The following is a 56,110-nucleotide window of genomic DNA, read 5'->3' as shown; positions in this document are numbered from 1 at the left end:
CGCCCAGATAGCGCAGCGCGGCGTCGGTGGAAGCCAACGGATCCAGGCGGCCGTCGAACGCCGGGCTGAGTGGCAGGTCGAAATGCTCCGCAGTGGAGCGGCCGAACTGCCACAGGCCCAGGTGATCGCCGGCACCGCGCGCATCCGGGCGGTAGCCGCTTTCCACGATCGGCAGCAAGGCGTATTCGCCGGGCAGGCGGTAGCGGTCCAGTTCGTCCAGCGCCAGGCCGATCAGAGGCAGGGCCTGTTCGATTTGCTGAGCGAAACCGCGTGGCGAGCGCGCATAGATGTCCTGCCATCGGTGTACCAGTGGATCGGCCACGCAGGGCGGGTCGACCAGACGCTCGCGCAGACGTTGCAGCACTTCCGCACCGGTGCGTGGCGATGCCGGTTCAGGCAGCAGGAATGTCGGCGGCGGTGGCTCGGCGGCCTTGGCTGTGCTGGCTGAAACCGGGGATTGAACCTCGGGAGCCGCAGGCGCGTCGATGTCCTGTGCCGGGCGCGGTGGTGTCATCTGGCAGGCCGCCAGCGCAAGGCACAGCAGCAGCATCGGCAGCGAACGCAGGCGCATCATGCGGCGCGGAATCCGTCCTTCCAGGCCCGCAATGCGGCGAAGGTGGCCACTTCATCGCCCGGGTCGCTGCCGCAATGACGTGCCACCGCGTGCGCCACGCTGACCTGATCGCAGCGCAGGAAGGGATTGGTCGCCCGTTCACTGGCGATGGAGACAGGCAGCGTTGGTTGGCCTTGTCCGCGTGCTGCACGGGCCTGCGCCAGCCGCTCGACCAGTGCCGGGTTGCCCGGTTCCACCACCTGCGCGAAAGCCGCATTGGCCAGCGTGTATTCGTGCCCGCAACAGACCCGGGTGTCATCCGGCAGTGCCGCCAGACGTTGCAGCGAGACAAGCATTTGCGCAGGCGTGCCTTCGAACAGGCGTCCGCAGCCCAGGCTGAACAGGGTATCGCCGGTGAACGCCACGCCATGCCCGACATAGGCCACATGGCTGAGGGTGTGGCCGGGCAGATGCATCGTGGAAAACGTCAGGCCGGCGTCGGGCAGCTCAATCGCATCACCCTCGGCCACGCGGACATCGGCGCAGCTGATGCGCGCATCGTCCGGGGCGTAGACCGGGATGCCGAAATGTTCGGCCAGCTCGGCTGCACCGCCGATGTGGTCGGGATGGTGGTGGGTCAGCAGGATTGCGCAGGGCGACAGGCCGCTGTCCTGTCGGGCCAGCACCGGCGCGGCTTCGCCCGGATCGACAATCACGCTGCGGCCGCTGCTTCCGGTCATCAGCCAGATGTAGTTGTCGTTCAGCGCCGGCAGGGCAACAAGTTGGAACATGGGGCGGGTAGACTTCGCGATTGTTTCTGGATGTGCGTGCACGATGCCGGCAGCTCCCACATCGCGTCAACCTGAAAGCCCGCCGTCATGGTTCGACAGCGGGCGCGGCAGTGCGATGCTCAACGCCGAACACGCGCTGCTGATGCCGATGATCGTGCGCGCCACCGGCAGCAACAGTTGTCTGGTGCTGCCCAGCGCCGCCGCGGCCGAGTGCGCGCCGGCCACGCTGATGCGCAACGAGGTGCGGATGTGGTGCGATGCGCGTGGCTGGCATCGTGCCGGCCGGGAGGAGGGAGTGGACAGCCCGTTGCCGCTGGCGCGCAGCATTGATCTGTTGCTGGCCAGCCATGTGCTGTCGGCGTCGGAGGATGCGGCGCTGCGGATGAGCGAAATCGCGCGTCTGATGGTGCCGGGCGGGGTCGTGCTGATCGTTGAGTTCAGTCCGTACTCGCCGTATCGCTGGCATTGGCACGGACATGTTCCGGCACCGTTGCCATTGTCGCGCTGTACCGAGCTGGCCGCTGCCGCCGGGCTTGAAGTGACGGCCACTTACGCGCTCAGCCCCGGCATTTCGCAGCAGCGCCCCGGCTTGCTGGCGCGGCGTGGCTGGCGACCAATGTCGTGGTTGCCGCTGCCGGCCTATGTGGTGCGTGCCAGAAAGCATGCAGCGGGTCTTACCCCGGTCGGCCCGATCGTGCCGGTCGGCTTTTCATTGGAGTATCCACAGGCATGAAAAACGAATCGGACCTTTCCACGCAGCAGGCAGCAGCGACGGAGCAGGTTCTGATCCACACCGACGGCGCCTGTCTGGGCAATCCCGGCCCCGGCGGCTGGGGCGCGCTGTTGCAGTTTCGCGGGCGCGAGCGTGAACTGTCCGGCGGCGAGCCGGATACCACCAACAACCGCATGGAGCTGATGGCCGCGATCATGGCGCTGGAGGCGTTGAGCCGTCCCTGCCAGGTGCGCCTGCGCACCGATTCGCAGTATGTGCGCCAGGGCATCACCGAATGGATGCCGCGCTGGATCGCACGTGGCTGGCGCACCGCCGGTGGCGGCCAGGTCAAGAACCAGGATCTGTGGCGGCGCCTGCAGCAGGCCGCCGCCGCACACACGATCCAGTGGGAATGGGTGCGCGGCCATGCCGGTGATCCGGGCAACGAGCATGTGGATGGACTGGCGCGTGCCGCCGCCGAGGCGATGCGTGCACGGCCGCCGCTGGCGGCATCATGAGACAACAGGATTCGGCCGTGTCGGTCGGGTGCGCAGCGACGCAGGTGAAGCAATGAGACAGATAGTTCTGGATACCGAAACCACCGGCCTGGAAGTGAAGGCCGGCAACCGGGTGATCGAAATCGGCTGCGTCGAACTGCTCGAACGCCGCCCCAGCGGGCGTAACTTCCACCGCTATCTGAATCCGGACCGCGACAGCGAGCCTGGCGCGCTGCGGGTGCACGGGCTGACCACCGAATTCCTGTCCGAACAGCCCCGTTTCGATGAGGTTGTGGACGAGTTCCTGGACTTCATTGATGGCGCGGAGCTGGTGATCCACAACGCGCCCTTCGACCTGGCCTTCCTCGATGCCGAACTGGAGCGCTGCACGCCCGGCCGCGGCCGCACTCTGGATCACGCTGCCGGCGTGGTCGATACCCTGGTGATGGCGCGTGAAATGTTCCCGGGCCAGCGTGTGACGCTGGATGCGCTGTGCCGGCGCTTCGACGTGGACGCCAGCCACCGCGAATTGCACGGCGCGCTGCTGGACGCCGGCCTGCTGCTGGATGTCTATCTGGCGCTGACTTCGGGCCAGTACGACCTGGCGCTGGGCAGCAACGAACCCGATCTCTCGCAGCGCGTGGTGCGCAGCCTTGACGTGGCAGCCTTGCAGGTGCGCGTGGTGCAGGCCAGCAGCGCTGAACAGGCCTTGCACGACGCGCGTCTGGCAGCGCTGGAAAAGGCCTCCGGCGTGCGGCTGTGGCCAGGCACGGCGGCCGGTTGAGGCGCAGGCCGGTATGCTCCGCAGCAGCAAAAAACCGACCGAACAGGTCCCCGGCTACCGCATCCTGCGGCTTCTGGGTGAAGGCGCCACCGGCGTGGTCTATCACGCGATCCAGGACGGCACCGATCGCGAAGTGGCGCTGAAGCTGTTCCAGCTGCCCGACAGCCCGGACGATCCGGGTTTCCGCGACGAGGTCGAGCACGAACGCCGTATCGCCGCCATGCTGCGCCACCGCAACCTGGCGCGCCTGCATGCCGCCGGCGAGCACGGTGGACGCCACTGGCTGGCCTGGGAATACCTTTCCGGCGACACGCTGTCAGCCCGCATCGCGCGCGGCATGGCGCCGGCGGCGGTGCTGGATGTGTTGCGCGACGTGATCCGCGGCCTGGCACACGCGCATGAACGCGGCATCGTGCACGGCGATGTGAAGCCGGGAAACATCCTGTTTCGTGCCTCGAATGAAGCCGTACTGGTGGATTTCGGTGTCGCCGGCGTCGGCCGCCCCGGAGATGGCCGGGCGCTGGTCCACGGCGGCACGCCCGATTACATGAGCCCGGAACAGGCCGGCGGCGAAGCGATCGACGCACGTTCGGATTACTACAGCCTGGGCGTGGTGCTGCACGAAATGCTGACCGGGCGGCTGCCGTTCCCGTCCGAACCGCAGGAATCGGTTGCACGGCGTGACCGCCAGCCACCGGCCCTGCCGCCTCAGCGGCAATGGTTGCAGCCGTTGCTGGATGCGCTGCTGGCGCCGGAGCCTCAGGACCGGCCCGGCAGTGCTGCGGAACTGCTGGAACTGCTGGCCTCGCTGTGCGCCGCCGCGCCGGAAGCGGCCGGCATCGGCCAGCGTGCCGGCCGCAGCGAAATCGCCGATGCACCGTTGACCATTCGCGGCCTGCCGCAAACCCGCCGCAGCTGGCGGCGTCCGCTGGTGTTCGCGGCGCTGGCCGCGCTGCTGCTCGTGCTGGTGGTGATGCTGATCCGCTGAGGCGCAAGCCTGACCGGTTTCTTCGCAGTGATATGTGCCGGTTCAGGCACTTGCTGAGTCGGTCGCGCCATCCGGCAGCGGCGCACCCTGTGCATCGAACAGCGCCCGTTGCGCGGTGAACAGGTCGGCCTCGACGAATCCACCCAGGCCCACACCCGCGAGCCGGTAGCGCGTGCTGTCCGGCAACTCGACCCGCTCGTGCAGCGCCCACGCGATCGCGGCCAGATCCTGCGCGCTGGCCGGTGGCAAAGGCAGCGTCTGACTGCGCGTCAGGATGCGGAAGTTCGCGGTCTTGAGCTTCAGCACCACGGTGCGCGCGATGCGGCCCGGCTCGCGTCGGCGTTCGGCCAGATAGCTGGCCCAGGTCTTGTGCGCCAGTTGCCGCACCGCGGGTCCGAGTTCGGCCAGCGGCAGATCCTGCGCGAAGGTGTCTTCCGAGGAAATCTGCAAGGTCGGGCGGCGCGGCTGCACCGGCTGCTCGTCGATGCCGTGCGCCAGCTCGTGCAGGCGCCGTCCCCAGCGCCCGAACAGCTGTTCCAGCCGTGCCGCCTCCAGCTCGCGCAACTGGCCCACGGTTTCCACGCCCAGCGCGGACAGGCGCGAACGCATCACCTTGCCCACGCCCGGGAGCTTTCCTGTCGGCAACGGCGCGAGGAAGACATCGACCATCGAGGGCCGGATCACGAACAGCCCATCGGGCTTGTTCCAGTCCGAGGCGATCTTGGCCAGGAACTTGTTCGGCGCCACGCCGGCCGATGCGGTCAGCCCGGTTTCCTCGCGGATCGCCTGCCGGATCGCCTCGGCCGTGGCGGTGGCCGAGGGCAGGGCGGTGAAGCTGCGGGTCACGTCCAGATAAGCCTCGTCCAGCGACAGCGGCTCGATCAGATCGGTATGCCGCGCGAAGATCGCGCGTACCTGGCGCGAGACCGTCTTGTAGCGCGGGAAATCCGGCGGCACGAACACCGCCTGCGGGCACAGCCGCTCGGCGGTCATCGCCGGCATCGCCGAACGCACCCCGAAACGCCGCGCCTCGTAACTGGCCGCACACACCACCGAACGCGCCCCGCGCCACGCCACCACCACCGGCCGCCCGCGCAATTCCGGCGCATCGCGCTGCTCCACGGAGGCGTAGAACGCATCCATGTCCACATGCAGGATCTTTCGTGGCGCGGCGGGCATTGCTTCGGATCGGAACAGGGCTGCGTCATGGTAGCCGGGCGGCATTGCAAGCGGCATGAAGCCCCTTGCACGAGCCGTGCAGCCTGCACGGATCCCACAGGTGAATGGTTGGCAAAGTGTTGATTTTAAAGGGAGTATGGGGTTGGCACGGAATGTGGAACAACATCCCCGGCTTCAGAGCGAAGCTGATCCATCCATCCCCAAGGAGTAGACCATGAACATCAAGATCACCCGCCCGCTGACTGCCGCCTTTCTCGGTACCGCCCTGGTGTTCTCGGCCGGTGCCTTCGCCAACGACCCGCCGCAGCAGCGTGATTCGCTCGAATCCGAACAGCCCGGCACCGACACCTGGATCACCACCAAGGTGAAGGCCGACCTGCTCGTGACCGACGGCGTGGAAGGCACCAAGATCAACGTCTCCACCACCAATGGCGTGGTGACGCTGGCCGGCGTGCTGGATGACGCCACCCAGGTGAACAAGGCCATCGAAGTGGCACGCGGCATTGAAGGCGTCGTCAGCGTCGACAGCCGCGCCCTGACCAGCCGCTGAGGTGACGACATGAACGAAGACATCTTCCAGGGCAAATGGAAACAGCTCTCCGGCAAGGTCAAGGCCCAATGGGGCCGGCTGACCGACGATGACCTCAGCGTGGCCGAGGGCAACCGCAAATACCTCGTCGGCAAGGTGCAGGAACGCTACGGCATGGCCAAGGACGAAGCCGAAGAGCAGGTCCGCAGCTTCGAACGCAACCTGCACTGACGCCCATCACCCCGCGAAGCGGGAGCATGCACGAACCTCCCGCCTTCGCAGCAACAAAACAACACGATTCAGCCCTGCAACAGGAAAAACGCGGCCTCGGCCGCGTTTTTCTTTGCCCGTTATCGCGGAAGTCGTCTCTGGAGCCGCGTGGTGCGGGCGGCAGGTCGCAAAAGATCACCCAACAACCCCGGTGCTGATGGATTCCAGATAGTCGATGGCGTCCTCGGTGCGGCCTGCCTGCACTACTTGCAGCAAGGTCTTGTGGCGGAACGCAGGGATCGGTCGTTCTTGACCAGGAAAATCGCCCGCTGCGGATCAGGCTGGATCGACGTTGCCGCCGATAGCACCCGCATCAGGTCACGCAACGCGGCCTGCAACCTCGGCGACTCCGGATGTGTGCGCACGGTGTTGCGATGCACGCCTGCGAATTCGGCCAGATCCTGCTGCTGCAAGCCCAGCACCTGCGCCATCGTGGAAGCGGAAAAGCGCGATGTCCCCGGCTCCCTCGTGGCTTCGATTACGTCTGCAAAGACGGTGGACATGGCAGGCTCCAACCGTCAATCTCTCGAACATTTTGTGCACAGTTATTGCCTAGTTTAAGTCAACCTGATTAGCCCTGTGACTCAGCTACAAAAAGCCCCTCTCCCGCCGGGAGAGGGGTTGGGGTGAGGGTTCGGGCCGAGCATATAGGTGAACTCGCAAACCTCTGTTATGGCCGAACCCTCATCCGGCCCTGCGGGCCACCTTCTCCCGGGGGGAGAAGGAAAAGTCAGCTGAGCGATGGGGCTAATCAGGTAAGTCAATGGCAATGCGGGCGTCTTGGGGCGTTGAGAGGGCTATGTGCCTGACAGATCACGAAGAAGCATCCCTTTGCCAACACGTCCACATTGCACCACCCCACCACGCGGCGTAAGCTCGAACCATCGAAACACGCTAGACGAATCAACAACATGAGCATCACTAATCTCGAACGCGAAGTTCTGGAAATGCCCGCCGCCGACCGTGCGCGGCTGGTGCAGAAAGTGCTGATCAGCCTTGAGAACCTGCCGCAGGACGAACTGGATACGCTGTGGCTGGATGAAGCCGAGCGCCGTGCTGCCGACATCGACAGCGGCAAGGTCGTGCTGGTATCGGCTGATGAGGTCGCACACAAGGCGCGGGCGTTGTTGAAGAAGTGACGTACTTCTTCCATCCGGCGGCGGAGGCCGAACACCTCGAGACGCTGGCTTTCTACCTCTCACGCCAGACATCCGGACTGCCCGAGGCGTATCTGGCGGATTTCGAGGCTGCCATGGCGCATGTTGTCAAAACACCTCTGCGCTACCGGATCGAACGCAAACCGGACATCCGCCGGTACGCGCTGGCTCGATTTCCGTATGCCGTCATCTATCGCGTAAAGAATGGAGATGTCCATATTCTGGCGGTGGCGCACAAGCGTCGTCGGCCCGATTACTGGACGGGAAGGCTGTAAGACCGCATTGCCTTGACTGCAGCGTACCCGGAGCGTCTGCTCGCCCAAGGCCGACGATCAGCGCTCCGTAATCATTGCATCACCCCGCCACGCGGCGTAAGCTCGAACCGCCAGCGCGCAAGGCGCTGGCCGGGGGTGAGAGCCCGAATCCGAAGGCGCGCAAGCGCCCATCGTCCGATGCCGGCGCTTTTTTGTGTCCGGCACAGCGGCGATGGCCGCGCGTCCGTCCAGTCAATGGCGGACGGCGCGCGGGAGCCGCAAGGCTCGCCGCCCCTTCGGACGGTCTCTCAACCGCGCGTCGTTCGCCACCCTGGTGGCGAATGTCTGGCGGACACAACGGGAGCACCGTGATGAACCGATCCGAGCAGCACCTGGACCAGCGCGATCAACTGCAAACCGCGCTTTACCAACTACAGGCCGAAGTGGGCCTGATCCTCGACCTGGTCAACGCCTTGCCGCCGCAGCCGGTGCAGATTGGTAGCGCGAATCTGGCTGGGGTGTTGGATGGGTTTGTGGGGCGGTTGGAGAAGGTCAGGGAATTGGCTAGTCATCATGACCTAGGGGCTTAATTGTCCCTGGCACATTTTTCGAGAATCATGATTTTGCTCGATAAGAATCAATAGCCTCACGCATAAGCTCAGAGCAGTCAGGCTTGGAGTCGGAGGACATATCGGGAATGATCATGTCGCTGTTCGCTCTTTTTAAAACAGGAACAACAATGGTAGATCGTGTAGCGTTGAGGTCAAACTCGTCAAGGCGAACCGCATAAGTCGCATTAATCTGTCCGACGTCTACCACTGAAGCCTGAACATCGTAACTGAATTTCCCATAAATTCCATGAGCTTCACGTTTTATAAGTGATGGGACCTGCTTGAAGTTCCAGTGTTTGATTTCACTGGTTTGTGGGAATTTCCCCACATCTGATCCAATAAGCCCATGTGCAACCAGGCAAGAGCTGGAGAGCTTGGTCGTCTGCCAGTCATCTCCGACAAAATCCACTACAAGATTCAGGGATGCCCCATCTGTGCGGCCAATAACGTCCAGCACGCTTTTAGGCAGGGTGTGACACTTTGCGCCATCTTTCTGAACAAAGCAAAAGGGCATTCCCCCGTCTTTCAATGAGTTCCAGAAGCGACTGTCTCTGCATTGCGTTGAGACCAGTTGCATGCTGGGTTGGTTGTTGCCTCTAATAAGATAGCGGCCAGTAAAACACCTGTCGCCTGAAATAAATCTTCCAGCCTCACGCTCGGCCGCATTGGGTTTCAAAGAAATTGAATCATTCGATATAGACTCTATCAGGCCCAGCGCTGAAGATATCCAGGCAGGGTCTGTCTCAATGACCACATCCATCAATAAGTGGTCTGATAAGAATTCCAACTCGCCATCCGGGACACGGACTGATACCACTTTTGCATTCAGTGCGGCATGAGGGTAGCCCTCAAACGCACGGCGCATGATGTCCTCAGCCGACTCTTTCTGTGCCCTTGTCCGCTGTAGCTCTGCAAAAACTGATTGTCCATCGACATCAGCGCCGCTGCCACGAACTTCGGCAATGAAGTTCTCGATTCGACTTTCGGAGATGATGATTCGAGCTTCCAGCCATGTGCCGTTCGCATCGGTGCCCGAATCAAGCGACTCGAACTTCTCCACATAGCCGTTCATGGTGGAAAGAACACGATCCATGACGATGGCATCGTCCTCGATCTTTCGATCAGCAACGATCAACTGCTGTGTCACCTGCTGGGTTGCCTGCCGAATGGCGTCAAGGCGAGCCGCCTCTAATGTTTCTCCACTTCCCCGAACAACAACTTCGGCTGTTTGCTGGGCATGAGCATCAGGCACCAAGGGTGAGCATGCCAGTGCGAGAAAAAGACACAGGATTGATATCCGAGATTTGAACACAGGCTTGGTATTGATATCCATCAGTATGAGTTACCAGTCTTTCTGTTCGGTTTTTCGGACGTGGCTCTTTACCGCACTTCCTGTACCCACTTCACCATCCATGAGTGCAGGGTGAGCCGGTTTCCCGTCATTTGAGATGGCTTCGCGAACAGAACTGGCAGCCCGCATTGTTTTGTTACTGAATCCAACTTTGACCCAGACTTCGCTAGTACTGGCCTCATACCCCTCCTCAAGTCTGATGACCCCGCGCAATGTGCCCTTGGCATAGGAGGACGTGAATTCGCTGAGAGACGAAATCATTTTGCTAGCGGTTTCCGTTGAGTAATTCACTGGGCCGCCATTCTGAGATTGTGCACTGGTGTTTTCAATGTCTGAGGAGACCTCGGAAGTCAAGGTTTCAGTGGCTACAGTCTGCTCCAGGAATTTGATGATGGCAGCCTTCGCCTTTTCTTCAGCAATGACCTTCGCATTCCTGATCCCGCGGGTGTTGGGTACAGAGACAGGCTGTGTGTAACCCGAATAAATGCGGCTGAAGTCTCCATCGTCACTCCATTCAATGACGACACCATCGATTCCTGCGCGCCAGGCTGTGCCGCCGTTATTTTGAGCTTCTATTTCTCCGGCATGAATTGAGAAGGACATGAGCAGCGAGGATGCAGCAACAGAAATTTTAATTGACTTAGTAGCTTTCATGGATACCTCATGGTTGTTTTCAGTAAGCGAATTGACTGGTAATTCAGGAGGCTATTCAGATCATATGTCTTTAGTGATTGATCTCTTGCGCAGAGCGATCCCACGCACTCACAACTAAACTATTGGAATCCATATGAAAGCATTCCGTAATTTGTTGAAATTGACACTTCGGCAGGATCACAGTCCCCTGCTGAGAACTTGATTTGCATGGACTGCCCGAACTTTAGTTTTGTAGGTAGCTTCTCTACCTGCCAGGCTGGTAGTTTGCAATTGCCTCTGTTCACAACCACATCCCTTATCTCTATCTGATCGGCTGCTGACGAAATTTTCAGATAAGTGATGTCAAAGTAATATGGGCGGCCATTGACGTTGCTACCTCCTATTTGCTCGCTCGCGCTCCAGGTGGATAGTTTTAGAAGGTTTTCATTGCCAGGGTATTGTGTTTTATCCTGACCGCTATCTTTTTTGATGATTTGCGGGTGTGCGGCTGCCAGTGATTGACAGAATCTACCATCATCGCGTCCAAGTTCTTTGACGTTTCTGTCGAATTCACTTAAGCCAAATTTAATAATCTCCTTGACCCTTTTTTCAGTGAACTCCTTCATGCACTCTTTGGATATGTTGTTTATTTCTTCATCATAGGGTTTGAACTTACATTCAAGTTGAGCCCTCATAAGAAGGGCATAAGTGGCTAGTATGTTCTCACACCGGGTTGGCACCTCGCCATTTTCTGGCGTCAATGCGTTCCCTTGAGGCATCCAGCTTATTAATAGGATAAGTGCACCTGATTAGCCCCATCCCTCAGCCAGCCGTCTCAGGATCTGAGACGCCGCTGCGAGACGATGCCCCCGCCGAACACGCAGGAGGAGGGACATGGGCATCAATATCATGCAGTTCCAACACGGGTTGTCGATGAACGAGTTCATCCAACGCTATGGCACCGAGGCCAAGTGCTACCGGGCCTTGTATCAGTGGCGTTGGCCGCAGGGGTTTCGTTGCCCGAAGTGCGAGGGCCGAACCCGATCGCGCTTCCGGCGTGGAACGACGGTGTACTACCAATGCCGCGCCTGTCGCCATCAGACCACGCTGACCAGCGGCACTTTGCTCGCCTCCACCCGATTGCCGCTGACCACGTGGTTCCAGGCGATCTACCTGCTCACCACGACCAAGACCAACATGGCAGCGCTGGAGCTCATGCGTCACCTGGGGGTGAACTACAAGGCCGCCTGGCGGCTCAAGCACAAGATCATGCAGGCCATGTTGGAGCGGGAAGAACCCAGGAAACTCAAGGGTTTCGTACAGATCGACGACGCCTACCTGGGCGGTGAGCGCAACGGTGGCAAGCCCGGGCGCGGATCGGAGAACAAGCAGCCCTTCCTCATCGCCGTACAGACGGACGAGAACCTGGAATACCCCGTCTTCGCCGTGATCGAACCTGTGAAGGCGTTCGACAACGCGTCGCTCCGGGACTGGATCGAGCGCCGGCTGGAACCGGAATGCGAGGTCTATACCGATGGCCTGGCCTGTTTCCGGCAACTGGAAGAAGCCGGGCACGCACACACCACATTGGTCACCGGCGGTGGTCGCGCCGCGACGCAGGCCAAAGGCGCGTGTTGGGCGAATGTGGTGCTGGCCAACGCCAAGCGTGCCATCAGCGGCGTGTACCACGCGGTGCGTCAGGCCAAGTACGCGCGTCGCTACCTGGCCGAAGCTGCGTATCGCTTCAACCGCAGATTCCGCCTGCGCGACATGCTGCCACGGCTGGCGACGGCGCTGACGCGCTGCAAGCCTTGTCCGGAGCGGGTTCTGCGCTTGGCGAACAACTTTCATGGCTGAGGGATGGGGCTAATCAGGTAAGTGCAAAAGACAGAGGTGCATGGATTCTCATAATGAAACCGCCTAGTAATTTTGGTTCTATGATACGGGAAGCTCATCGAATTTTATGGGTTGGTATGCTTCCTGTGCAAATTAATTACTCCTGGCATATTTTCACAAACTCAGGCAGAAGTGGGTCTTATCCTCGACTCGATCAATGCCTTGCCACCGCAACCGGTGCAGATTGGCAGTGCGAATCTGGCTGAGGTGTTGGATGGGTTTGTGCGGCGGCTGGAAAAGGTCAGGTAATTGGCTAGTCATCATGGCCGAGACTGGTAATTATCCCTGGTACATTTCCCGTAATTTTTCCGTGTCTCCTTTGGTGTCATTGAATGAATTTAAGTTGCTTAGTTGGGCGGGCGAGGTGTTTCGTCAGAATAAAACCCAAATCCAATTCTCGCTATATCTATGCTTCTTCCGTGGCACATGATTTCCACCCTAAGCGAGGCACCAGGAACAATTGTTACACCCATTGGGAACTCCCCCCGCCCAGCGCCTCTCATTATATTTCCTTGCCCATCAAAGCAGAAATACTTTAGTGATCCTGACGGGATGTTGTGTTGAGTGTCATTGCGAATAGTGCACTCAGGGATGTCGTGCCAACTCCTGCTACAGTCATAAATGGAAATTCCAAGAGTGGTGTATGCTTGAGGAACAATGATCTCAAAGTCATTTCCTGTAATTGAATCCAGGACACTATCGCAAGCGGAAATGGAAATTGAAATGGTGGCGGCCATTATTATGGTGGCTAATTTCCCGGTGATAGAGGTTGAACTCCTTCTTTCAAGTGATACCGAGGGGTTATCTTTAGAATTGCCCATGTTGTTATCCGGCTTTGGTGGTGATGGTGATGGTGATTCAGTGCTTATCGGTGGGGTGAGTGACGGAGTGCAGATGAGTGCTGGGAATGGAGTCTTGAGCTGCTCAGGTATCGGCGCCAATGCCTCCGTACATGCTGGGGTTCCAATAGGTGCTATTGCTGGCCCAAGCGTCTTGACCGGTTCCAACAGTTGAGGCGGCGGCTGGTTATGAACCGCTGCCGGAAACCGAATCCCGAGTTCAGTTGCTGCCGCTGACAGCCTGCGCCACGTTTCCCATCCCGGAATCCACACCAGGTCGCTCGGCAATACCTCTCCGCGCTCCAGTGCTGCCTGCAAGCCGGCCACGTCCCACTCGCCGGTTTTCGCCTTGTCCCGTGCGGTTGCGATCTTCATTTTTTCCCCTGTTCCGCTTTCGATCCTGGCTTGATCGCCTGTAGTTGAGATCCGGTGATCGGTTCTAGATGAATGATAAAGCCGATTTTTGACTATCCCAAGACGGACTCTAGCGTTGCCTGCCTGATCAGGCAAGGCCCATGTCTCCGTCCACTTATCACGACGACTATCAGCGTCTGCTGGCTGTGCTCAAGGCGTTGCGCCGAGAAGCCGGGCTGACGCAGGCCGAGTTGGGTGCGCGGTTGGGGAATACGCAAACTTTTGTGTCGAAGTTCGAGCGTGGTGAACGGCGGTTGGATATCACCGAGTTCGTCGATATCTGCGAGGCGTTGGGGGTGGAATCGCTGGTGGCGTTTGCGCGGTATCTGGAGGCGCGGCAGCGCGGTTGACTGTGCTGTGGTTGTGGCTTCTGGGTGCATTGCCGGCGGGCGGTTTGCACTTGATGTGCACGATTCAAGGGTTGCCGGCGATGCCGGCTTCTCTTTTTTCTGCATGGGTGAGCAGGGCTGTCGTGTGGCTCATTCCTGAGTGGGTGAGGGCTGATGGGCATGCAGGTGCGTCAGCCGGGGCGTGGGTTGGCAGGAGGCTGCGGGCTGAGTTTGCGGTTCAGTCTTTGGGGAAAGTTTTGTTGTTGGGTTCGGCTCGTACCCTCATCCGGCGCTGCGCGCCACCCCGGATCAAGTCCGGGGCAGGCTCTTCTCCCGGGGGGAGAAGGGAGAAGCCGGAAATTTTCACACTGCGAGCATCCCGCCCACGCTTCCTTCAACACACATTTTCCAGCACCACGCCGATGGCTTCATCGTGGATGGTGGTGATGGCGCGGGTAATGGCGGGGGTGGGTATGTCGGCGGAGAATCCGAGGCGGAAGTGGACTTCGCCGGCCGGGGTGCGTGAGGAGTGGATCGAGTCGATGCTGATGCCGTGGCGTTCGAAGGCGTGCAGCAGGCGGCGCAGCGAGCCGGGCTGGTCCTGTGGCAAGTGGATCGAAATGCTGCGTTCGCCGGCCAGATCGGCGAGCAGGTAGCCGACGCGTTCGAAGCTGTAGTTTCCGGCGGCGACGGAGGTTTCTCCGAGGGTTTCACGCGCGGCGTCGAGAAACTGTCGGCGAAAGGCGGCGCGGCCGGTGTCGTCGTTGCGTTCCACGCTGGACTTAAGTTTGGCCAGTTGGGTTTGCAGCCGTTCCAGCATCGGGATCACGTGCGGGTTGCCGAACTGGATGTCTTCGTAGATCGCCGGGTTCATCGCAAGAATTCGCGAAAGGATCGCGCTGTCCAGTTCGAACGAGGCCGAGCGGAACGGCAGCAGGGCGTCCAGGCCGCCGAGTTCTTCGGCGTATTCGCGCAGCACGCCGCCCTGGGCCAGATGCGTGGCGTGCACCATCGCCTGCACCAGCGCCATGATGCGGTCGTGGCGCTCGGGCGTGCTGGCCACGCATTGGGCCTGCAGCGCGGCAAGAAAGGCTTCGAACCATGCGCGCCAGTGTTGCAGGCGGGCTTCGCAGACCACCAGCACGCGGCCTTTCAGGGTCGGCGCCTTGGGCGCGGCGGTCATCGGGTGCAGGCCGACGACTTCGGCCTGTGATTGCAGCATCGCGGCCACCGGCCCGTTTTTGACCGAGGTGATGTCGAGCCAGAGCTGGTGTTTCTCGCGTCCGGCGGCGCGTTCGATGTAATCGCTGATGATCGCCGGGGTGTGGCGGATCGGAGTGCAGAACAGCAGCACCTGGCAGTGTTCGATCAGGGCTTCCGGCGTTTGTGTGCCGGCATGGCCGGGATCGGTGCCGAATACCTCCAGCCCCATGCGCTGCTCGAAGAAGCGGCGCAGCCAGCGGCCATAGGCGCCTTCGCTGCCGACCAGTCCGATGCGGGGGCGCTCCCGCCCGCTGCTCATGGTGATGCCTGTGCTGTGTTGCGAATGGTGTCCAACAGTTCACGCAGCGCGGTGATCTGCTCAGCCGGGGTATCCGGCATGGCCTGCATCCGGACCAGCGCATCCTCGGCATGGGCGAGTGCGGCTTCGGTGTTGCCCAGCGCCAGTTCCTGCCGGGCCAGACCTTCCAGCAATATCGCAATCTGCGGGTGGGCTTCGCCGAAGGTGGTGCGGGCGCTGGTCAGCGTGGCCTGGTATTCGTCGCGTGCTTGTTCGTTGCGGCCGGTATCGGCGAGCCAGTTGGCGCGGACCCGGCGCATCGTGATGGAGTTGGCCGCGTCCGGGCCCTGGCGTTCAAGTTGTGCGTCCAGTGCCGATACGAAATACGGCCCGGCGGCTTCGATTTTCTCCGGCACACCACTCTTGTGCAGCGTGGTCGCCAGATTGAATTGCAGGATCGGCAGCATCTGTGAGGAGGTGCCGTGCTGGCCGGTGAGGGCGTCGATCAACGCACGGTATTCGATTTCGGCGGCGGCAAAATCGCTGTTTTCTCCGTGGAAGGCGGCCAGGCTGTTGCGCAGTGCCATGGTCTGCGGGTGGTCCTCGCCGCGCAGCCGGATCTGGCGTTGCACCAGATCCTGCATCATCGCGATGGCCTCGGGCAGGCGTGAATTCTGGGCCAGTCCGGCGGCCAGATACTGGCCCGCGTCGATGGTGCGCTGGTGGTCCGGCCCAACACGCTCCAGCAGGGTCTGGTGGCTGTGCTGCAGCAGCGGCAGGGCTTCATCCTGGCGGCCTTGCCGGTGCAGGTTCCAGCCCAGACGTGACTGCATGCGCGGTGCAAGTATCGGATCCTGATCGGACAGCTTCCATGCGCTGGGCAGGTTGTCGCGCAGCAGGGCTTCGGCGCGCTTGGGGTCGGCGCCATGGGTCAGGTTGTTGGCCAGTTCCATCACCGCGATCTGGGTGGGCAGTGCATTGCGGCCGAGTGCGGCGGTCGCGGTTTCCAATGCCGATTCCAGATGCGTGCGGGCGCGTTCCGGATCGCCCAGGTTCTGGTAGGTGTAGGCCAGCGTGGTTTCGATTTCCACACGCGCCTGCGGGTGCTCGGCCAGATCGGTGCGGATGCGTTCGGAGGCTTGGTCCAGCACGCGGCGCATCAGGGTCTGGTCCAGGTCGAAACTGATCGAGGGATCGACGCTGGTCAGCACATCGCTGAGAAAACGGTTGCTGGCCTGCTCGCGCGCCACCGCCTGCTCCGCGCGATGCAGCGCCCAGGTGGTGGCGACCAGGCCGCCGGCCACGGCCAGCGCCAGCGCGGCAAACGCCGCCACCGCCAGCCGGTTGCGTGCGACGAATTTGCGCAGCAGCCACAGACGCCGGCGTGGTGCGGCCTGCAATGGGTAGCCATCGAGCCAGCGCCGCAGGTCATCGGCGAACGCGGCGGCGCTGGGGTAGCGCTGTTCGCGGTCCGGCTGGGTGGCGCGCGCCACGATCCAGTCCAGATCGTCGCGCAGCGTGCGGCGCAAGCGGCGCGCCGGAATGCGCAGGGCCTGCGCCAGTTGCGCGATTTCTTCCGGACTCAGCGTGTCGATCCGGTCCGAGGGGCGCAGCGGTTCGCCGGTGCTGCTGCCTTCGCCGGTGGCGGTGGTGCCGTGTGGGCGTTTGCCGGAAACCAGTTCGAACAGGATCGCGCCGAGTGCGTAGACATCGCTGCGGCTGTCCACGTCCATGCCGGAGATGGTCTGCTCCGGGCTCATGTAGCCCGGTGTTCCGGCGGGCTCGGGCCGGTTGTCTTCCCCGGCGCCTTCATCGGCCTGCGAGGCGATGCCGAAATCGATGATGCGCGGCGCCGCCACGCCATCGATTTCGGCGATGAGGATGTTGCCCGGTTTCAGATCGCGGTGGACCACGCCTTTCTGGTGTGCATGCTGCACGCCATCGGCGATGCGGGTCAGTAGTCGCACGCGTTCGCGCAGGCTGGGTTTTTGCTGACGGCACCACTGCGTCAGCGGCAGGCCGTCAACGTATTCCATGACCAGATAGAGGCGGCCGTGTTCGTCGCTGCCGGCATCGTGGATCTGTGCGATGGCCGGATGCTGCATGCGCGCCAGCAACTGCCGTTCGCGTTCGAAATGATCGCGCTGGCGCGTGCTGCGGCCCTTGCTGCCGATCAGCTTGATCGCGACCTGGCGCGCGTAGGCGCCATCGGCGCGATGGCCCAGATACACCTGGCCCATGCCGCCCTTGCCGATCAGGCGATCCAACTCCCACGGGCCGAAGCGTGTGCCGGGTTCGGGTTCGGGAAGTTCAGCGGAAAGCCGGGTGCCGATATCGCGCAGCGGTGCACGCACCGCCTGGGTGGCATCGGCTTCCACCGCCAGCATGCGCAGCAGTTCTTCCAGTAGTTGCGGCTGGTCGCCGGTCTGGGCGCGGGCGAAGGCTTCGCGCTGTTCCACCGGCAGTTTGCAGGCGTGGTGGAAGAGATCGTCGAGGTGGGTCCATTCCTCGGGTGTGAACATGGGTTGGGCTCCCGCTGGGCGGATCATGGCAGGTGGCAGGCAGCTTCCGGGTGCCGGAGTCGTGGTGAAGAGCGGCCTGGCGGTTGCGCGAACTGCAAGAGGTTGATGATGACACCGGTGCGGTGCAGGACTCCACGGGGCGTGTAGCCGGCAGGCGACGGCGGTGTGGCACGGGCGCAGGCAACGGGCCGCCTGCCATGACAGCCGCAGCAGGTGCCGATATTGGCACGGCGCCGCTGTCGATGGTCACCGGGCGAGCGGTTGCGCCGGGGTGGATTGGTACAGGCCCGGATATGGGTCTGTGCAGGCTTCGCGGAAGCGGGCCTGCGATTTCCGGAGTTCCGGCCGGATCAGAGGTTCCCCGGTGGCGGGCGCATGTCTACGGCGCGGCGGTGGTGCTGAGAATGTCCTGCATTTCGCGCTGGATCCGGTCATGTTCCGGCGTGCCTTCCATCAGGCGTGCGAGCGCGGCCTGCGCATGTTCACGTGCGCCGCCGGTGTTGCCCAGTGCCAGTTCGCTGCGCGCCAGCAGCGCGAGGATGTTGGTGATCGCCGGGTGGTTTTCGCCGAACGCGTGGAGGGTGGCGGCCAGCACTGCCTGCAGTTCGTCGCGGGCCGGTTCGGCTTGTCCATCGTCCAGCAGCCACTGGGCGCGCATCTCGCGCATCTGGCTGGTCAGTGGATGGTCGGCGCCCTGCAGTGCCTGTTGTGCCTGCACCGCGCTGTCGTACAGCTGGCCGGCTTCCTGCATCCGCGCGCTGCCGCCCATGCGATGCAGGGTGTAGGCCAGGTTCACGTGCAGCACCGGCAGCATGCGGTTGCCGCTGCCGTGCTGGCGCGATACCACGTCGATCATGGTGCGGAACTCGGCCTCGGCCGAGTGCGGGTCGTCATTGAGCGAATGGAAACCGGCCAGGCTGTTGCGAAGCGCCAGGGTCTGTGGATGGTCTTCGCCGCGTACGCGGCTCTGGGTGGCGGTCAGCTGTGTCAGCAGCGCGATGGCTTCTTCCATGCGCCCGGATTCGCTCAGCGCGGTGGAGTGGAAATGGCCGGCGTCGATGGTGCGGATGTGCTCGGGTCCGACCCGCTCAAGCAGGGTGCGGTAGCTGTTTTCCAGCAGTTGGCGGGCTTCTTCGGCGCGTCCGCCCTGCTGCCGGACCACCCAGCCCAGTTGCGATTCCATCTGCGGGTGCAGTACCGGGTTCTGTTGCCGGATGCGGTGCGCGGCGGGCAGGTGGGTGCGCAGCAACTGTTCGGCATCGGCCAGCCGGCCGCGGCTGCCGTGATGGTGCGCCAGTTCCATCTGTGCCAGCAGGGCCGGTTCGGAGGCCGCTCCCAGATGGGTGTTGGCGACGTCGCGCGCCGACTCCAGATGCACGAGGGCGCGTTCGGCATCGCCCAGATTGCTGTAGATATTGGACAGCGTGATCTCCAGCCGGGAGCGGGCTTCCGGATGCGCCGCCAGTTCGGTCTTGATGCGTTCCGAGGCGCGGTCCAGCACGCGTCGCATCAGGGTCTGGTCCAGATCGAAGGCGACCACCGGATCAACGCTGGTCAGCACGTCGTTGAGGAAGTGGTTGATCGCCTGCTCGCGCAGCACCGCCTGTTCGGCACGGTGCAGCGCCCACGTGGTGGCGATCAGGCCGGCGAAAACGCTCAGCAGCAGCAGCGCTGCGGCCGCCACCGGCAGCCGGTGGCGTACCACGAACTTGCGCAGTGTCCAGAGCCGGCGTTGCGGTGCGGCCTGCACCGGCCAGCCATCGAGCCAGCGGTTGAGATCGTCGGCGAAGGACGCGACGCTGGGGTAGCGCTGTTCGCGGTCGGGCTGGGTGGCGCGTGCCACGATCCAGTCCAGGTCATCGCGCAGCACACGCCGCAGCCGCTGCGGCGGCAGTTTCAGGGTCTGGGTGAGTTGCGCGATTTCTTCCGCGCTCAGGGTGGCGATCTGATCCGACGGGCGCAGCGGCTCGCTGGTACGGGTGGCTTCACCGGTGCTGCCGCTGCCACGCGGGCGCTTGCCGGAGACCAGTTCGAACAGGATCGCGCCCAGCGAATAGACATCGCTGCGGCTGTCCACGTCCATGCCGGCGATGGTCTGTTCCGGGCTCATGTAGCCGGGCGTGCCGCCGGCATCGGGGGTGCCTGCGCTGGCGGCATCGGCGTCGGTCCGCGCGGCGATGCCAAAGTCGATGATACGCGGTATCGGCACGCCGTCGACCTGGCTGATCAGGATGTTGCCCGGCTTCAGGTCGCGGTGCACCACGCCTTTCTGGTGCGCGTGCTGCACGCCTTCAGCGATGCGCAGCAGCAAGCGCAGGCGTGCGCGAAGGCCGAGGTGATGCTGGTTGCACCACTGCGTCAGTGGCAGCCCTTCGACATATTCCATGACCAGGTAATGGCGGCCGTGCTCATCGCTGCCGGCATCGTGGATCTGTGCGATGGCCGGGTGCTGCATGCGTGCCAGCAGCTGGCGTTCGCGTTCGAAATGGGCTTGCTGGCGGGCGTCGTGGCTCTTGCTGCCGATCAGCTTGATCGCGACTTGGCGCGTGTAGGCGCCATCGGCGCGATGGCCCAGATACACCTGGCCCATGCCGCCCTTGCCGAGCAGGCGATCCACCTGCCACGGACCGAAACGGGTGCCGGGCTCGGGTTCGGGCAATTCTTCTGGAATCCGGCTGCCAAGATCGCGCAGTGGTGCGCGTACCGCGTCGGTGGCATCGGCTTCCACCTGCAGCATGCGCAGCAGTTCTTCCAGCAGTTCCGGCTGGTCGCCGGCCTGTTCGCGTGCGAAGGCGTCGCGCTCTGCGATCGGCAGTTCGCAGGCCTGATGGAAAAGCTCATTGAGCAGCGACCATTCCCGGGTATTGAGCATGGGCTCCGGTTCCTGACATGGGTGGCGAGGCTGGTGCCGGCCTGAGCCGGTCTGCCGCGATCCTGCGCCTCTGCAAGGGAGGGCACGATATCCGTGCCGTGGCGGAGCGCGATGATGACATCGATGTTGCGGAAGGTTCCATGCGCAGGGGGCTGCGCGACCCTGCTGTGCTTTGCGGTTTCACTTGCTGCCGCAGACGCGGCATTGCCCGGCGCGACTTCGTTGCTGCCACCCAGTGCGCAAATGCAGGTCCTGCTGAAGAACGGGTTGCTGGTGGCGGTCTCGCGCAAGTGTCCGGGTTTTGCCGATGGCTTCGAAAGTGGCGGCCTGATCTGGTACGAAAGTTCCGGCGGCTATTGCATTGGCATGCATGCCCACACCATCACCATCGTCGATCCGCTGCGCATGAACACCGTGCAGCACTGGGGCGATCCGCATGAAAATCTCAACGGCAAGCACATCAAGGACTGGGGCGGAGCGGAAGGATGGGACGGCAGGCGCCGCAGCATCCTGCTGGATGATGGCACCAGGATCACGATGGAAGCGCTCGGGCCGCACGGCGTAATCGACTGGACCTCGATCTACGACGGCAGCACCAACCTGCAGTACGACAACGGACTGCGCCAACTGATGCACATCAGCACCGATCAGGGCGATACCGATGCGCGTGAGCAGGCCCAATACGATGGCGAAACTGCGCAGTTCACCACCAACATCACGACCGGCGTGGCCAGCTACAGCAACCTGTACCACGAGGACGAGGACTTCAACGTGGTCGGAGCCGTGGTGCCGCTGGGCACGACGGGTGGCTTCGACAACCCGCGCCAAGTCAACGACCTGTTCGACGACCCGCGCATTCCGCACACCTGAGCACAGGCCGTCGATGGGTACGGGAAAGCCGCGCTACACCAGCCCGGTGGCGTAGAACACGCCGATGATGAAGAACACCGCGCAGGTCTTGATGATGGTGATCGCGAAAATGTCCTTGTAGGCCTGGCGGTGGGTCAGGCCGGTCACCGCCAGCAGGGTGATGACCGCACCGTTGTGCGGCAGCGTGTCCATGCCGCCGGAGGCCATCGAGGCCACGCGGTGCAGCACTTCCATCGAAATACCGGCGGCGTTGGCATTGGCGATGAAGGTGTCGGCCATCGCCGCCAGCGCGATGCTCATGCCGCCCGAGGCCGAGCCGGTGATGCCGGCCAGCGCGGTCACGGTGATGGCCTCGTTGATCAGCGGGTTCGGGATCGAACCCAGCGCATTGGCCACGACCAGGAAGCCGGGCAGGGCCGCGATCACCGCACCGAAACCGTATTCGGAAGCGGTATTGCCGGCCGCTAACAATGCGCCGCCGACGGCGGTTTTCGAGCCTTCGGCAAACTGTGAAAGCACCGGCCGCCAGGCGAACGCCAGCACGCTCAGGATGCCGACCAGCAGCGCGCCCAGAACCGCCCAGATCGCGGTGATGCGCGAGACCTCCTGCACCACTGGTGCCGGATCGCCGATGACCGCAGGAATGAAGGAATGGCTTTCACCATAGAACTGCGGGATCAGCCAGGTGAACACGATGTTGCTCACTCCCACCAGGATCAGCGGCAGCACTGCGATCACCGGGTTGGGCAGGGCGCCGCCCTGATAGGCGGCCGGCTCGTTCAGCAGACTGGCGGCATCGCCATAACCTTCACCGGCGCGCGCCGCAGCCCGGCGCCGCCATTCCAGATAGCTCATGCCGATGATCAAAATGAAGATACCGCCGAGCGTGCCGAGAATCGGCGCGGCCCAGGTGTTGGTGCCGAAGAAGGTGGTCGGGATGATGTTCTGGATCTGCGGCGTACCCGGCAGCGCGTCCATGGTGAAAGTGAACGCACCCAGCGCGATGGTGCCGGGGATCAGGCGCTTGGGGATGTTGCCTTGGCGGAACAGTTCGGCTGCGAACGGATACACCGCGAACACCACCACGAACAGCGACACCCCGCCGTAGGTCAGCAGCGCACACACCAGCACGATCGACAGCATCGCGCGCTTTGCGCCGACGATGCGGATCGCGGCGGTGACGATGGATTTGGAAAACCCCGACAGCTCGATCACCTTGCCGAATACCGCGCCGAGCACGAATACCGGGAAGTAGAGCTTCAGGAACCCGACCATCTTGTCCATGAAAAGCCCGGTGAACATCGGCGCCACCAGTGAAGGGTCGGTCAGCAGCACCGCGCCGAGCGCGGCCACCGGGGCGAACAGGATCACGCTGTAGCCGCGATAGGCCACATACATCAGAAAGCACAGCGAGGCCAGAACAATCAGGAAAGCCATGGGCACGGTTCCGCAGGTTTATTCAGGCCGGCAGTGTGAAGAAACCAGCCCGCTGCGGCCCACTGGACGAAGGTACAAGTGCCCTGCGCGGTACAAACGAAGAACATGGCAGCGCAACCCGGTCCCAGAAACCGGCCATGCCAAGCCAACCCCGATTCAAGCGAATTCACAGAGGGAAAATCCATGAAACGCTCGTACCTGAGTCTAGCCATCGCCTGCGTGCTGGCCGTGCCGTTCACCGCGATTGCCGCGACCGAAGCCGATGCCGACGCACAAACGCCTGAAGCCACCGATACCCGCAGCGAGCCGGTGTCGCTGAGCAGCGTCACGGTTACCGCGCGTCGCCGCGAGGAAACCATCCAGGACGTGCCGATCGCGGTCACCGCATTCACCCCGGAAACCCTGGACCGGCTCAATGTGCAGGATCTTTCCGACCTCTCGGCGCAGGTGCCGAACATGACGCTGTACGCCGCACGCGGCTCCAGCAGCACCATCACCGCCTATATCCGCGGCATCGGCCAGTCCGATCCGCTCTGGGGCGTTGATCCGGGCGTGGGCATCTACATGGACGACGTCTATATCGCGCGTCCGCAGGGTGCGTTGCTGGACGTGTTCGACGTGAGCCGGGTGGAAGTGCTGCGCGGCCCGCAGGGCACGCTGTACGGCAAGAACACCATCGGTGGCGCGATCAAGTACATCTCCAACCCGCTGCCGGTCGAGACCGAAGGCTTCGCCTCGCTCACCATCGGCGAGCACAACCAGGTCGATGTGAAGGCCGCCATCGGTGGTTCGCTGGGTGGTAGCGACGGCGCATTGCGCGGCCGCATCTCGCTTGCCAGCCTCAACCGTGACGGTTACGGCAACAATATCCTCACCGGCGAAGAGGTCAGCGACAAGGAAATCCTCGCCGCGCGCGGCCAGCTTGGCGCTTTCGTGACCGATGATTTCGACATCCAGTTCGCGTTCGACTGGATGGACGACCAGTCTGGCGTGCGTGGTGCCAAGCTGCTGGCGCCGAACACGCATGCCGTGGTCGGCCTGCTGTTCCCGGATGCGGCCAGCTATTTGCCGATGGACAGCCGTTACGACGTGCGCAACAGCATGCCGAACATCAACGACACCTCGATGAAGGGCATTTCAGCCACCGCCAACTGGCGTGCCAATGATGACTGGGTGTTCAAGTACATCGTGGCCAAGCGCGAGTCCGATACCGAAACCAATATCGACTTCGACGCGTTGCCGTTCCCGATCGCCGATGTCAAGGCGTTCTACAACGACACCCAGGTCAGCCATGAACTTCAGGCGCACTACGATGCCGGCGGCGCCGGGCGTGGCGTGGTCGGCCTGTACTACTTCGATGGTGAAGCCGGTGGCCAGGTGCTGAACAACTTCTTCGGCATCCAGTTCGGTGACACCCAGGGCACGGTCTATACCGAATCGCTGTCGCTGTACGGCGACTGGACCTTCGACCTGAGCACCCGCCTGTCGCTGAACCTAGGTGCCCGCTGGACCGACGAGGACAAGCGCGCCGATGTCTACAACGTCTTCTTCACCGACGACACCTTCACCACCCCGACCGGCGTGATCGCGGCCGAGTTCGACAAGTCGGTGAGCTTCTCCAACGTTTCGCCGAAGGTGTCGCTGGATTACCAGATCACCCCGGATGTGCTGCTCTACGGCGTGGCCTCGCGCGGCTTCAAGTCCGGCGGTTACAACATCCGCGCCAACAACGCGGTGCCGCACACCCTGCTGCCGTTCGACGACGAGAAGGTGGACAGCTTTGAAGTCGGCCTCAAGGCCAGCCTGCTGGATGAGCGCCTGTTCCTGAACTTCGCGCTGTTCCACAACGCCTATGACGACATCCAGCTCTCGGTGTTCACCGAGCTGCCCGGCGGCGGCTTCCTGGGCGACTTCACCAACGCCGGTGAAGGTACGGTCAACGGTGTGGAAGTCGAATACCAGTGGGCGATTGCCGACAACTGGCGCCTGAACGGCAACCTGGCCTGGCTCGATGCCAAGTACGACGAGTTCATCAGTGGCGGCACCAACATCGCCGACACCCAGGACTTCACCAACTCGCCGGAGTTCTCCGGTGCGGTCAACTTGGAGTACTTCACCGATCTGGCCAACGGCGGCAGTCTCTCGGCGCGACTGGGTTACTCCTACCAGTCCGGGGTGTGGCCGACCACCGACCTGCATCCGGACATCTACCAGCCCGGTTACGGCCTGCTCGGTGCCGGTGTCATCTGGAAGACACCCGGTCCGTGGAGCTTCTCGCTGCAGGGCAGCAACCTGACCGACAAGGAATACCGCACCACCGGTTACAACCTTGTCGCCGCTCTGGGTACGCTGACCGGCTTCTACGGTGCTCCGCGACAGGTCTCTCTCACCGCGCGTTACGATTTCTGATCCTGACGCAAGCGGATCCACCATTCGGGCCGCGTCAGCGGCCCGCTTTTTTTCCCATGGAGGGTTGGGCATGAAAAGGCATTCAAGCAAACCTGTCGCGGTACTGGCGTTGCTTGCCCTGGCGACACCGCTGCTGGGCGGCTGCGGCACGCAGGCGGCCGAGTCCGCGCTGCCGGCATTGAATCTGGATCCGGAGCGAGTTTCGGTAGTGGGCCTTTCATCGGGCGCGGCGATGGCGCAGCAGGCGCATTTCGCGTGGTCCGACCGCTTGATCGGAGCCGGCCTGATCGCCGGCCCACCCTATGGCTGCGCCGAAGGCGATCTGGGCACCGCGCTGGGGCGCTGCATGAAGGGCGAGCCGGATGCGCCTGATCCGGTGAGACTGGCCGAACGTGCCCGCGAGCTGGCAGAAAGTGGCCGCATCGCACCGCTTTCCGGACTCGACGGCGACCGCGTCTACGTGCTGCACGGCAAGGCCGACAGCACCGTGGCGGCGGGCGTGACGCGTGCTTCCTACAGCATCTACGAAGCGCTGGCACGCGAGGTGGCCTCGCCGCCGGTGCAGCTTGAAACCATGGTCTGGGATGCCGAGCGCGACATCGCGCATGCCTGGCCGACGCTGGATCAGGGTGGCACCTGCAATGTCACCGAAGCGCCCTTCATCGGTGCCTGCGATTTCGATGCCTCCGGCGAAATGCTGGCCGCGCTGTACGGACCTGCACCGGCCGCAGCCACGGCGGTGGTCGGCAAGGTCCACACCTTCGACCAGAACGCCTATCGCAGCGAAGGCACCGATGCTTTTCTGGCGCAGGAAGGTTTCCTCTACGTGCCCGAGCAGTGCGCGGCCGGCAAACCCTGCGGCGCGGTGATCGCCTTCCATGGCTGCGAGCAGAATGCGGCGATGCTGGGTGACCGTTTCATCGTCGGCAACGGCCTGAACCGCTGGGCCGATGCCTATGATCTGGTGGTGGTGTATCCGCAGACCCGGGCCAGCTTCATGCCGCTCAATCCGAAGGCCTGCTGGGACTGGTGGGGCTATTCCGGGCCGGACTACGACACCCGCGACGGCGTGCAGATGCGCTGGCTGGCGAATCTGACCGCAGCGCTGGGGATTCCGTTGCAGCCCTGATCAGCTGGCGTCACCCAGTTCGATGTGGTCGTGCACCAGATAATCACTGAGGCACTCGATCACCACGGTCAGCGCAGCGTGGGCGCCGGGAGTTTCCAGGCGCTCACGTTCGACCCCTTCGATCCGTCCGAACAGCACCTGGCGCAGCTGTTCCTGGCTGCGCGCACGCAGCAGCAGATCCTGCAGCAGATGGCCGAATTCGGTTGGTGTCGGTGACAGGCCGGTCTGTTCAAACAACTGCGTCAGCGCGGTGAACAGCGCTTGCGCATCGGCCTGCAGACCGTAGTCCTCGGGCCGGTAATCAAGGAAGGCGCGCTGCGCATCGGTCCAGATACGGAAGCTGATCCGCGCCAGCGAGTGGTACAGCGGCGCTTCGGAAATCAGCACCAGCAGCAGATGGCGCGGATTGGCGAAGGCGCTGGCGCTGCCGTGGTGCCATTCGCCGCTGGCGGCAAAGCGCTGCAACCGGATGTGGTCGGAAAAATCGGCGGCCTGCAACTGGTCCAGGATCAGGATCGTGCGTTCGCCTTCGGAATAGGCGCAGGCCTCGGTCAGGGCGCGCTCGAAGGCGCTCATTGGCGCTTCCACCGGCCCTGGTTCGGCATCGTCGGATACCGACATCGGCAGCACCGGTGCGGGCGCTTCGATGTGGCTGAAGTCGTGGTAGAGCACATGCGGATAATCCAGCGCATGCGCCAGCGCGGTCGCGAACGCGGTCTTGCGCCGGCCGCTGGCGCCATCGACCTGCAACACGCGCAGATGCGAGAGGTTGGCTTCGAACAGGCAGCGCAGCACGAACTGGTAATCGTCGTTGGATTCGAAACCGTGGTGGGCAAGACGCTGGCGCAGATTCATGGGCATCCTCCTGAGAGAAACACCATAGCAGTGGCGGCCGGCTCAGTTCGACGGCGGCGGCGCGGGCGGCCGCGCCACTTTCAGGCTGACAGCGGATACGCCGGGCAGCTCGCGCAGCGCGGCGACCAGCTCCACCGAACCCTTCAGGCCCTGACTGTTGCCGGTATCCACGATGCCTTGTGCGGTGGCGGTCAGGCATTTGATCGAAGCCAGGGTGTTGCCGCCCTGGAAGCGTGTCAGCGCGTGCGCGAACGCTTCCGCGGCGCCGGGCACGGTAGTGTCCAGCGTCAGCCGCAGCCGCTGGGCGTGCATGGCGCAGTATTCGGCGATGTCCCAGGCGCGGCGCAGGCGCAGACCGGTGCCGCCACGGAAGCGGTCCTCGTGCAGATGGCCCTCGATCAGCAGGAAGGCGTCGCGTTGCAGCAGCGGGCCGACGTTGCGCAGCACATCGGCATAGACCGTGGCCTCGATCCGCCCGTGGCCATCCTCGAACGCGACGAAGGCGCGGTCCTCATTGCGTCGGTTGACCGCGACTACCTGGCCGGCCAGCAGCACCAGCGCATCATTGCCACGCTGGAAACGGCGTTGCTCCAGTGCCGCATCCACGCCATCCAGGGTGCAGGTGATCAGGCCGGCGACGAACTCGCGCAGCGGGTCGATCGGGTGCCCGCTCAGATAATGGCCGAGGGTCTCGTATTCGCCGGCCAGGCGCTCCAGCAACGGCCATTCGGGCAAGGGTTCGATGCTCGGCAGGATCGGCGCCTGGGCCGCGACCGCATTGCCGAACATGTCGACCTGGCCGGCGGCGCGATCACGCGCCATCTGCTCGGTGGCGCGCAGCATGTCCGGCAGCTGCGCCATCATCGTGGCGCGGTTGGTGCCCAGGGCATCGACCGCGCCGGCGCGGATCAGGGTTTCGTGCACCTTGCGATTGACCCGCGTCCCGAGGCGCTGGCAGAAGTCGAACAGATCGCGGTATCCGCCATCCTCGTTGCGCAGCCGCGCGATTTCCTCGCAGGCGTTCTCGCCCACGCCTTTGATCGCGCCCAGGCCGTAGCGCAGGGTGCGGGCATCGACGGCTTCGAACATGTAGCCGGAAGCGTTGACGTCCGGCGGCAGCACCTCCAGTCCCATCGCGCGGCATTCGGTCAGGAAGGTCACGACCTTGTCGGTCTTGTCCATGTCCGAGGACAGCACCGCCGCCATGAACTGCGCCGGGTAGTGGGTCTTGAGCCAGGCGGTCTGGTAGCTGACCAGCGCGTACGCGGCGGCGTGCGATTTGTTGAAACCGTAGCCGGCGAACTTCTCCATCACATCGAAGATGTCGTCGGCCTTGCGTTCGTCCAGCCCGTTGGCGGCGGCACCGGAGCGGAATTTGATGCGCTCTTTGGCCATTTCCTCGGGCTTTTTCTTGCCCATCGCGCGGCGCAGCAGATCGGCGCCGCCGAGCGAGTAACCGCCGACGATCTGCGCCATCTGCATCACCTGCTCCTGGTAGACCATGATGCCGTAGGTCTCTTTCAGGATCGGTTCCACGCGCGGATCGGGATAGTCGATCGGTTCCTCGCCGTGCTTGCGTTTGCAGAAGCTGGGGATCAGATCCATCGGGCCGGGCCGGTACAGCGACACCAGCGCGATCAGGTCCTCGAAGCGGTCCGGGCGCGCGTCTTTCAGCAGGCGCTGCATGCCGCCGGATTCGAACTGGAACACCGCCACGGTGCGCGCTTGCGCGAACAGCTCGTAGGTGGCACGGTCATTCAGCGGGATCTTTGAAATATCCAGCGGCAGCCGGGACTGTTCGGGATCCGGGAGGTCGCGCGTCCCATTCCCAGCGCCAGATTCCCGATTCCCTTGCTTATTGATCGCCTCCACCGCCCAGTCGATGATCGTCAGCGTGCGCAGGCCGAGAAAGTCGAACTTCACCAGCCCGACGGCTTCCACATCGTCTTTGTCGAACTGGGTCACGACACTGCGGTGGGTGTCGATCCGGCTCGGCGCTTCGGCGTACAGCGGCGAGAATTCGGTCAGCGGCTTCTGCCCGATCACCACTCCGCCGGCGTGCTTGCCGGCGTTGCGGGTCAGGTCTTCGAGCTTGAGCGCAAGATCGATCAGATCGCGCACATCGTCGTCGTTTTCGTAGCGCGCGATCAGGTCCGGCGAGACCAGATCGGCGTTGTCGCGGGCCTTGTCGGTGCGCCCGAGGGCATCGCTCAGGGTGATGCCCAGCACGTTCGGAATCAGTTTGGCGACATCGTCGACCTGGCCGTAGGACAGGCCAAGCACGCGGCCGCAGTCACGCACCGCCGCCTTGGCCGCCATCGTGCCGTAGGTGATGATCTGGCTGACATGGTCGCGGCCGTATTTGCCGGTGACGTAATCGATGACCAGGTCGCGCCGGTCCATGCAGAAGTCGATGTCGAAGTCCGGCATCGAAACGCGTTCCGGATTCAGGAAGCGCTCGAACAGCAGGCCATAAGCGAGTGGATCAATGTCGGTGATGCGCAAGGCCCAGGCCACCAGCGAGCCGGCGCCCGAGCCGCGCCCCGGCCCGACCGGGATGTCGTTGCGTTTGGCCCAGTTGATGAAGTCCGCCACGATCAGGAAATAGCCGGGGAACTGCATGCCGCAGATCACGTCCAGCTCGACCTGCAGCCGCTGCTGGTACTGCTCTGCAGTGAAGCCGGCCGGCAGGCGGTATCCGGCCAAGCGCTGCTCCAGCCCGCGCCGCGATTCGGCCGTGATCCAGCTGTCCAGGGTTTCGCCTTCCGGCACCGGGAACAGCGGCAGATAGGGCGTGCCGAAACTCAGTTCCAGATTGCAGCGCATCGCGATCTGCACGCTGTTTTCCAGGGCGCCGGGCAGGTCGGCGAACAGCTCGGCCATTTCCTCTGGCGTCTTGAAATACTGCTCGGCGGTGTACTCGCGCGGCCGGCGCGGATCGGCCAGCACGCGCCCGGTGGCGATGCAGACGCGTGCCTCGTGCGCGTCGAAATCGTCCTTGTCGAGGAAACGCACATCGTTGCTGGCCACGACCGGACAGTTCAGTTGCCGTGCCAGCGGCAGTGCGCCGGTTTCGAACTCGGTTTCACCGCTGCGCCCGGTGCGGGTCAGCTCCAGATAGAAGCGGTCGCCGAAATCACGTTGCCAGCCGGCCAGACGCAGACCGGCCTCTTCTTCGCGGCCCTCGCGCAGGCATTGGCCGATGTCACTCTGGAAGCCGGCCAGGACGATCAGGCCTTCGCCATGTTCGCGCAGCCAGGAGGCTTCGATGACGACGCGCTCGCCACGGTGCCCATCCAGATAGCTGCGTGAGCTGAGCCGGCACAGGTTGCGGTAGCCGGTCAGGTCCTGGCACAGCAGGGTCAGCCGCGCCGGCTGTTTCAGGCCATCGTCTTCCAGCCACATGTCGGCGCCGGTCAGCGGCTTGATGCCGGCCTTCTCGGCCGTCCGGTAGAACTTCACCTGCGCGAACAGATTGCTCTGGTCGGTCAGTGCCAGCGCCGGCATCCCGGCTTTTGCGCAGCGTTTGACCAGCGCGCCGATGCGGATCGTGGAATCGACCAGCGAAAATTCGCTGTGCAGGTGCAGATGGATGAAACGCGGCTGCATCAGGTGGATGGCTGTGTGGTGGTGGCGGACGGGCCAGCCTAGAGCCGCGCTCGGCGGGCAGCAAGGCTTGACGGAACAGGATCGGCGGCGTGGTGCGGTTCCAGCGGAAAAGCGGCGCGCTGGCGGCTCTCAACCTTTCAGCCGCGCGAGGATTTCCTCGCGAGCTTCGCGCAGCACCGAGTCGCGGTCCAGACTCTGCACGATGTCCGCGACCACGCGCTTGGGGCCTCGTTCGCCCCAGCTTTTGCCGTGTGCCAGATAGTTTTCCGCCGCGCGCCCGACCAGCAGCGTCGCATACCAGGCCAGCGCGCCCTGGGCGGTGGCGGTCAGCGCGGTGGACAAGCCGGCGCTGGCGATTTTCAACGCCGAAGACGCCAGATGGATGCCCCAGATCGCGCCCATCAGCGCCGCCAGCTGCGCCGCTATCGTGGTCAGCAGGCGGCCGGCTTCGGTGCGCGTCAATGGCAGGCCGTAGATGCGCGACAGGTGCATTACCAGCGCCACATCGAGCGTGGCGGCGGCGAGCAGGTCGGCTACCGGGATCGGATTCAATGCCACCGCGACGCCCTTGCCGAGGCAGTACATGCGGATCGTGCGGGCGGCCAGATCGTGCCGGATCGCGGTCAGGCGGGTGCCGATCTCGTCGGAAAGACGTCCGGCGAACAGCGCCGCGTTCAACGCCGCCAGGGTCTTCCCCTCGGCTTCCAGAATCGCAAGGATGCGCCCGCGCAGCGCCGAAACATCCGGCTCGCGGCTGCGTTCTTCTTCCACTTCGCGCCCGTCCGGAAGCACTTTCAGCACCCGCTGCGGCACCGGTTGCGCCATCGCCGCGACGATGTTCTGCGGCGCGACGATGCCGCGCGAATGTTCGGCCAGCCGCGCCAGCAGGGCGTCGCGCTCGGTGGCGGTGTAGCGGTCGGCCTTGTTCAGCACCAGCAGCAGCGGACGCTGGCTGCGCGCCAGCAATTGCAGGGCCTCGACCTCGACCGAGGTCATGTCGGCATCGACCACGAAGATCACCAGATCGCTGCGCCCGGCCACATCGAAGGCCAGCGCCTCGCGTTCCTCGCCGGACAGCTCATTGATGCCGGGGGTATCAATCAGGTGCACGCCCTGCACCTGCACTTCACGCCAGGCTTGGTGCTCGGCTCGCGTGGTGGTGCCGTGCAGCACGCCGACCTGGAACGCAGCATCGCCCAGCAGCGCATTGAGCAATGCCGATTTGCCGACACTGACGCGACCGAACACCGCGATGTGGACGTGGCCGTTTTCCAGCTTGTCCAGCATCAGCTCGATGCGCGAATAGTCGGCCGCCAGACTGGCGCGCACCGGCGCCGGGATCGAGGCATCGTCGAGCAGCGCGCGCAGGCTGTCGGCGGCACGCAGCAGATGGTCCTGGCCTTCGTCCGCCGTCGTCACGGGATCACCGCGACGGCGGAAACGGCGCCAGCGCTCGCGCAGGCTCATCGTATCGCCGAGCCGCTGCGGCTCACTGCGCGCGCAGCGTCAGCGATGTCGCCACGCCGATCTCGTGCACGATCGTGGAGGCATCGGACCAGTCGCCGGCACCGACATCGAAGGCCAGCCGGTTGACGCTGGCCTGACCCTTCAGGGTGGCGTTGCCGCCATCGGCGCTCCAGTCGAATTCCAGCACCACCGGCTTGGCGATGCCGCGCAGCGTCAGGGTGCCATCGGCGGCGAAGCGGCCAGCGCCAAGTTCACGGAAGGCGGTGGCGACATAGGTGGCCTTCGGCGTGTTGGCGACGTCGAAGAATTCGCTGCCCAGCAGCATTTCGTCGCGCTCGGCGCTGGCGCTGTCGGCACTGGCCAGGTCGATCTCGACCTTGAACGAGGAGCCGGCCAGATCCGCCGGATCGAACACGATCTTCGCGTCGAAACGGCCGAAGCGGCCGGTGAAAGCCTCACCCTCGGCGCTGGCGGAAAATTCCAGCGTCGAGCCGGCATCGGTGCTCCAGGCGGTGGCGGCAAGCACGCCGGCCGGAGCGGAAAGCAGCGCGGCCAGCGCCAGCGCGCCGAGAGTGCGCAGGGTGGAGGTGGAGATGTTCATGTGGTGGTGTCCTTTTCTAGTGAGGCCGGAAGCATCCGCATCAGGGTGCGGTCCTTCTGGATGAAGTGATGCCACAGCGCGGCGCCGGCGTGCGCAAGTACCAGCGCCAGCAGGATCCAGATGCCCCAGCTGTGGATGTCGAATGCCAGGTTCTTCAGGTCCGGATTGGGCGCGCTGAGCTTGGGCACGGTGAACAGCTTGAAAAACTTCAGCGCGCGCAGACCGCTGGCCGAGTCGTATAGCCAGCCGGAAATCGGCATCGCGAACGCCATGATGTAGATCGCCCAGTGGGTGACGCTGGCGACCGCGTGCTGCCAGGTCGGCGTGCCGGGCACCGGCTTCGGCGCACCGGCGTACAGGCGCCAGATCAGACGCAGCACCATCAATGCCAGCACCGTCAGGCCGAGCGACTTGTGCAGGTCGTAGACCCAGAAATACTTCGGAGAACGCGGCAGTTCACCCAGCAGGAAACCCAGCGCCGCCAGCCCCAGGATCAGCGCGGCGATGCTCCAGTGCAGCACCTGGCTGGGCCAGTTCCAGCGATGTTCGGAATTGCGAAGCGACATGTCGGGCGTCTCCTTGGCGATGAAGGTGGTGATGACTGCGGCAAAGCCTAGTGCGCGCCCGACGTACTGAACAGTAGCGCAGCGTGATCACTGTGTTTCATCTGGAGAAACACCCCGTGCGCGGACCGCTTCCACCTCGATTCGCAGATCGACCTGCGCCCCGATGCTGCCGGCATGCCCGGTGATGCCGAAATCGGCCCGCTGCAGCCGCGCGCTGGCGGAAAATCCCGCCGTGCGACGCAAGGTGTAGCGGCTGCGCGCCCGCTTGTTGAGGCGCGCCTCCAGCACCAGCGGACCTTCGACGCCGCGCAGCGTCAACACCCCATGCACCCGCAAGCGCTGCTCATCGAGCACTTCAACACGGTTCGACACGAAACGCGCCAACGGATGCGCCGACGCATCGAGGAAATCGCGTTTCAGGATGCGCTGGTTGAATCCGGTATCGCCCAGATCCAGCGTCGCCAGATCCACTTCCACCTCGACCCGCGAACCGGCCAGATCATCTTCATCCAGATACAGCGTGCCGCGCGGCTGCGAAAACGTGCCCAGTGCACTCGAATACCCGTTGTGCCCGATGCTGAAAACGATCCGGCTGTGCACCGGGTCCAGCTCGTAGCGCTGTGCCTGTGCCTGTGCGGCAGATGCCGCTGCGATGGCCGCAACCGCCAGCAGCAGCGCCGCCAGCGTGCGGGTGGGTACAGGGGAAAGAGGGAGCCGCATCGGCATGTCCTGCAACACAGCGCCTGCCGGCGCGTTGTCCCGATGCTAAGACAATCCGCACCGAACCGGATGTGTGTCGTGTCGCCATGCGTGGATCTCGCGCTGATTGTCGCCCATCCCGGCCACCAGGTAGCCCGGGCAAGGCTTAGCCGCATCCGGGGTCGGGGTCATCGGGAAAGGCCAGCCCGGGTGCGCTTTGCCTATCCGGGCGACGGTGTTTGGTGGGCTCCGTTTTTGGCCCTTGATGCAGATTTGTGCGGCGGTTGAAGCCGCCGCTGACTCGGGTTACTGGTTGAAGTCGAAGTTCATCGCCAGGTCGGGCGGGGCCAGGAAATGGCCCATGACGTAGTTGACGCCGCTGGTGAACAGCACCGTCATGGTGCCTGCGTCCTGCACGCCTTCGGCGATGGTTTTCAGGCCCAGGCCGTCGGCGCGCTGGGTGATTTCGCGGACTTTCTGCTGGCTCTCGCTGTTCTTGCCCAGGTCTTCGATCAGGTTGCGGTCGATCATCAGGTAGTCCGATTCGACATGGGTCAGCAGCTGGAACGAGTTGAGCCCCATGCCGAACTGCTCCAGGCACAGCTGGCAGCCGAATTTCGCCAGCGCGGTACGCAGTTCCTGCACCGCCTTGAGATTGGTGAAGGCGGTCGATTCGGGGATGCTCAGCACCAGGTTCTCAGCCGGCACGTCGGCCTGCTTGAGGTTGGTCGCGATCCACAGCGCCAGCTGCGGATCCTGCAGGCTGTCCACGGTGATCTTGACGAACAGGCGGGTGCTCTTGCCAGCGCGCTGGCGCTGGGCGATGGCGACGATCGCGCGCTGGATCACCCAGCGGTCGATGCGCGCCATCATGCCGTGTTCCTCGGCGATGCCCATGAACACGCTGGGCGAGACGACATCGCCGTTCGGGCCCTTCAGGCGCAGCAGCACCTGGTAGGTTTCCTCCGGCTCGCCGAGCAGGTGGATGATCGGCTGGAAGGCCTGCACGAAGCCTTCGCCCTTGAGTGCGGCTTCCATGTGCGCGGCCCACTGCGCGATGCGTTCCTCTTCGGCACGGTCGCGGGCGCCCGGATCGAAGATCAGGCAGCGGTTGCCGCCTTCGGCCTGTGCGGTCTGCAACTGCGAGACGACCTTGTTCAGCACCTGCTGGGCGCTGGCGATCTTCTGCCCGATCTGTACCCCGCCGATGCTGGCGGTGGTGTTGAGCGAATGCTCGCCCATGTCCAGGATGGCGTTCTGGAAGGCCTTGCAGAGTTTTTCGCCCAGTTCGCGGGTCTGCACGTGGCTGGCGTTGCGCAGCAGCAATGCGAAGCCATGGTCGGTGAAGCGCGCCGCCAGCACGTTGTCGCCCAGCTGCGATTCGATGCGCGCGCTGGTGGCGCGCAGCAGGTCGTCGGCATTGCCCACGCCGATGGCGTTGAGCAGGTTGGCGTAGTTGTCCAGTTCCAGCAGCAGCATGGCCTGGTCGCCGGCACCTTCGGCCGCGGCCGCGATCACGGTGTCCAGTTCGCCGAGGAAATGTTGGCGGTTGTACAGCCCGGTGGTCTGGTCGCGCTGGCGCAGCGCGTCCAGTTCCTTGACCATTTCCGCATCGATCAGCTGCGGGCGGATCACGATCTGGATGCAGGGCTCGCCTTCGTAGCTGGCCTGGGTGAACTCCATCATCGCGTCGAAGGTTTCGCCATCGGAACGGCGCGCCTTCAATTCCACATTCTTGGGCGGCGCTTCGCCGCGGCTGAGCTGGCGCAGCAGGTGCTTGAAGGTGTCGGTGTCCTCGGGGCCGACCATGTCCAGCAGCGGCAAGCCTTCGATTTCCTCGAAGTTCTCGTAGCCGAACATCTCCAGATAGGCCTGGTTGGCGCGGATGTGCATGCCTTCGTGCACGTAGGCGATCGGGTCGCGCGAGGAGGCGATCAGTGCATCGCAGCGGCGTTCGGTTTCGCGCAGTGCGGCTTCCAGTCGGCGCACCAGGCGGCGGCGTTCGCCGATCCGCGCTTCGCGCCGTACGATGCCTTGCAGGTGTTCGGCCCGGCCACGCAGGGTAAAGCCGCTGGCGCCCTGGGCCATGACGTCCAGCACGCTGGCTTCATCGACCTGATCAAGCAGCGCGATGACGTTGACATCCTTGCCGCTGGCCACGGTGGCCTGCACCACGCTGGCGAACGGAATCGTGCGCGCCGAATAGGAGGCCAGGATCAGGTCGCTGCCGCTGCCGGCGAGGGCGGCCTCCAGTTCTTCCGCTGATTCCGGGCGGCTGGGGCGGACGGCGATGCCGCCGTTGCGCAGCAAACTGATGCTGTGCTCGGCATCTTCGAGCTTGTCGTCGACCAGCATCAGGCGGACGACAGTATCTTGGTTCGACATGGGGTGCGCTACAGAAAGTCCATCGGGGTTTTTTACATGCTTGCCGGGCAATGTCCAGCGCTGAAGGTCACGATATGCCCAAAATTGGCAGTTTTGCCGGAGCCCCGGCAACTTCCCGCACCAGCCGTGGCAGCAGGTAGCCGGGCAGGCGGGCGCGCAGCGCTTCGTACAGCGGCAGGGCCTGTGCATCGGGCACGTGGAAGTGCGCGGTGCCGGCCACCTGGTCGAGCTGGTGCAGGTAATAGGATTGCACGCCGAGTTCGAACAGGCGTTCGGAAAGTCCGGCCAGCGCCGGCAGGTTGTCATTGACGCCGCGCAGCAGCACGGCCTGGTTGTAGAGCCGCACGCCGTGGCGGGACAGCGCCGTGCAGGCTTCGGCCACGGAGGCATCCAGTTCCTGCGCGTGGTTGGCGTGGATCACCATCACCACCGGCCAGGGCAGGCTGGCGAGCCAGCCCAGCAGTTCATCATCAATGCGCGAGGGCAGCACCACCGGCAAGCGGCTGTGGATGCGCAGCCGGCGCAGCTGCGGTATCGGGCGCAAGGCGTCGGTCAGTTCGGACAGCTTGGCGGTGGAAAGCGACAACGGATCGCCGCCGGACAGCAGCACTTCGTCGATGTCCTGCGCCTGTTCCAGCCAGGCGATGGCCTCGCGCCAGCCGTTGGCGGCAGCGGTTTCCTCGCCGTAGGGGAAATGGCGGCGGAAGCAGTAGCGACAGTGCACCGCGCAGCTGCCGGTGGCGATCAGCAGCGCGCGGCCTTCGTATTTGTGCAGCAGACCGCGCGCGTCGCGGCTGGCAAGGTCGCCGACCGCATCCAGGGTGAAACCGGCGACCGGGCGGGTTTCCTCGTCCAGCGGCAGCACCTGTCGCAGCAGCGGATCGGCCGCATCGCCATGCCGCATGCGCTGCACGAAGGCACGCGGTACGCGCATCGGGAAGCCGGCGTCTCCGGGCGGCAGGCGCGCGGCCAGAGGCTCAAGACCCAGTTCGCGCAGCAGCTGCGCCGGGTCGGTGATGGCTTCGCGGTAGTCCCGGCGCCAGTCGGAGGGCTGCGCGGAGCGCTGGCTTGCAGTTATCATGGCGAGCTTGCTCGGCGTCAGGCCGACGATTCGATTCCACCCACAATTGTAGCCGCCCGGCCGGCTAACACGGAGCATCACCATGGCCACACTCGGCATGAACGACGTCAAGAACGGATCCAAGATCATTGTGGACGGTGCGCCGTGCGTGATCGTGGACACCGATTTCATCAAGCCCGGCAAGGGCCAAGCCTTCACCCGCGTGCGCTACCGCAACATCCGCACCGGCCGCACGATGGAAATGACGATGAAGTCGACCGACTCGGTGGAAACCGCCGACGTGGTCGATACCGATATGCAGTACCTCTACAGCGATGGCGAGTTCTGGCACTTCATGCAGCCGGACACCTTCGAGCAGCACAGCGCCGACGAGAACGCCATGGGCGAAGCGGCACAGTGGCTCAAGGGCGAGGAAGACTGCGTGGTGACGCTGTGGAACGGCGCGCCGATTTCGGTCACGCCGCCGAATTTCGTCGAGCTGAAGATCGTCGAGACCGACCCGGGCCTGCGTGGCGACACCTCCGGCGGCGGCGGCAAGCCGGCCAAGCTGGAAACCGGCGCGGTGGTGCGCGTGCCGCTGTTCGTGGGTCAGGAAGAAGTGATCCGCGTGGATACGCGTACCGGTGAATACGTTTCGCGCGTGAAATAAGGACGTTATCTCCCTCTCCCCCGCTGGCGGGGGAGAGGGCTGGGGTGAGGGGGCTTTCCCGGATACACAGAAAGCAACAGGAAGCCAAAGCAACTCACGCCTTTGGCGCTCGCCTCTCACCCTGATCCTCTCCCCGTTTGTGGTGGAGGGCGATCAATGACTGGATACACCCATGACCATCACCCCCTGCGACCTGTTGATCGAAGCCGGCTGGGTCATCCCGGTGGAGCCGCATGGCGTGGTGCTGGAAGGCCACGCCGTTGCGGTCAGCGATGGCCGCATCGTGGCGCTGCTGCCCTCGAATGAAGCCCGCGCGCGTTTCGCGCCGAAGGAAAGCGTGCAGCTGCCGCACAGCGCGCTGATCCCCGGCCTGGTCAATGCGCACACGCACAACCCGATGACGCTGATGCGCGGCGTCGCCGACGATCTGCCGCTGATGGAATGGCTCAACGGGCACATCTGGCCGATTGAAGGCGCGGTGCTGGGCCCGCGTTTCTGCGCCGACGGCACCGAGCTGGCGGTGGCGGAAATGCTGCGCGGTGGCACCACCTGCTGCAACGAAAATTATTTCTTCCCCGATGCGATTGGCGCGGTGTATTCCCGCTTGGGTTTCCGTAGCCGCCTCGGCCTGCCGGTGATCGATTTCCCGACGCCGTGGGCGCGCAGCCAGGACGAATATTTCGACAAGGCGCAGCAGGTGCACGACGATTTTCGCGACGATGCGTGGGTGTCGACCGCGTTCGTGCCGCACGCGCCGTACACCGTGGCCGATTCGGCCTTCGAACGCATCCGCGTGTTGTCGGATCAGCTCGACATCCCGGTGCATTGCCATGTGCATGAAACCGAACAGGAAATCACCGATTCGCTGGCGCAGTACAAGCAGCGTCCGCTGGCGCGGTTGCAGCGTCTGGGGCTGGTCAACCGGCATCTGATCGCGGTGCACATGACGCAGCTGACGCCGGCCGAAATCGAGCTGTGCGCGGCACAGGGCGTTTCGGTGGTGCACTGCCCGGAATCCAACCTCAAGCTGGCGTCCGGTTTTTCCCCGGTTGAGGCGATGCGGCGTGCCGGCGTCAATGTCGCGCTGGGCACCGATGGCTGCGCCAGCAACAACGATCTGGACATGTTCGGCGAAATGCGCACCGCGGCGCTGCTGGCCAAGGGCGTGGCACAGGACGCGGCTGCACTGGACGCAGCGCAGACCCTGCGCATGGCCACGCTCAACGGCGCGCGCGCGCTGGAACTGGCCGACCGGATTGGCTCGATCGAAGTCGGCAAGCTCGCCGATCTGGCCGCCGTGCGGCTGGACGAGCTTGAAACCCAGCCCATGTACGACCCGATTTCGCAACTGGTCTACGCCTGTGGCCGCCACCAGGTGCACTGGGTCTGGATCGGCGGCAAGGCGCGTCTGCGCGAGCGCGAGCTGGTGGACATGGATATCCCCGCGCTCACCGCCCGCGTGCGCGAATGGCAGCAGCGCATCGCCACGCTGCGCCCGGCCTGAGCAACGCGGCGGCCGTGGCGGGCGCCGTGCAACAGGAGTCATGCCGATGAATGTTTCCTCTCCGGGCCAGACGCCCGACACCGCAGGCGGCAACGCCGCGTCATCACTCAGCGCCGATCAGGTCAACGCCGATCCGGCCGAGCTGGCCAAGTTCTCGCGCCTGGCCTCGCGCTGGTGGGACCCGGAAGGCGAATCCCGCCCGCTGCATGATCTGAATCCCGAACGTCTGGCCTATGTGCGCGAACGCTGCACGCTGGCCGGTGCGCAGGTGCTGGATATCGGCTGCGGCGGCGGTCTGCTGTCCGAGGCGATGGCGGGCGAGGGTGCGCAGGTCACCGGCATCGATCTGTCGAACGAGCTGATCGACGTGGCCCGCCTGCATCTGCTCGAATCCGGCCGCAAGGTCGATTACCGCTGCATCAGTGCCGAGGCGCTGGCGCAGCAGATGCCGGGCCATTTCGATGCCGTCACCTGCATGGAAATGCTTGAACACGTGCCTGATCCAGGCTCGGTGATCGCAGCCTGCGCGAGCCTGCTCAAGCCGGGCGGGCGGCTGTTTCTTTCCACCTTGAATCGCACGCCGCAGGCCTTCGCGCTGGCGATTGCCGGGGCCGAATACGTGATGCGGCTGCTGCCGGTGGGCACGCACGATTACGCCCGTTTCATCCGCCCGGCCGAACTGGCGCAGGCGCTGCGCGCCGCCGGGCTGACGCTGGAAGACGTCAGCGGCCTGCACTACAACCCGTTCAGCCGCCGCACCCGGCGTGGCGGCTCGACCGCAGTCAACTACCTGGCCTGCGCGGTGAAACCGGTATGAGTCAGGCTGCCGTGGCACCGGCATCGCAGATCGCGCCGCTGGTGCTGTTCGATCTGGACGGCACCCTGGCCGATTCAGCCATCGACCTGGCGGCCGCCGTCAATGATGTTCGCGCCGGTCTGGCGCTGGCGGCGGTGCCGGTGGAGCAGGTGCGCACCGCGATTTCCGCCGGCGCATTGGCGATCCTGACGCTGGGCCTGCCGGAGCTTTCCGAGGTCGAAAGGCGTGCGCAGGTGGAGTCTTTCCTGGCGCATTACATCGAACGTATCGGTCATGGCGGCGGCCTGTTCGACGGCATCGCCGAACTGCTGACGCTGATCGAAGACGCCGGTTCGCGCTGGGGCGTGGTGACCAACAAGCGCGAGGATCTGGCGCATCGCGTGATCGACCGGCTCGGCCTGCGCGAGCGCTGCGCGGTGCTGATCGGCGGCGATACGCTGGCGCGCTGCAAGCCCGATCCGCTGCCGGTGTTGACCGCCTGTGAGCGTGTCGGCGTGGAACCGCAGTACAGCGTGTTCATCGGCGACGATCTGCGCGATGTGCAGGCTGGACGCGCGGCCGGTTGCCGCACGATCGCGGTGCGCTGGGGTTTCCACCCGGCCGATGATGATCCGGCCCGCTGGGGCGCGGATCTGGTCGTGGACGCACCTGAAGCACTGCTGCGCGCCGGCGCGCTGGCCCCGGCATGAGCGATTCGCCGCTGACGCAATCGGTCGATGACGTGCTCGACAGCCATGTGCGCAAATGGCTGGCGAACGAGCCGGAAATGGAAACCGCATTGCTGTTCGCCGGTGCCTCGCGCGACCTGGCGGCGTTGTGGGGCGCGTTGCTCAACGAATGGCTGGACGCGTTGTTCGGGCGCTCGGACAGCGGCGTGGCGCAGGTGAAGCTGGGCTGGTGGGGCGAGGCGTTGGCGCTGGCCTCGGATGCTTCACCGCATCCGCTGGTGCGTGCCTTCGCGCTGGCCGGTGGCGGCGTTGCCGGTGCGGCGCGCTGGCGGGCGGTGACGCTGGCCGCGCTGGAACTGCTGTCGCGCGAAACCTCACCAACCAGCGTCGAGGATCTGGTGGCGACCCGCCTGCCGATGGCGCAGGCCCTGGTCGCGGTGGAAGATGCCCTGTGGCCGCAAGCCGGCAGCGGCGATGCGCAGGCGCTGGCGCGTTATCTGGTGCTGTGGCAATGGCGCCGGCACCGTCCCGAGCAGACGCCGCAGCCGGGCTGGTTGCCGTTGCAGCTGCTGGCGCGCCACGACCTGCGCGCGCCGGCAGTCTATCAGCGCCGCGACGATGCTGCCGCAGCCGCATTGTTCGCGGACTTGGCCGATGCGCTGCTGCAAGTGCGACCCACCGCTGCCGGCCCGCGCCTGCGGCGTGTCCGCACCCGGTTCGATGAACTGGCACTGGAACGGCTGCGACGCCACCATCGGCAGCCGTTTCCGGCCAGTGGTCTGGCGCTGCTGTGGCGCAGCTGGCGCGCCGCCGCTGGTGTGCCAGCCTGACTGGCGGCTTGCGCCCGCTTCGTTTCCGGCTTGAACCGAGCCGGCGGCGGCCACACCTGCAACGGGATGGCGTTTCCATGCCTGCATGATTCCCTTTTCGAATACTGTTCCCGATCGCGGCATTGCGGCCGCAGGAAATCCTTCAATGACCGACACCTCCGTCCATCCGGATGCCGATCCAGCCTCATTGGCCGACATCGTCGCGCGCCAGCCTTCCGCACATTTTGCCGCGCTGGACCAGGTTGGCATGCGCCATATCGAAATGCCGCTGAAGCTGAAGCTGGATGGCGAAACCTGCCTGCTGCCGGCACAGGTGTCGGCCTTCGTGGACCTGCGTGATCCGACCGCGCGCGGCATCCACATGTCGCGCCTGTACCGCCTGTCCGACGAATATCTGGGCCGTGGCGCGCTGGATGTGGCCGGAGTGCGCGCGTTGCTGGACGCGATGCTGGCCTCGCACACCGGCCTGTCCGGTCGCGCCCGGCTTTCAATCGAATTCACCCTGCCGCTGCGGCGTGATTCGCTGCGCAGCGGGCTCTCGGGCTGGCGCCAGTATCCGGTGCGCATCGACGCGACGCTGGAAGACGGCCGCTGGCGCTGCGAGATCGGTGCCGACGTGCTGTATTCCAGCACCTGCCCGGGCTCGGCGGCGATGGCGCGGCAGGTGGTCCGGCAGCAGTTCCTGGAAAAGTTCGGCAGCGGCCAGGTCGATGCCACGGCAGTCGCGGACTGGCTGGAATCGCCTTCCGGCATCGCCGCCACGCCGCATGCGCAGCGCTCGCGTGCACGGGTGCAGGTGGCGCTGGCCGATGATGTGGACGAATTGCCGCTGGTGACGCTGATCGATCTGATCGAAGCCACGCTCGCCACGCCGGTGCAGGGCGCGGTCAAGCGCGTCGACGAGCAGGAATTCGCCTGCCTCAACGGCGAAAACCCGATGTACTGCGAAGACGCCGCGCGCCGTGTCCGTGATGCGCTGGATGCCCAGCCCTGGATCGCCGATTACGCGATCGACGCCGCCCATTTTGAAAGCCTGCACCCGCATGATGCGGTGGCCCAGGTGGTCAAGGGCGTGGCGGGCGGGTTTGGCAGATCGGCCTGATGCGGTTTATTGCTGATCGGCGAGGTTGCGGTCGGCGACAGGCGCAGCTGCGCCTGTCGATGCCGGGCGGCATCACCGGATGGGCCGCGCTACTTCGCCGGCGGCGCCGATTCGCTGCTGCGGGGCTTGACGCTGCGCACCACGATCGGGCGGTGGTAGTGGCCCCACCAGTAGCCGTGGTAGCCGGGCCAGAATGGATCGCTGTAGTAGGTCCGCACCTGGCTCTGCTGCGGCCACAGGTAAATCACGTCGGCGGCCACGCGCGGATAGCGGTATTCGTATTCGCCGATCTGGCGCAGTTCGAAATCCTGGATGCGGCCAGTGACGGTGACGTCGCGCTCGGTGGTGAAGATGGCCGGATCGTAGAAGCCGCTGCGGCAGGCGATGAAGCGGCCCTGGCTCTGGTCGGCGTCGCTGACCGGGCGCGCGCTGCCGGAGAGATCGCGGCCGAGGATTTCGAAACAGGTGTGCTGCGGCGAAGGTTCCACCGCAATGATGCGGCCGCCCCAGCGCACCAGATCGCCGGCCTGGCCGGAACTGGCGGCCTGGGCCGGAGCGACGGCGGTGAATTGGCCGCGTAGCGGCTTGGGCGGCGTGGCGCAGCCGACCAGCATGATGCCGGCCGCGATCAGCAATGCAAAACGGGTCATGGCGTTCTCCTTGCGGCGGGGGATACGGGGCGGAAACGGCGCAGTTCGCGGATCAGTTCGCGGCGCTGGTCGTCATCCGGCGTCAGTGCAGCGTAGCGCTGCGTGCTGTAACGCCGGGTAAGCGCGCGTAGAGCTTCGGCTTGCTGCGGCCAGTGGGCGGCCGCACGTTCGATGAAGGCCCCGGCGGTTTCGCTGTCGTGCTTGCCCAGGCCGGCACGTGCCAGACGGGCGGTGAAGTGCTGCCACGCCGCGAGCAGCGGATCGCGGCTGCGCACCGGCGATCCGCGCCACAGCAGCAGGAAGCTGATCGACACCGCCAGCACGATGCCGATCGCCAGCGCTGCACCAATCTGGCGCCAGTCCTGCGGGTCCAGGCCGATGCGTGCCAGCAGTTCGCGTTGGCGGGCGGCGTTGAAATCCACGATCAGATAATTCCAGCCGCGCCGCATCGCATCGGCGACATCCCATAGCGGCTGGCCCCAGCGGCTCAGTGCGCCGGGTGGCGGCGTGATGCTGGAAAGGCCGTCGCGGATGCGTTCGGGCGCGACCGCGCTGGTCGGGTCGATCCGCACCCAGCCGCGATCCTGCAGCCAGACTTCGGTCCAGGCGTGGGCGTCGGAATTGCGCACCAGCCAGTATTCGCCGACGCGGTTGAAAAAGCCGCCCTGGTAGCCGGTCACCACCCGTGCCGGCACCCCGGCGCTGCGCATCATCACCGCGAAGGCCGAGGCGAAGTGTTCGCAATAGCCTTCGCGCGTGTTGAAAAGGAAATCATCGACGCTGTCGCGCCCCAGCGGCGGCGGCGTCAGCGAATAGGTGAACTGCGCGTTGAACAGCGCCAGCGCGCGCTGCACCAGCGCATCCGGGCCATCGCCCTCGGCCTGCCATTGCGCGATCAGCGCGGCAGTGCGCGGGTTGTAGCCGTCCGGCAGGCGCAGGTTGCGGCGCCGTGCCGGATCGGAAAGCTCCGGATCGAAACGGTAATCGACCGCCGAACCAACCCGGAAACGCTTCACCGAGTTGGGCGCACGGCGTGAATACATCGTGCGTTCGCCACCCATGCGCGAATCGTCCGGCGCCACCGCCGGCACGTCCAGGCCGATCAGATAGCGGTACTGCGTGGGTTCCTGCATCACCTCGTGGAACAGCGGGGCGCCGGTGATCACCAGTTCGCCCTGTGGCTGGAACATGTCGCCATCCCAGCGCGACCAGCGCCGCCCGTCAAAATCGCCCAGCACCGGGCCGCGCCAGTACATCTGGTTGCGCGGCGGCGGCTCGCCTTCGAAGGTGACGCGCAGTGCCGCGCTGTCGTCCAGCAGCATCTCGACGATATCGCCCGGGCTCATGTTGTTGGACAGGCCGGAACGGGCGCGGTCGTCGGCGCCGGGCGCGCCCCACAACGGCTCGGGAAAGCGCGGGAACAGGAAGAACACCACGAACGCGAACGGCAGCGAGATCGCCAGCAGCAGCGCGCTGGAACCCAATGCGCGCAGCGGCGTGGTGGCCGGCAACGGCTGCTCGGGGAACTGCACCTTCGCCAGCCGCGCCAGCGCCGCGATCACGACGATCGCGCCGATCAGCGCCAGCAGCAGCGTGAGCGGGCCCTGATCGCGCAGGAATCCGGCCATGATCGCGAACAGCGCGAAGCTGCACGCGCTACGGCCATCGCGCACACTGCCGGTTTCCAGCAGCTTGGAAGCCAGCATCGCGGCCAGCAGTGCGGCGCCGGTTTCCTGCCCGATGTTGAAGCCGGAACTGGCCACTGCGGCACTGGCCACGGCGATGGTCAGCGGCAGCCGCATCGCCGGTGGCAGACGCTGGCGTCGCAGGCCCAGCCCGATGCCCAGCGCGGCCACGCTCAGCAGCAGGATCACCAGCCATATCGGCAAACCGGGGATCACCGGCAACAGCGAGGCCAGCACCGCCGCCGCGACCCAGAGGAAGCTGGTGCGGTCCAGCGGATGGGTGTGCTTCAACGCTGCCACGGCATCGACCTCATGGTGCCAGCGCCAGTGCCTTGAAGCAGGCGTGCAGATGCGACGGACCCTGGCCGGGACCGATCTGCGCATCGGGCATCAGCAGCGTGGTGACCTGCGCCTGGCGCTCGGCATCGGCCAGCCAGCGTGCCAGCCGCCGCGCACGTGCATCGCTGGACAGCGGCGCCAGTGCGTCCCACGAGAATTCCTGGCGGGTGCCGCCGGGCTGTTCGTATTCGCGCACCAGCAGGTGCTGGGCGCGGGCGCTGTGCTTCCACGCCACCTGCCGCATCGGATCGCCACGGCGGTAATCGCGCAGCGTCACCGCTTCATCGCCGGCACCACGCTGCGGGCGCGGATGGTCCTGGCCGCCTTCACCGGGCGGCTGCGGCGGGTCTTTTTCCAGCGCCGGCCAGACCAGCGGGCGCGCGTCCGGATGCAGCCAGCTCCAGACCTCGAACAGGCCCAGTGGCTGCTGGCTGAACAGTTTGAAGCGCCCGACCGGTGCCCGTCCGCGCCGCCGCGTGGTGCGCGTCAGTTCCACTTCGCACGGTTGCCCGTCGTGCAGTGCAAACGCGGCGCGCTGGCCGTCGCGTTGCAGGATCAGGCCTTCGCAGCGGCGCCGCCGTTCGCTGCGGAAACGCAGTCTAAGACGCTGCACCTGGCCGGCGTGCACCGGCTGTGCATCGAGCGTTTCCAACTGCACCCCGCTCAGGTTCAGATAGCCGCGCAACAGGCAACTGAGCATCAGTGACAGCAGCAGGAAGCACAGGATCAGCGCCGGATTGTTGTTGTAGTTCAGCGCGCCGACCGTCATCGCCACCAGCAGCAGCGCGAAGAACAGGCCGTAGGGCGTGGGCAGCACATAGATGCGGCGCCGGTGCAGGCGGATCGGCAGCGGCTCGATCGCGCGCGGGCGAACGAAACGCTGCAAGGCCTGCGGGATGCGCATGCGCTCGCCGCCGCCGTGATCGGCAGCAGCGGAGCTGGAAGCGCGGGTTGCGGAACCTGACATGGACGTGCGCGTGTTCAGAACAGCCGGGAAATGCCGGGGCGGACAGGTGGAACCGTCAGCACCGGTTTCAATCCACCGCCACGCTGTCGAGCACCGCCTGCGCCAGCGCCGGGCCGGAGCCGGCATCGGCGGCAGGCACTAGACGATGCCCGGCCACCGGCACGAACAGCGCCTGCACATCATCGGGCAGCACATGGCTGCGGCCGGACAGCAGCGCCCGCGCCCGCGCCGCACGCAACAGCGCCAGCCCGGCGCGCGGGGACAGCCCGGTTTCGATGCCCGGATGACGGCGGCTGTGTGCCAGCAGAGCCAGTACGTAATCCACCAGCGCCTCGCTGGCATGCACCTGTTCGACCGCAGCGCGCAGGTGCAGCACCTGCTCCTGATCCAGCTGCGGCTGCAATGCCGCGATCTGTTCGCGCCGGTCGTGGCCGGTCAGCAGCGCGCGCTCGGAGCCGGTATCCGGATAGCCGAGCGAGAAGCGCAGCAGGAAGCGGTCGAGCTGCGAATCGGGCAGCGGGAAAGTGCCCGACAGATCCACTGGGTTCTGCGTGGCGATCACGAAGAACGGCTGCGCCAGCACATGCGTGGTGCCGTCCAGCGTGACCTGGTGTTCGGCCATCGCTTCCAGCAGCGCGCTCTGGGTGCGCGGCGGCGCGCGGTTGATCTCATCGGCCAGCAACACCTGGGTGAACACCGGGCCGGGATGGAAGCGGAACTGCTGCGAGGGCGCGTCGTAGATCGACACGCCAAGCACATCGGCCGGCATCAGATCCGAGGTGAACTGCACCCGCTGGAACTGCAATCCGAGCGTGGCCGACAGCGCCTGCGCCAGCGTGGTCTTGCCCAGCCCGGGCAGGTCTTCGATCAGCACATGGCCGCCGGCCAGCAGTGCCACGAAGGCCAGTTGAACCTGCTCGGACTTGCCCAGGATCATCGCGTTGACCTGCTGTTGGGCGCGCGTCAATGCGGCGGTCGGCAAGTCGGGTATCGTGGTCGCTTGGGCGGGAACGGACATCGGAATCTGCCTTGGGTGATCGGCTCGGAGTGTAGCGGGATATGCAGTCAGAACGACGCGCACGCGTCACGTTTCTTGTGGTGTGGGCGCTGCTGGGCGCGATCAAGCTGCTGATCGCAGCGCGTTTGCCGCTGTTCGTGGACGAAGCCTTCTATTGGCAGGAAAGCCGGCACCTGGCCTGGGCCTATTCGGACCTGCCGGGGTTGACTGCGTGGCTGATCGGATTGGGCTCGTCGTTCGGTGCCGGACAGGTGCTGGCGCTGCGCGCGCCATTCCTGCTGCTGGGTGCGGCCCTGCCTTGGCTGATGATCGCGGCCGCGCGCCCGCTGGGTCCGGCGCGGGCCTGGCAGGTGGGCACGCTGGTGGCGCTGTTTCCGCTGTCCGGCCTGCTCGGCGTGCTGGCGCTGCCGGATGTGCCGATGACGTTCGCGGCGGCCTGTTGTTTGCTGGGCGGGGCGCGGTTGCTGCAGGCGCAGGAGCAGGGCGAACGCAGTTCCAGCGGGGTGTTGTGGCTGGCGCTGGGGCTGGTGCTGGGCGGCTTGAGTCATTACCGCTTCGTCGCGGTGATCGCGGTCGGCTTCGTCGTGCTGCTGCTGTTGCCGCAGGGACGCGCGCTGTTGCGTCAGCGCCGGGTCTGGCTGGCGATCGGGGCCGGGGCGCTGGCCTGGCTGCCGCTGCTGTGGTGGAACCTGCACCATGGCGAGGCCGGCTGGCGCTTCCAGTTCGTTGACCGGCATCCGTGGGCGCTGCATGCCGATGGTTTCCGCTTCCTGCTGATACAGGCGCTGCTGGCCACGCCGCTGCTGGGGCTGGCCCTGCTGCTGGCGATCGGTCGCGGCGGGCGCCGGCATCCGCTGTGGCAACGCTGGTTCGCGCTGGCCGGTGGCGTGCTGCTGGCGGGCTACTTCGTGCTGGGATTCGTGGCCGATGCAGAGCGTGTCAGTTTCCACTGGCCGTTGCCGGCCTGGCTGGCGCTGCTGGTGCTGGCGCCGCTGGTGCTGGCCGGCTGGTCGCGGTTCTGGCGGGTCGCAAGCTGGACCTTGCTGGTACTGGCGATGGGAGCGGCGGTTACGTTGCCGCTGGCGGTGGGGCTGCCGCAGGTGCGCAGCGCGTTGGCCGCCAGCAGCTTCTATCCGGAGAATTTTTCCGGCTGGGACCATATCGCCACGGCGGTGCGTGAACGTCTGGCCACGCTGCCGCCCGGCACGCGCGTGGTGGCCGACAACTTCAAGCTCGGCGCACAGCTGGGTTTTGCGTTCGACGATCCGGATATCGCGGTACTGGACCATCCGCTCAACCATCACCATGGCCGTGCCCGCCAGCTGGCGCTGTGGAATCTGCAACACGAGGGCGAGCGCGGGCAGTGGCAGTTGCTGGTGGTTGGCGCCAGCGATGTGAAGTTCAGCGCGCTGCTGGCGCATTACCAGTCGCTGTGCGCGCGCTTCGGGTCGCTACCGCCGGCGCAGATGATCGAGGTGGATGAGGGTGCGCGCCGCATCGCGCTGTTCGCACTGCCGCCGCAGCGCCCGGACGGTGGCTGCATCACGCCGGCCATCGCGCATGTGGAGGTGCCGGAACCGGGTGCGCAGGTCGATGGGCAGGTACTGGTGCGCGGCTGGGCGGTCAAGGATGTGGCCGGCATAGCCAAGGTCACGGTGTTACTGGATGGGCAGCCGCTGGCGCAGGCCGATTACGGTGCTTCCAATCCGTGGGTGGTGCAGTTCCTGCGCGGCGCCTCGCGCGATCCGAACCTGCCGCACATCCAGTTCGAAACCCGCATTTCGCTGCCCGAAGGCAGCCGCAGCTGGCACCGGATCGGGCTGGAACTGGAAGGCGGCGACAGCAGCGTGGAGCGCTGGAGCGGGCCACGGATCCGGCGTGCCGCCACGGACGGAACGGTGCCGTGATGAGGCCGGATCTGACCGCCATGCCACGCCGGGTGCGCGTGGATATCGGCTTGTTCGCATCGCTGGCCGTGGCGCTGCTGCTGACCACGCTGGCTTGGATGATCCCGATGATGTTGTGGGACCACCTGGATCTGGTGCCGATCTACCAGGCCTGGCGCGAAGGCGGGCTGTGGCAGTCGGAATTTGCCCGCGTGCACCACGGCAGCCATTTGCACGTGGCCGCATACGCAGTGCTGCTGCTGACCACGCATCTGTCGCACGGCCAGCCGTGGCTGGATGGCGTCGCCAGCTGGTTGCTGCTGCTCGGCTATGCGGCGCTGGTGCTGCGGCTCGCGTGGCGGGCGGAAAGCGCCGGTGCAGCGCGCTGGCTGCCGCTGGCGGCGATCCTGCTGGCGTTGCATCCGGGCCATCTGGCGAATCTGCAATGGGGCTGGCAGGTGGCGGTGGCGCTGTGTCTGGTGAATGTGACGCTGGCGCTGACCTGTCTGGCTTCGTCGCGGCTGGATGCCTGGCGCAACGGCCTTGCGCTGCTGGCGACCTGCGTGGCAGTGGCCAGTTTCAGCAGTGGGCTGGCGCTGGTGCCGGCGGCATTGTTGCTGATCGGGCTGCGGCACGAATGGTCGATGCGGCGGCGCCTGCTGTTCGCGTTGCCGTGGCTGTTACTGGGTGCGATGGCCGTGCTCTGGCTCGGGTCCGGAGTGCCCAGCGATGCGCAGCGCGATATCGCGGCGCTGGCACTGTACGTGCTGAATTTTCTCGGTGGCGCGGTGGCGCGCTTCGGGCGTGATCTGGCCGCGCCGCTGGCGATGCTGGCGCTGCTGTCCGGCCTCTGGGCGGCGTGGCGGCTGCGGGCAGAATCAGCGGCGCGTGCATGGCTCGGATTGGCCGCATTCGGACTGGGCTGCGCCCTGCTGACCGCGCTGGGTCGCGAGGCCGATTACGGCGTGGAACATGCATTCGCCACGCGCTATGTCAGTTTTTCCTCGCTGTTCTGGCTGGGCTGGGTCGGCCTGATGGCGCTGCTGATGCCACGCGCGCAGGGCGCAGCGTTGCAGCTGCTGCGCTGGTGCCTGCCGCTGATCGCGGTGCTGGCGTTGTTCAATGCCCTGCATCTGGCCAAGCAGGCGCGCGATCTGGCGCAGCGCAGCCAGGCCATCGCCGAGGCGGTGCGCATCGGCGGTGACGCGCTCGACGAGCAGTTGCTGCGCGATATCTATTTCGATCAGCCGGAGATCGCGCGGCAGCGGCTGGCACTGCTGCGGCAATGGGGGTTCGCACCGTTCGAGCCGCGCTGATGCGGTGGTGTGTGAAGGGCAGGTGCGGTGCGCGTGAAGGAAAGGTTTCCGCCAGCCGGTTGCGCGCCGTGCGGGCTGCGTCGCTGGCACGGACGTGCAGGGGATTTCAGGCATCATGGCCTGCCTTTCCTTCGAGGACGCGCCGATGAACCTTGCATTGTGTCGCCTGACGCTGGCGCTGCTGCCGGCACTGGCATTGATCGCCTGCACGCCGTCGTCCGGGCCGGCGACGGAAGCTGCGCCCGCTGCGGCACCGGCGGAGTCTTCAGCAGTGGTGCCGGCCGAAACCGTGCCGCAGGAAAACACGCCTGCGGATGTGCCGGCGCTGGACGCCCATCACTGGCAACTGGTCGCAGCCAGCGGTGCGGATATCGAGGTGCTGTTACGTCCGGGCAAACCCTTGCAACTGGATTTCAGCGAGCAGGGTCTCAGCGTGCGGAATCTGTGCAACGGCATCCATGCGTCCTGGCAGGCCGGGCTGGATGGCAGGGTCACAGTATCGCGCGGCATGTCCACGCTGATGGCCTGCGACGACGAGGGCCTGATGGCGGCCGAACGCCGCATCGGCGAGTTACTGCCGATGCTGGAACGCTACAGCGTTGCCGCCGGTGATCCGCCGCAGCTCACCTTGTCCGGCACCGATGGCGTCGAACTGCTGCTGCACGGCACGCCGACCGCCGCGACCCGTTACGGCGGCGAAGGCGAGCGCCTGTTCATCGAGGTGGCGGAGGAAAAAGTGTCCTGCAACCATCCGCTGATGCCGCAGGCGCAATGCCTGCATGTGCGCGAACTGGTCTTCAACGAGGCTGGCCTGCGCGAAGGCGAACCGGGCCCGTGGCAGGTGCTGCCGGTGCCGGTGGAAGGTTTCGAGCATGAGCCGGGCGTGCGCAGCGTGCTGCGCGTGCATCGCTACCGGTTGAAGGATGTGCCGGTCGATGCGCCGGCGCTGGCCTATGTGCTGGATCTGGTGGTCGAGCGCGGGTGGGTGGCACCGTAGATCGCTGCACGGTGGTGTTCGTGGGTTGACAGGGTCGGCCCGGGCAAGTTCCGGGCTGGAGCCGTGACGCGCAGGGTGTGGTTTTCCGGTGAAGTTGTTCCGGCTGCGGCTGCGGTTATGACTTGGCCGGTCTGCACGGTCTGCCGTGAGTTCTGCTTTGCCGCGCTTCAGTCTTCGTCGCTGCGCCGGGTCAGCGTGGCGGGTTCGCGTGCGGCCTGTTCGATCGCGGCCTGGGTGACATCGGCCAGTTCGGCGCCGGCGCTTTCCAGCTGGCCCAGGCGTTCGGCGATGTTGTTGTAGGCGCGGTCCATCGCGCGGCAGGCGGTGTCCAGTTCCTTCTGCGGCGCGGTCAGGCCGTGCTGGGAAATCCACAGCCGGTGTTCGAGCACATCGCGCAGACCCTGCTGCACCTGGTCCTTGGCATCGAGCGAAGCGTGCGCTTCGGCGGCGATGTCCTGCGGCACGCGGTCGACCACCTGGCGCATTTCCTTCATCCGTTCGCGGGTGCGGTGCAACAGCACTTCCAGCGCGTCGGCGCGGTCCAGCAGGTGGCGCAGGCTGCGTTCGCGGCGCAGGCCGCGCTGGTGCAGCAGGACCGCCAGCAGCGCGAGGGCACCGACGAGGATGATGGCAAGTTGCAGGTAATTCACGGCGCCGGATTGAGGACAACAGACAGCCAGTCTGCCAAATGCGTCGATGCAGCGGCAAATAAACCGTGCGTGAGGGTGTGTGGACGTGACCGGGTGCGCATCAGGGCAGCACGCGCAGGTCGATATGGGCGTGGCGGCCGTGGCGGTCGATCGCCAGCAGGCGCTGCACACCGCTCTGCTCGAAACGCAGCTGCACCGGGCTCTCGCCCTGACTGTGTGCCAGCAGCCGGCCATCGAGCAGCCATTGCACCTGTTCGCGTGTGCCCAGCGCGCGCACGCTGACTTCCGGGGCGCGCTGGCGGTTGGACGGGCTGCGCAGTACGGCGCCATCCACCAGGCCGGCGATGCGCAGCACGGGTGCCGGTTCGGTGCTGTCGCGGCAGTCCGGTGCCAGCGCCGGCAATGCCGCGCGGCGGCGTTCGGCTGCGCTCAGCCAGGGATGCGCCAGCACTGGCCACGGCGCCAGGCTGGCGAGGATTTCCTCGTGCGCGGCACTGCATTCGCCGGCCAGGCGCAGGCCGCTGTGGCGGTCGATGCGGAAATCCAGCGGTGCAGGTGGCGGCTGGCCGGCACTGGCCAGCGTCGGCGGCACGGTGCCGTCCAGTACCCAGGCATCGTGGCGGCGGACGCAGTGGTGTTCCGCCGTGTCGCTGGCGCGACGGCCGAGTGGCCAGCAGACCGGTTCGACACTGACGCTGGCCGGCATCGGGCCGGGTGTGGTGCGCAGTTCGCGCGGCAGCATGTCGTTGATGGAAAGCAGCAGCGGCAGCGCGGTGATGGCGCCGTACTGGCCGGGCAGCGGGGTGCCGTCGGGGCGGCCGATCCAGACCCCGATCACCGCGCCGGGCGTGGCGCCGATGGCCCAGGCATCGCGGAAGCCGTAGCTGGTGCCGGTTTTCCAGGACAGATGCGCGCGGCGCGAGGCGTCGACGCGTTCGGCCAGCAGGTTGGGGCGGTCCGATTCGGCCAGCATGCGGCGCACGATCCAGGCCGCACCGGGGGACAGCAGGCGGCGTTCGTCATGCGCCGGCGCAGTGCCTTCATCGGCCAGCAGGCGCGGTGCTCGCGCCAGACCATCGCGCTGCAGGGCGGCGTAGGCGCCGACCAGGTCTTCCAGCCGGGCCTCGGTGCCGCCCAGGATCATTGTCAGGTTCGGTTCGACCCCGCGCGGCAGGCGCAGCGGAGCGCCGGCGTGGGCCATGCGTGCGGCAAAACGCGATGGACCGATCGCATCCAGCAGCGCCACCGCCGGCAGGTTCAGCGATTGCTGCAAGGCGTCGCGCGCGCTGACCGGACCGCGAAAGCGCTGGTCGAAATTGCCGGGCCGGTAGCCATCGAAATCCTGCGGCGCATCCACCAGCAGGCTTTCCGAGTGGATCAGTCCCGCGTCCAGCGCCATGCCGTAGAGGAAGGGCTTGAGCGTTGAGCCGGGTGAACGCCAGGCGCGCACCATGTCGATGTGGCCGAAACTGGCCTCGTCGCCGAAATGGGCGGCGCCGACGTAGGCGCGGGTCTGCATCGTGGCGATGTCGGCGATGATCACGGCGGCCGACGTGCGCGGCGGCAGGCGTTCGACCCAGGCCGCGACGCTGGCCTCGGTGCGGGCCTGAAGGTCGGCATCGAGCGTGCTGCGGATGCGGCGCAGCTGCGGGTTTTCGCGGCGCAGGCGCTCGGCCGCCAGCGCCGCCCGCATCGGCACCTGCAACTGGCGTGCGGCGACATTCTCAATACGCGCCTGCGCCACGGTCTGCGGGTTCCAGTCGCCCTGGGATTGCAGCCGCTCCAGCACCTTGTCGCGCGCGGCGCGGGCGCGTTCGGGCCAGCGGTCCGGGCGCAGGCGGCTGGGGGCCTGTGGCAGCACCGCCAGCAGCGCGGCTTCGGCATGCGAAAGCTCGGCCGCCGGTTTGCCCAGATAGCCGTAGCTGGCCGCCTGAACGCCTTCCAGAGTGCCGCCGAACGGCGCGTAGTTCAGGTACAGGGTGAGGATGTCGTCCTTGTCCAGATGCCATTCCAGTTGCAGCGCGCGCAGCATCTGGCGCAGTTTTCCGCCGAACGAATGCGGGATCGGTTCGATCAGCCTCGCCACCTGCATCGTCAGGGTGGAACCGCCGGACACGATCCTGCGATGCCACAGCGCCTGCCCGGCCGCGCGCGCCATCGCCAGCGGGTTGATGCCGCGATGCCAGTGGAACCAGCGGTCCTCGTAGGCCAGTAGCGCCTGCCGGTACAGCGGCGAAACATCCTCGATCCGCACCGGATGACGCCACACCCCCTCGGCATCGGCGAACGCGCGCAGCGGGCTGCCGTCGCGCGCCAGCACCACGGTGGCCGCATCCTTGCCGGTATCGGGCAGCGGCAACGGGAACATGCGGTCGGCCAGCCACGCCAGTGCCAGCACCAGCACGGTGGCGATGAGCAGCGACAGCAGCGGGCGTGACGGCATCGGAAATCGTTTGTCCGGGAATCGGGGTCGAAAGAGTGCCACGGCTAGCCGCCGCCGACATGGCGATCGAAGGACAGCAGGGGCGGAACTGCAGGCTGAACGCGCCCGCGCCGCGCGCGACGCTTCCGCCTTGGCGGCCGTATCAGGCAGACATACCCTTGAACCGGAATCGACAGCGCCAGGAGGTGGGTCATGCAAGGCAATGCGACATCTGGAGTGCACGGATTAGGCGGATTGCGCACCGGCATCGTCGCGATGGTCGCGGTGGCGGCGCTGGCCGGTTGTGCCGGCGGCGCAAGCGGCACGCGCGCCGACAACGCGCAGCGGGACTGCTTCTCCGCCAGCAGCGTCACCGGCTTCAACGCGCTCAGCGATACCCGCGTCCTGCTGCATGTGGGCGTGCGCGACGTCTACGAACTGGAGCTGCTGGGTTTCTGCCCGGATGTGGACTGGAACCAGCGCATCGGAGTGCGCAGCGTCGGTGGCAGTTCGTGGATCTGCACCAGCGACTCGCTCGGGGTGGAACTGGTGGTGCCCGACCACGCCGGTCATCGACGCGTGGATCGCTGCCGGGTGCGCAGCATGCACAAGCTTTCGCCCGAAGAAGCCAGCGCCGCGCGCGGTCGCAAGGAGGGCACGCTGCAATACCGCCAGCAGGTCGACGGCGGCTGACGTTTCGGCCGGGTGGTGGGGGGGGGGGGCCGGCCGGGGGCGGCCCGGGCCCCCCCCCCGCCCCGGCCCACCAACCCCCCGCGCCGCGCCCCCCCCCGGCCCCCCCCCGCCCCCGCGCCGCGCGGGG

50 protein-coding genes (1 of these 50 cut by a window edge) are annotated in these 56,110 nt (G+C 65.3%); 25 read left to right on the top strand and 25 right to left on the bottom strand.

Features of this window, described 5'->3' with window-relative positions; genetic code table 11:
* Both WDB66_RS09795 and gloB read right to left on the bottom strand, forming a co-directional pair.
* Positions 1–574, bottom strand: partial view of a transglycosylase SLT domain-containing protein gene (locus WDB66_RS09795; RefSeq protein WP_339398388.1) — the beginning only. 611 nt of this gene lie to the left of the window's left edge; 574 of the gene's 1,185 nt are visible here — the first part of the coding sequence; its start codon is at positions 572–574; the stop codon falls past the left edge of the window.
* Complete coding sequence (gloB, locus tag WDB66_RS09790; protein ID WP_339398387.1) at positions 571–1,344, bottom strand: hydroxyacylglutathione hydrolase; 774 nt, start codon at positions 1,342–1,344, stop codon at positions 571–573. Before gloB ends, WDB66_RS09795 begins: the two co-directional genes overlap by 4 nt.
* A 43-nt stretch (positions 1,345–1,387) precedes the next feature.
* On the opposite strand from gloB, the gene WDB66_RS09785 reads away from it, so the two are divergent.
* Genes WDB66_RS09785 through WDB66_RS09770 form a run of 4 tightly spaced genes read left to right on the top strand, consistent with a single transcriptional unit; the run spans position 1,388 to position 4,325 of the window.
* Positions 1,388–2,077, top strand: coding sequence for a class I SAM-dependent methyltransferase (locus WDB66_RS09785; RefSeq protein ID WP_339398386.1), 690 nt, complete (start codon positions 1,388–1,390; stop codon positions 2,075–2,077).
* Positions 2,074–2,574 carry a ribonuclease HI gene (rnhA, locus tag WDB66_RS09780; protein WP_339398385.1) on the top strand — a complete coding sequence of 167 codons (501 nt, stop codon included), beginning with the start codon at positions 2,074–2,076 and terminating at the stop codon, positions 2,572–2,574. The genes WDB66_RS09785 and rnhA overlap by 4 nt, the downstream gene beginning before the upstream one ends.
* 52 nt (positions 2,575–2,626) lie before the next feature.
* Positions 2,627–3,337 carry a DNA polymerase III subunit epsilon gene (dnaQ, locus tag WDB66_RS09775; protein WP_339398384.1) on the top strand — a complete coding sequence of 237 codons (711 nt, stop codon included), beginning with the start codon at positions 2,627–2,629 and terminating at the stop codon, positions 3,335–3,337.
* 13 nt (positions 3,338–3,350) lie between these two features.
* On the top strand, positions 3,351–4,325 hold the full coding sequence (locus tag WDB66_RS09770) for a serine/threonine-protein kinase (protein ID WP_339398383.1): 975 nt from the start codon (positions 3,351–3,353) through the stop codon (positions 4,323–4,325).
* Between the two features lie 42 nt (positions 4,326–4,367).
* Here WDB66_RS09770 and dinB read toward each other — a convergent pair whose 3' ends face one another.
* On the bottom strand, positions 4,368–5,504 hold the full coding sequence (gene dinB, locus WDB66_RS09765) for a DNA polymerase IV (RefSeq protein WP_339398382.1): 1,137 nt from the start codon (positions 5,502–5,504) through the stop codon (positions 4,368–4,370).
* 214 nt (positions 5,505–5,718) lie between these two features.
* Between dinB and WDB66_RS09760 the strand changes: the two genes are divergently transcribed.
* Together WDB66_RS09760 and WDB66_RS09755 are read left to right on the top strand one after the other, a co-directional pair.
* Complete coding sequence (locus WDB66_RS09760) at positions 5,719–6,054, top strand: BON domain-containing protein (RefSeq protein WP_339398381.1); 336 nt, start codon at positions 5,719–5,721, stop codon at positions 6,052–6,054.
* Positions 6,055–6,063: 9 nt separating this feature from the next.
* Positions 6,064–6,264 carry a CsbD family protein gene (locus WDB66_RS09755; RefSeq protein WP_339398379.1) on the top strand — a complete coding sequence of 67 codons (201 nt, stop codon included), beginning with the start codon at positions 6,064–6,066 and terminating at the stop codon, positions 6,262–6,264.
* Between the two features lie 242 nt (positions 6,265–6,506).
* Here the strand turns inward: WDB66_RS09755 and WDB66_RS09750 are convergent, their stop codons facing one another.
* Entirely contained in the window at positions 6,507–6,734 is a 228-nt protein-coding gene (locus WDB66_RS09750) for a helix-turn-helix domain-containing protein (RefSeq protein ID WP_339398378.1), read from the bottom strand.
* A 480-nt stretch (positions 6,735–7,214) separates the two neighbouring features.
* Here WDB66_RS09750 and WDB66_RS09745 point away from each other — a divergent pair, with 480 nt between their 5' ends.
* The 3 genes from WDB66_RS09745 (at position 7,215) to WDB66_RS09735 (ending at position 8,304) form a co-directional block, all read left to right on the top strand.
* A complete protein-coding gene (locus tag WDB66_RS09745; protein WP_339398377.1) occupies positions 7,215–7,442 on the top strand; it encodes an addiction module protein in 228 nt (75 codons plus the stop codon).
* On the top strand, positions 7,439–7,735 hold the full coding sequence (locus tag WDB66_RS09740; RefSeq protein ID WP_339398375.1) for a type II toxin-antitoxin system RelE/ParE family toxin: 297 nt from the start codon (positions 7,439–7,441) through the stop codon (positions 7,733–7,735). The genes WDB66_RS09745 and WDB66_RS09740 overlap by 4 nt, the downstream gene beginning before the upstream one ends.
* 350 nt (positions 7,736–8,085) lie before the next feature.
* Positions 8,086–8,304, top strand: coding sequence for a hypothetical protein (locus WDB66_RS09735; protein WP_339398374.1), 219 nt, complete (start codon positions 8,086–8,088; stop codon positions 8,302–8,304).
* Between the two features lie 25 nt (positions 8,305–8,329).
* On the opposite strand, the gene WDB66_RS09730 is transcribed toward WDB66_RS09735, so the two are convergent.
* The 3 genes from WDB66_RS09730 to WDB66_RS09720 form a co-directional block, all read right to left on the bottom strand.
* Positions 8,330–9,658 carry a hypothetical protein gene (locus WDB66_RS09730; protein WP_339398373.1) on the bottom strand — a complete coding sequence of 443 codons (1,329 nt, stop codon included), beginning with the start codon at positions 9,656–9,658 and terminating at the stop codon, positions 8,330–8,332.
* A gap of 9 nt (positions 9,659–9,667) precedes the next feature.
* A complete protein-coding gene (locus WDB66_RS09725) occupies positions 9,668–10,330 on the bottom strand; it encodes a hypothetical protein (protein ID WP_339398372.1) in 663 nt (220 codons plus the stop codon).
* Positions 10,331–10,449: 119 nt separating this feature from the next.
* Positions 10,450–11,070 carry a hypothetical protein gene (locus WDB66_RS09720; RefSeq protein ID WP_339398371.1) on the bottom strand — a complete coding sequence of 207 codons (621 nt, stop codon included), beginning with the start codon at positions 11,068–11,070 and terminating at the stop codon, positions 10,450–10,452.
* Between the two features lie 133 nt (positions 11,071–11,203).
* On the opposite strand from WDB66_RS09720, the gene WDB66_RS09715 reads away from it, so the two are divergent.
* The 3 genes from WDB66_RS09715 (at position 11,204) to WDB66_RS09705 (ending at position 13,808) form a co-directional block, all read left to right on the top strand.
* Positions 11,204–12,166: an IS1595 family transposase gene (locus WDB66_RS09715; protein ID WP_339398368.1), complete on the top strand. Its 963-nt coding sequence runs from the start codon at positions 11,204–11,206 to the stop codon at positions 12,164–12,166.
* A 750-nt stretch (positions 12,167–12,916) separates the two neighbouring features.
* The gene (locus WDB66_RS09710) at positions 12,917–13,219 is read left to right on the top strand and encodes a hypothetical protein (RefSeq protein ID WP_339398367.1); all 303 of its coding nucleotides are present in this window, start codon (positions 12,917–12,919) and stop codon (positions 13,217–13,219) included.
* Positions 13,220–13,559: 340 nt separating this feature from the next.
* Complete coding sequence (locus tag WDB66_RS09705; RefSeq protein WP_339398366.1) at positions 13,560–13,808, top strand: helix-turn-helix domain-containing protein; 249 nt, start codon at positions 13,560–13,562, stop codon at positions 13,806–13,808.
* 373 nt (positions 13,809–14,181) lie between these two features.
* On the opposite strand, the gene WDB66_RS09700 is transcribed toward WDB66_RS09705, so the two are convergent.
* The 3 genes from WDB66_RS09700 to WDB66_RS09690 all read right to left on the bottom strand — a co-directional run bounded on the left by WDB66_RS09700 (position 14,182) and on the right by WDB66_RS09690 (position 20,682).
* Positions 14,182–15,309 (bottom strand): prephenate dehydrogenase, encoded by a 1,128-nt coding sequence (locus WDB66_RS09700; RefSeq protein ID WP_339398365.1) that lies wholly within the window; start codon positions 15,307–15,309, stop codon positions 14,182–14,184.
* Positions 15,306–17,810, bottom strand: a complete 2,505-nt coding sequence (locus WDB66_RS09695) for a serine/threonine-protein kinase (RefSeq protein ID WP_339398364.1) — start codon at positions 17,808–17,810, stop codon at positions 15,306–15,308. Before WDB66_RS09695 ends, WDB66_RS09700 begins: the two co-directional genes overlap by 4 nt.
* A gap of 379 nt (positions 17,811–18,189) precedes the next feature.
* On the bottom strand, positions 18,190–20,682 hold the full coding sequence (locus tag WDB66_RS09690) for a serine/threonine-protein kinase (RefSeq protein ID WP_339398363.1): 2,493 nt from the start codon (positions 20,680–20,682) through the stop codon (positions 18,190–18,192).
* Positions 20,683–20,925: 243 nt separating this feature from the next.
* On the opposite strand from WDB66_RS09690, the gene WDB66_RS09685 reads away from it, so the two are divergent.
* A complete protein-coding gene (locus tag WDB66_RS09685; protein ID WP_339398362.1) occupies positions 20,926–21,552 on the top strand; it encodes a hypothetical protein in 627 nt (208 codons plus the stop codon).
* Positions 21,553–21,585: 33 nt separating this feature from the next.
* Here WDB66_RS09685 and WDB66_RS09680 read toward each other — a convergent pair whose 3' ends face one another.
* Positions 21,586–22,989 carry a GntP family permease gene (locus WDB66_RS09680; protein WP_339398361.1) on the bottom strand — a complete coding sequence of 468 codons (1,404 nt, stop codon included), beginning with the start codon at positions 22,987–22,989 and terminating at the stop codon, positions 21,586–21,588.
* 183 nt (positions 22,990–23,172) lie between these two features.
* Here WDB66_RS09680 and WDB66_RS09675 point away from each other — a divergent pair, with 183 nt between their 5' ends.
* The gene (locus WDB66_RS09675) at positions 23,173–25,398 is read left to right on the top strand and encodes a TonB-dependent receptor (RefSeq protein ID WP_339398360.1); all 2,226 of its coding nucleotides are present in this window, start codon (positions 23,173–23,175) and stop codon (positions 25,396–25,398) included.
* A gap of 70 nt (positions 25,399–25,468) precedes the next feature.
* Positions 25,469–26,527 (top strand): extracellular catalytic domain type 2 short-chain-length polyhydroxyalkanoate depolymerase, encoded by a 1,059-nt coding sequence (locus WDB66_RS09670; protein WP_339398359.1) that lies wholly within the window; start codon positions 25,469–25,471, stop codon positions 26,525–26,527.
* Here WDB66_RS09670 and WDB66_RS09665 read toward each other — a convergent pair whose 3' ends face one another.
* The 8 genes from WDB66_RS09665 to epmB form a co-directional block, all read right to left on the bottom strand.
* Positions 26,528–27,382 (bottom strand): hypothetical protein, encoded by an 855-nt coding sequence (locus WDB66_RS09665; RefSeq protein ID WP_339398358.1) that lies wholly within the window; start codon positions 27,380–27,382, stop codon positions 26,528–26,530.
* 42 nt (positions 27,383–27,424) lie between these two features.
* A complete protein-coding gene (gene dnaE / locus WDB66_RS09660) occupies positions 27,425–30,991 on the bottom strand; it encodes a DNA polymerase III subunit alpha (protein WP_339398357.1) in 3,567 nt (1,188 codons plus the stop codon).
* 129 nt (positions 30,992–31,120) lie between these two features.
* Positions 31,121–32,458: a DUF697 domain-containing protein gene (locus tag WDB66_RS09655; RefSeq protein ID WP_339398356.1), complete on the bottom strand. Its 1,338-nt coding sequence runs from the start codon at positions 32,456–32,458 to the stop codon at positions 31,121–31,123.
* A gap of 22 nt (positions 32,459–32,480) precedes the next feature.
* Positions 32,481–33,059 carry a YceI family protein gene (locus tag WDB66_RS09650; protein ID WP_339398355.1) on the bottom strand — a complete coding sequence of 193 codons (579 nt, stop codon included), beginning with the start codon at positions 33,057–33,059 and terminating at the stop codon, positions 32,481–32,483.
* Complete coding sequence (locus tag WDB66_RS09645) at positions 33,056–33,625, bottom strand: cytochrome b (protein WP_339398354.1); 570 nt, start codon at positions 33,623–33,625, stop codon at positions 33,056–33,058. Before WDB66_RS09645 ends, WDB66_RS09650 begins: the two co-directional genes overlap by 4 nt.
* Positions 33,626–33,712: 87 nt before the next feature.
* Entirely contained in the window at positions 33,713–34,345 is a 633-nt protein-coding gene (locus WDB66_RS09640; RefSeq protein WP_339398353.1) for a YceI family protein, read from the bottom strand.
* Between the two features lie 285 nt (positions 34,346–34,630).
* Complete coding sequence (locus WDB66_RS09635; protein ID WP_339398352.1) at positions 34,631–36,709, bottom strand: EAL domain-containing protein; 2,079 nt, start codon at positions 36,707–36,709, stop codon at positions 34,631–34,633.
* Between the two features lie 67 nt (positions 36,710–36,776).
* Positions 36,777–37,790, bottom strand: a complete 1,014-nt coding sequence (gene epmB, locus WDB66_RS09630) for an EF-P beta-lysylation protein EpmB (protein WP_339398351.1) — start codon at positions 37,788–37,790, stop codon at positions 36,777–36,779.
* Between the two features lie 82 nt (positions 37,791–37,872).
* Between epmB and efp the strand changes: the two genes are divergently transcribed.
* The 6 genes from efp (at position 37,873) to folE2 (ending at position 43,360) form a co-directional block, all read left to right on the top strand.
* Positions 37,873–38,439, top strand: coding sequence for an elongation factor P (gene efp / locus WDB66_RS09625; protein WP_339398350.1), 567 nt, complete (start codon positions 37,873–37,875; stop codon positions 38,437–38,439).
* Positions 38,440–38,611: 172 nt separating this feature from the next.
* Positions 38,612–39,943 carry a TRZ/ATZ family hydrolase gene (locus WDB66_RS09620; RefSeq protein ID WP_339398349.1) on the top strand — a complete coding sequence of 444 codons (1,332 nt, stop codon included), beginning with the start codon at positions 38,612–38,614 and terminating at the stop codon, positions 39,941–39,943.
* A gap of 46 nt (positions 39,944–39,989) precedes the next feature.
* On the top strand, positions 39,990–40,760 hold the full coding sequence (ubiG, locus tag WDB66_RS09615; protein ID WP_339398348.1) for a bifunctional 2-polyprenyl-6-hydroxyphenol methylase/3-demethylubiquinol 3-O-methyltransferase UbiG: 771 nt from the start codon (positions 39,990–39,992) through the stop codon (positions 40,758–40,760).
* Positions 40,757–41,449, top strand: a complete 693-nt coding sequence (gene gph / locus WDB66_RS09610) for a phosphoglycolate phosphatase (protein WP_339398347.1) — start codon at positions 40,757–40,759, stop codon at positions 41,447–41,449. Before ubiG ends, gph begins: the two co-directional genes overlap by 4 nt.
* On the top strand, positions 41,446–42,258 hold the full coding sequence (locus WDB66_RS09605) for a hypothetical protein (protein ID WP_339398346.1): 813 nt from the start codon (positions 41,446–41,448) through the stop codon (positions 42,256–42,258). Before gph ends, WDB66_RS09605 begins: the two co-directional genes overlap by 4 nt.
* 145 nt (positions 42,259–42,403) lie before the next feature.
* A complete protein-coding gene (folE2, locus tag WDB66_RS09600) occupies positions 42,404–43,360 on the top strand; it encodes a GTP cyclohydrolase FolE2 (RefSeq protein ID WP_339398345.1) in 957 nt (318 codons plus the stop codon).
* An 89-nt stretch (positions 43,361–43,449) separates the two neighbouring features.
* Here the strand turns inward: folE2 and WDB66_RS09595 are convergent, their stop codons facing one another.
* From WDB66_RS09595 to WDB66_RS09580, 4 genes are all read right to left on the bottom strand, one after another.
* Entirely contained in the window at positions 43,450–44,010 is a 561-nt protein-coding gene (locus WDB66_RS09595) for a Slp family lipoprotein (RefSeq protein ID WP_339398344.1), read from the bottom strand.
* The gene (locus WDB66_RS09590; RefSeq protein ID WP_339398343.1) at positions 44,007–45,995 is read right to left on the bottom strand and encodes a transglutaminase TgpA family protein; all 1,989 of its coding nucleotides are present in this window, start codon (positions 45,993–45,995) and stop codon (positions 44,007–44,009) included. Before WDB66_RS09590 ends, WDB66_RS09595 begins: the two co-directional genes overlap by 4 nt.
* Before the next feature lie 10 nt (positions 45,996–46,005).
* The gene (locus WDB66_RS09585) at positions 46,006–47,001 is read right to left on the bottom strand and encodes a DUF58 domain-containing protein (RefSeq protein WP_339398342.1); all 996 of its coding nucleotides are present in this window, start codon (positions 46,999–47,001) and stop codon (positions 46,006–46,008) included.
* Between the two features lie 67 nt (positions 47,002–47,068).
* The gene (locus WDB66_RS09580) at positions 47,069–48,019 is read right to left on the bottom strand and encodes an AAA family ATPase (RefSeq protein WP_339398341.1); all 951 of its coding nucleotides are present in this window, start codon (positions 48,017–48,019) and stop codon (positions 47,069–47,071) included.
* A gap of 41 nt (positions 48,020–48,060) precedes the next feature.
* Between WDB66_RS09580 and WDB66_RS09575 the strand changes: the two genes are divergently transcribed.
* From WDB66_RS09575 to WDB66_RS09565, 3 genes are all read left to right on the top strand, one after another.
* A complete protein-coding gene (locus WDB66_RS09575) occupies positions 48,061–49,926 on the top strand; it encodes an ArnT family glycosyltransferase (RefSeq protein WP_339398340.1) in 1,866 nt (621 codons plus the stop codon).
* Positions 49,926–51,221 carry a hypothetical protein gene (locus WDB66_RS09570; RefSeq protein WP_339398339.1) on the top strand — a complete coding sequence of 432 codons (1,296 nt, stop codon included), beginning with the start codon at positions 49,926–49,928 and terminating at the stop codon, positions 51,219–51,221. The genes WDB66_RS09575 and WDB66_RS09570 overlap by 1 nt, the downstream gene beginning before the upstream one ends.
* Positions 51,222–51,336: 115 nt before the next feature.
* Positions 51,337–52,218 carry a DUF4377 domain-containing protein gene (locus tag WDB66_RS09565; protein ID WP_339398338.1) on the top strand — a complete coding sequence of 294 codons (882 nt, stop codon included), beginning with the start codon at positions 51,337–51,339 and terminating at the stop codon, positions 52,216–52,218.
* Positions 52,219–52,385: 167 nt separating this feature from the next.
* Here WDB66_RS09565 and WDB66_RS09560 read toward each other — a convergent pair whose 3' ends face one another.
* Together WDB66_RS09560 and pbpC are read right to left on the bottom strand one after the other, a co-directional pair.
* A complete protein-coding gene (locus WDB66_RS09560) occupies positions 52,386–52,868 on the bottom strand; it encodes a hypothetical protein (protein ID WP_339398337.1) in 483 nt (160 codons plus the stop codon).
* A gap of 100 nt (positions 52,869–52,968) precedes the next feature.
* Complete coding sequence (gene pbpC / locus WDB66_RS09555; protein WP_339398335.1) at positions 52,969–55,311, bottom strand: penicillin-binding protein 1C; 2,343 nt, start codon at positions 55,309–55,311, stop codon at positions 52,969–52,971.
* Positions 55,312–55,503: 192 nt separating this feature from the next.
* Between pbpC and WDB66_RS09550 the strand changes: the two genes are divergently transcribed.
* Entirely contained in the window at positions 55,504–55,983 is a 480-nt protein-coding gene (locus tag WDB66_RS09550; RefSeq protein WP_339398334.1) for a DUF6491 family protein, read from the top strand.
* Positions 55,984–56,110: the final 127 nt, after the last annotated feature.

This window comes from Denitratimonas organivorans, assembly GCF_037478135.1.
In the GTDB taxonomy this organism is placed as follows: Bacteria; Pseudomonadota; Gammaproteobacteria; order Xanthomonadales; family Xanthomonadaceae; genus Denitratimonas.
The sequence above is the reverse complement of the archived record's forward strand: the minus strand, read 5'-3'. Positions and strand labels throughout refer to the sequence as shown.

Bases quoted from the DNA above. Each gene is read 5' to 3' on its own strand.
- WDB66_RS09725 (WP_339398372.1), bottom strand. From the start codon at position 10,330: ATGAAAGCTACTAAGTCAATTAAAATTTCTGTTGCTGCATCCTCGCTG.
- WDB66_RS09785 (WP_339398386.1), top strand. From the start codon at position 1,388: ATGCCGGCAGCTCCCACATCGCGTCAACCTGAAAGCCCGCCGTCATGG.
- epmB (WP_339398351.1), bottom strand. From the start codon at position 37,790: ATGATAACTGCAAGCCAGCGCTCCGCGCAGCCCTCCGACTGGCGCCGG.
- WDB66_RS09690 (WP_339398363.1), bottom strand. From the start codon at position 20,682: ATGCTCAATACCCGGGAATGGTCGCTGCTCAATGAGCTTTTCCATCAG.
- efp (WP_339398350.1), top strand. From the start codon at position 37,873: ATGGCCACACTCGGCATGAACGACGTCAAGAACGGATCCAAGATCATT.
- WDB66_RS09710 (WP_339398367.1), top strand. From the start codon at position 12,917: ATGGAAATTGAAATGGTGGCGGCCATTATTATGGTGGCTAATTTCCCG.
- WDB66_RS09730 (WP_339398373.1), bottom strand. From the start codon at position 9,658: ATGGATATCAATACCAAGCCTGTGTTCAAATCTCGGATATCAATCCTG.
- WDB66_RS09675 (WP_339398360.1), top strand. From the start codon at position 23,173: ATGAAACGCTCGTACCTGAGTCTAGCCATCGCCTGCGTGCTGGCCGTG.
- WDB66_RS09605 (WP_339398346.1), top strand. From the start codon at position 41,446: ATGAGCGATTCGCCGCTGACGCAATCGGTCGATGACGTGCTCGACAGC.
- WDB66_RS09645 (WP_339398354.1), bottom strand. From the start codon at position 33,625: ATGTCGCTTCGCAATTCCGAACATCGCTGGAACTGGCCCAGCCAGGTG.
- WDB66_RS09680 (WP_339398361.1), bottom strand. From the start codon at position 22,989: ATGGCTTTCCTGATTGTTCTGGCCTCGCTGTGCTTTCTGATGTATGTG.
- WDB66_RS09620 (WP_339398349.1), top strand. From the start codon at position 38,612: ATGACCATCACCCCCTGCGACCTGTTGATCGAAGCCGGCTGGGTCATC.
- WDB66_RS09745 (WP_339398377.1), top strand. From the start codon at position 7,215: ATGAGCATCACTAATCTCGAACGCGAAGTTCTGGAAATGCCCGCCGCC.
- WDB66_RS09655 (WP_339398356.1), bottom strand. From the start codon at position 32,458: ATGAGCCTGCGCGAGCGCTGGCGCCGTTTCCGCCGTCGCGGTGATCCC.
- WDB66_RS09685 (WP_339398362.1), top strand. From the start codon at position 20,926: ATGCAGGTCCTGCTGAAGAACGGGTTGCTGGTGGCGGTCTCGCGCAAG.
- WDB66_RS09735 (WP_339398374.1), top strand. From the start codon at position 8,086: ATGAACCGATCCGAGCAGCACCTGGACCAGCGCGATCAACTGCAAACC.
- WDB66_RS09575 (WP_339398340.1), top strand. From the start codon at position 48,061: ATGCAGTCAGAACGACGCGCACGCGTCACGTTTCTTGTGGTGTGGGCG.
- WDB66_RS09670 (WP_339398359.1), top strand. From the start codon at position 25,469: ATGAAAAGGCATTCAAGCAAACCTGTCGCGGTACTGGCGTTGCTTGCC.
- folE2 (WP_339398345.1), top strand. From the start codon at position 42,404: ATGACCGACACCTCCGTCCATCCGGATGCCGATCCAGCCTCATTGGCC.
- WDB66_RS09760 (WP_339398381.1), top strand. From the start codon at position 5,719: ATGAACATCAAGATCACCCGCCCGCTGACTGCCGCCTTTCTCGGTACC.
- WDB66_RS09705 (WP_339398366.1), top strand. From the start codon at position 13,560: ATGTCTCCGTCCACTTATCACGACGACTATCAGCGTCTGCTGGCTGTG.
- WDB66_RS09640 (WP_339398353.1), bottom strand. From the start codon at position 34,345: ATGCGGCTCCCTCTTTCCCCTGTACCCACCCGCACGCTGGCGGCGCTG.
- WDB66_RS09570 (WP_339398339.1), top strand. From the start codon at position 49,926: ATGAGGCCGGATCTGACCGCCATGCCACGCCGGGTGCGCGTGGATATC.
- pbpC (WP_339398335.1), bottom strand. From the start codon at position 55,311: ATGCCGTCACGCCCGCTGCTGTCGCTGCTCATCGCCACCGTGCTGGTG.
- WDB66_RS09565 (WP_339398338.1), top strand. From the start codon at position 51,337: ATGGCCTGCCTTTCCTTCGAGGACGCGCCGATGAACCTTGCATTGTGT.
- WDB66_RS09595 (WP_339398344.1), bottom strand. From the start codon at position 44,010: ATGACCCGTTTTGCATTGCTGATCGCGGCCGGCATCATGCTGGTCGGC.
- WDB66_RS09635 (WP_339398352.1), bottom strand. From the start codon at position 36,709: ATGTCGAACCAAGATACTGTCGTCCGCCTGATGCTGGTCGACGACAAG.
- dnaE (WP_339398357.1), bottom strand. From the start codon at position 30,991: ATGCAGCCGCGTTTCATCCATCTGCACCTGCACAGCGAATTTTCGCTG.
- WDB66_RS09665 (WP_339398358.1), bottom strand. From the start codon at position 27,382: ATGAATCTGCGCCAGCGTCTTGCCCACCACGGTTTCGAATCCAACGAC.
- WDB66_RS09755 (WP_339398379.1), top strand. From the start codon at position 6,064: ATGAACGAAGACATCTTCCAGGGCAAATGGAAACAGCTCTCCGGCAAG.
- WDB66_RS09550 (WP_339398334.1), top strand. From the start codon at position 55,504: ATGCAAGGCAATGCGACATCTGGAGTGCACGGATTAGGCGGATTGCGC.
- gloB (WP_339398387.1), bottom strand. From the start codon at position 1,344: ATGTTCCAACTTGTTGCCCTGCCGGCGCTGAACGACAACTACATCTGG.
- WDB66_RS09585 (WP_339398342.1), bottom strand. From the start codon at position 47,001: ATGTCAGGTTCCGCAACCCGCGCTTCCAGCTCCGCTGCTGCCGATCAC.
- WDB66_RS09700 (WP_339398365.1), bottom strand. From the start codon at position 15,309: ATGAGCAGCGGGCGGGAGCGCCCCCGCATCGGACTGGTCGGCAGCGAA.
- dnaQ (WP_339398384.1), top strand. From the start codon at position 2,627: ATGAGACAGATAGTTCTGGATACCGAAACCACCGGCCTGGAAGTGAAG.
- gph (WP_339398347.1), top strand. From the start codon at position 40,757: ATGAGTCAGGCTGCCGTGGCACCGGCATCGCAGATCGCGCCGCTGGTG.
- rnhA (WP_339398385.1), top strand. From the start codon at position 2,074: ATGAAAAACGAATCGGACCTTTCCACGCAGCAGGCAGCAGCGACGGAG.
- ubiG (WP_339398348.1), top strand. From the start codon at position 39,990: ATGAATGTTTCCTCTCCGGGCCAGACGCCCGACACCGCAGGCGGCAAC.
- WDB66_RS09715 (WP_339398368.1), top strand. From the start codon at position 11,204: ATGGGCATCAATATCATGCAGTTCCAACACGGGTTGTCGATGAACGAG.
- WDB66_RS09750 (WP_339398378.1), bottom strand. From the start codon at position 6,734: ATGGCGCAGGTGCTGGGCTTGCAGCAGCAGGATCTGGCCGAATTCGCA.
- WDB66_RS09770 (WP_339398383.1), top strand. From the start codon at position 3,351: ATGCTCCGCAGCAGCAAAAAACCGACCGAACAGGTCCCCGGCTACCGC.
- WDB66_RS09650 (WP_339398355.1), bottom strand. From the start codon at position 33,059: ATGAACATCTCCACCTCCACCCTGCGCACTCTCGGCGCGCTGGCGCTG.
- WDB66_RS09695 (WP_339398364.1), bottom strand. From the start codon at position 17,810: ATGTTCACACCCGAGGAATGGACCCACCTCGACGATCTCTTCCACCAC.
- dinB (WP_339398382.1), bottom strand. From the start codon at position 5,504: ATGCCCGCCGCGCCACGAAAGATCCTGCATGTGGACATGGATGCGTTC.
- WDB66_RS09580 (WP_339398341.1), bottom strand. From the start codon at position 48,019: ATGTCCGTTCCCGCCCAAGCGACCACGATACCCGACTTGCCGACCGCC.